The sequence below is a fragment of the Streptomyces sp. NPDC093089 genome, from assembly GCF_044754405.1.
GTDB lineage: Bacteria > Actinomycetota > Actinomycetes > Streptomycetales > Streptomycetaceae > Streptomyces.
Genome location: NZ_JBIVPA010000020.1, coordinates 56732 through 114008 on the forward strand (window position 1 = coordinate 56732; position 57277 = coordinate 114008).

Consider the following 57277-nt stretch of genomic DNA (forward strand, 5'->3'; position numbering starts at 1 on the left):
CCGAAGGACCCGAACGCAACCGGGCGTTCGGCGTGTTCGCCGCCGTCTCCGCGGGCGGCGGCGCCATCGGCCTGCTCGCCGGCGGCATGCTCACCGAATGGCTCGACTGGCGCTGGGTCCTCTTCGTCAACGTGCCGATCGGCCTGCTGATCGTCTTCCTCACCCCGCGCTACATCGCCGAGTCCGAGCGCCACCCGGGCCGTTTCGACATCGCGGGCGCCACGACCTCGACGCTGGGCATGGCGGCGCTGGTGTACGGCTTCATCCGGGCCTCCGAGGAGGGCTGGAGGGACGCGCTGACCATCGGCTCCTTCATCACGGCGGTGGTCCTGCTCGTGGCCTTCGCGCTCGTGGAGTCGCGCGCCAAGGAACCGATCACTCCGCTCCGGATGTTCGCGGACCGCAACCGCTCGGGCACGTACGTGATCATGCTCAGCCTGTCGGCCGCCATGTTCGGCATGTTCTTCTTCATCGTGCTGTGGGTCCAGGACGTCCTCGGCTACAGCCCGATCCAGTCCGGACTCGCCTTCCTCCCCGTGACCGTCGCGATCGGCCTCGGGGCGGGACTCGCGCAGCGGTTCCTCCCGGCCTTCGGCCCCAAGCCGTTCATGGTGGCGGGGGCGGCGATCACCGCCGCGGGCCTGTTCTGGCAGATGTTCATCACGGCCGACAGCGGATACGCCGACGGCGTGCTCGGACCGATGCTCCTCTTCGGCTTCGGCATGGGCCTCAACTTCGTGACGCTCACGCTCACGGCCGTCTCCGGAGTGGCCCAGCACGAGGCCGGGGCCGCGTCGGGTCTGCTCAACGCCACCCAGCAGGTCGGCGGTTCGCTCGGTCTCTCCATCCTGGTCACGGTCTTCGGCACCGCGAGCCGCGAGGAGGGCCTCCGGCAGGTTCCCGCCTTCCTCTCGGCCTCGACGCCCGAGCAGAAGGCCGAGTTCGCGCAGACCAAGCAGCTGCCCGCCCCCTGGGGCCACGAGGTACTGACCTCGGGCATCGCCTCGGCCTTCATGGCGGCCGCGGTGATGGCCTTGATCGCTCTCGTCACGGCCGTCCTGATGATCCGGGTCCGCAAGACCGACCTGGAGGCGCTGAGCGGCCGCGCGGAGGCTTCGGGTCCGATGGCCTGATCGCCCGGTGACGGCGAACCCGACCGACCGCAGAAGCCGTGGTCCCTCCCCCCGGCCGGGGGAGGGACCACGTACGCCGTTCGAAGCCCGACACCTGCCGGCTCAACGCATGCCGCTCGACTCACGGCGATCGACACACGCCCGTCGGCGCACACCGGCCGATACACGCCCGTCGGCGCACGCCGTACGGCTCAGGCCGACGCCCCGTCCGGGACCCAGTCGGGAAGCGCCTCGGTCTGCCGCAGCCAGTCGGCGGGCGGCGCACCGGCCGCGGTGCCGGCCACGACGCCGCCGGCGATGGCGCAGGTCGTGTCGACGTCGCCGCCGACCTGCGCGGTCGTCCAGAACACCCGCTCGAAGTCGCCGAGGCCGCGGGCCGCGGACCAGAGGGCGAAGGGCACGGTGTCGTGCGCACTGGTCCGCCGGCCGCTGCCGAGGACGGCGGCGACCGTCGTCGCGTCGCCGTAGTCGAGCATGTCGCGGGCCCTGCGCAGGCCCGCCCCGACGGCACTGCGCGGCACCAGGGCGATGACCCCGTCGAGGAGCGCCTCGGGCGTGGGCGGTCCGGCGGGGTCGGCGGCGAGCGCAGCCGCGGCGGCGACCGCCATGGCGCCGACGACGGCCTCGCGGTGCTGGTGTGTCGTGTACGCGGAGATCTCGGCCTGGTGCGTGGCCTGCTCGGGGTCGTCCGCGTACCAGGCACCGAGCGGGGCGATCCGCATCGCGGCGCCGTTGCCCCAGGAGCCCTGGCCCTTGAAGAGCGCGGCGGCCAGTTCCCGCCAGTCGCCGCCCTCCCGGATGAGCCGGAGCATCCGGTTGACCGCGGGGCCGTAACCGCGGTCGAAGTCGTGGTGGTGGGCGAAGGACAGCGCCAGGGCGTCCTGGTCGATGCGGTCGTGGTGCACGAGCACGGCCAGGACGGAGCAGGCCATCTCGGTGTCGTCGGTCCACTGCCAGGGGCCGGCGGGGAGCTCACGCCGCTTCAGCAGGGGGTAGTGGGCGGGTACGAAGAACTGGGAGCCCAGGGCGTCTCCCACGGACAGCCCGCGCAGGCTGGCCAGGGCGCGGTCGAAGCGCCGGTCGAGTGAGGAGTCAGCGGTCATCGCTCTGCCACTCTATCCGGTGTGGCCGTACGGTTCCGGGGTGCGCCAGCGTTCGAACGGCCTGTCCAGGCGGTAGCGGCCGTCCTCGCCGAGCAGCAGGGTGCGGGTCTCGGCGTTGCCGGGGTTCGACAGCGACTCGAAGTCGGCGACCGTCCAGTGGAACCAGCGCATGCAGAACAGTCGCATGGTGAGTCCGTGGGTGACGAGCAGGACGTTCGGCGGGTGGTCGGGGGCCTCGAAGCTGCGGTAGAGGCTCTCCAGGAACGCGCCGACCCGGTCGTAGACGTCGGCGCCCGACTCGCCCTGGGCGAAGCGGTAGAAGAAGTGCCCGTACGCGTCCCGGTAGGCCTTCTGCAGGCGCACGTCCTCGCGCTCCTGCCAGTTGCCCCAGTCCTGTTCCCGCAGGCGGGGCTCCTCCCTCACCCGGACCTGCTCCGGCGGCAGCCGGAAGGCCCGGAGGGTCTCGTGGGTGCGGCGGTACGGAGAGACGTAGACGCTGACGGGTTCGTCGCCGAAGACCTCCCGGAGCCGCTCGCCCGTCGCCTCTGCCTGCCGCCGGCCGGTCTCGGTGAGGCGCAGCGCGTGGTCGGGCTCGCGTTCGTACACCGTGTCGTCGACATTGCCCTCGGACTCGCCGTGCCGTACGAGAACGATGCGCCGCGGTCGTGCCATACCCAAGACCCTAGATCCCGGGTTCCCGACCGGCTCGGGCGGGCCCTCCCCACCCGACCTCCGTACGGCGTACGAGGGGGCGGCCCGTACGGTGTACGAGCCGGTGACCCGTGCGGATCATCCGGCCCGGATCGCACCGCCACGCCTGGTCGCACCGTCGTGCCGGTTCGCACCGCCAGGCCTGATCACAACGCCGACGCCGGGCCTGATCACAACGCCGACGCCGGGCCTGATCACACCGTCCACGCCGGTTCGAGCTGCACCACGTCGCCGGAGAGCGCCGCGACGTCGGCGGCCGTGCGGGCGCGGAGCCCGAGGCGCTCGATGCGCTCCACCCGGTACTTGCCGTGCTCGGCGGCGGAGTGCCACAGGGAGAGCACGAGGAACTCGCTGCCGGGCGCCTCGCCGAAGAGGCCCCGGAGCATGCCGGGGGACCCGGCCATCGCCGGGTTCCAGACCTTCTCCTGCATGAGGGCGAAGTGTTCGGCACGGTCCTCGTGGACACGGCAGTGCGCCACGCGTGCCACGTCGGCGTCGGCGAACCGCGGTTCGAAGCCCGTCTTCACGTCGAAGCGGTGGTCGAACAGCTTGACCTGGGCGTCCTTGAACGAACCCGCCTGCGAGGCGGCCAGTCGATCGTGCGACCGCGCCATGAAGGAGTCGTAGAAGGCCCGGCTCTCCCAGAACGCGAAAATGTGGGCGACGTCCGGTCGAGCCCGGCTCCACCCGCCGCCCTGGCCCCGGAATCCCGGCTCACCGAGCAGCCCCGCCCATTTCCGCTGCCCCCGCTCGAACCCTCGACGGTCCGTCACGGTGCAGCGAATCCACTTGACCAGCACCGCGCCATCGTACGGGGCGGGGGAGCGCCCCGGCAGACCCTCTCAGACCCCCGCCGGGTGCACGCGCTCGAGCCCCGCGCGCTCCTCGTCGTCCAGTTCGATCCCGAAGTCGGCCTCCAGTACGGCGGTCAGTTCGCCCACGGTCACCACCCGCTCCTCGGTGGCACCGTCCGTGCGGACCGTCGACAGCGCGTCGCGCACGAGGGCCCTGCGGACGCCGGGTCCGGGGCGCTGGGCCACGACCTGGCCGAGGAACCGCGACTGCGGATGGCTGGAGCTGTAGTGGTTCATGACGGTGAAGTCGCCGGGGTAGAGGGTCTGCGGGGCGAACGCGTACAGGTCGGTCCAGCCCTGCGGCCGCAGGGAGCGCAGGACGTGGATCCCCTCGTCCTCCGCGCCGATCCCGAACGTCCAGCCGCCCTGCTCGACGCGGGCCCCGTCCCGCAGGGGCACCGGTTCCAGCGGCCCCTGCCAGCCGAACCCCACGTCGACGAGCCACTGTTCGCCGTCCACCGCGACGACGAGCAGGGCGTGGGTGACGGGCGTCAGCGTCCCGCCGCGCGACCGGTTGCGGGCCCCGCGACCGGCCACCAGGAACCCGATCCGTTCGAGGACCGCCGCGAACAGGGAGTTCTGCTCGTAGCAGTAGCCTCCGCGGCGCCGCTCGACGAGCTTGCCCTGGAGGCTCTTGAGGTCCAGCGGGACCCGCCTCCCGAGGGCGACGTCGAGGTTCTCGAACGGAATGGCCCGGACGTGGGCGCGGTGAAGCGCCGTCAGCGTCCGCAGATCGACGGCGAGTTCCCCGTCACGCCCGACCTCGTATTCGATTCGAGCCAGATATGCGTCGAGATCCAGCTCGTCACCGCTCCACACACCGTTCTCCCCCTCAAGCGCCGGGTGCTCTGTCACAGCCCCATGACACCATGGGCAATCAGCCCAGGACCACGGGCTTTTCAGCGGGTGGACGGGATGCGGGCGAGGCGTGCGCGGGGGCGCACAGGAAGAGGGGAAGCACCATGAGCGGACTCAACAAAGGGGTGGGACGGGTCGAGGTCACGCTCAGGTGGGACCCCGCGCCGGCCGGCTCGCCGGCCCACGACCTGGATCTCGTCGCGGGCGTCTTCTCGGCCGCCGACCCGCACGGGGCACCCGTGTACCTGGTGCACTTCGGCAGCCGCTCCCCCGACGGCACGATCACGCTCCACCGCGACAGCCGCACGGGCCAGGGCTTCGGCTACGACGAGGCCATGACCCTGGAGCTGGACCGGCTTGCCCCGGAGTACGCGCGCGTGGTGGTGGGCGTGGCGATACAGCAGAACGGCGGCCGGCTGGTGTTCGGCTCGATAGCGAACACGGGCATACGGGTCCGCGAGGGGTACGACGACCTCCTGACCCACGACTTCGCGGACGTGCCCGACGCGCTGTCGGCGACGGTCGTCGAGTTCACCCGCGCCGGGTCCGGCTGGTCGTACCGTCCGATCAGCCACGGCTTCGACGCCGACCCGCAGGCCTTCGCCACACTGCTGGGCACCGCACGGGTCTGATCCTTCGGGGCGTACGCGAAGGAGGCGCCGACCGGTGGTCGACGCCTCCCCTGCCGCACTGCCGGTCCGCCCGGAGCCCGCCACCGGGCGGACCGCCGCAGGTCGGACCCGGAGGCCGCTGACGGGCGACCGGCGTCGGGTCAGGCGCGGCAGCGCAGCATCTCCAGGGGCGGGTTGGCGAGGAAGTCCGCCCAGAATTCCTCGCCGAACGCCTCGACGCCCGCGTCGGACACCGTGAGCGGGACCCAGGTCAGCTCGCTGAATCCGGCCGCCAGCAGGCACTTCTCGTACACCTCGCGGCGCGGGAAGGTGCTGACGATCGTGATCGGCCGGTCGAGCAGCGCGGTGGTCCGGACTCGCGGCCCGGCCTCGGCCTCCTCGCCGGTCAGCTCGGTGACGAAGCCGTACTTGGCCAGCGAGGGGCCGGCGAAGTCGTAGTCGGGCGACTGGTTGAACAGGAAGAGCTCGGCACCGGGCGCCAGGTTGGCGTGCACGTTGCGGCACATCCGCTCCATGGCCGCGATGTCCTCGGCGTAGTTGAGCAGCTGCACCGCCACGGCGACGTCGAAGCGCTGCCCGAGCGGCCGCAGTTCGGCCGCGTCGGCGACGCCGTAGCGCACGCCCAGCGGATCGCGCTCCTCCAGCTCCTTCGCGACGGCGACCATCTCGCCGGAGATGTCGAAGCCGAACACGTCGGCGGCGCCCCGCCGCTTGAACTCCCGGCTGTAGAAGCCGGTTCCGGAAGCGAGGTCCAGGACCGACCTGCCGCGCACGTCCCCGACCATGGCGAGGAAGCTCGGCACCTCCCCGTACCGCACTGCCGGCAGGGCCTTGAAGCCCTCGAACGCCTCACCGATCTCGTCATACTGCTGCACGCTCATCGTGCCGCCCTCCCCTGTACGCCGTCGGGTTCGCGGCCTCGGCTCCCACCCCTGGGACACGCCTCGGCCTCCGGCGGTAGTCTTCCCGCCTCCTGACGGGCCGTCGTACTGGCGGAAGCCACGAAGATCCGTACACCTCAACGGCCTTGTGTACGGGCGCCGCACCGCCGGACGTGCGCGGAAGGCACCCCCGCGGGCACGACGAAGGGGACCGGCACTCGGCCGATCCCCTTCGTGAACCGCTGGTCAGCGACCCTTGCGGGCTACGCCGGACGTTCGGGTCCGACGCACGCCGTCAGGTCAGCTGCAGCCGCTGGTCGAGCCGCAGCCCTCGCAGATGTAGCAGGAGCCGGCGCGCTGCATCTTCGTACCGCAGGAGAAGCAGAGCGGGGCGTCGGCGCTGATGCCGAGCTGCATCTCGACGAGCTCCGCCGAGGTGTGCGCCTGCTTCGGAGCCGGGACCTCGGTCTTCGGGGCCGGGGCCGCGACGGCCTTCAGTTCCTGGGCGCGGGGCGCGGACTGGGCCAGCCCTTCGACGTCGACCTCGTCCTCGGCCTGCTCGTACGAGCCGGTGTCGAGGTGGCGCTGACGCTCCTCGGCCGAGTGGATGCCGAGGGCGGAGCGGGTCTCGAAGGGCAGGAAGTCGAGCGCCAGGCGGCGGAAGATGTAGTCGACGATCGACTGCGCCATCCGCACGTCCGGGTCGTCCGTCATGCCGGCCGGCTCGAAGCGCATGTTGGTGAACTTGGAGACGTACGTCTCCAGCGGGACGCCGTACTGCAGGCCGACGGAGACGGCGATGGAGAAGGCGTCCATCATGCCGGCGAGGGTGGAGCCCTGCTTCGACATCTTCAGGAAGACCTCGCCGAGACCGTCGTCCGGGTAGGAGTTGGCGGTCATGTAGCCCTCGGCGCCACCGACGGTGAAGGAGGTGGTGATCCCCGGGCGGCCCTTGGGGAGGCGCTTGCGGACCGGACGGTACTCGACGACCTTCTCGACGGCCTCGCGGATCGTCGCCTCGGACTTCGCGGTGACCTCGGCCTTCTCGTCCTCCTTCTTCTTGGCGGAGAGCGGCTGGCCGACCTTGCAGTTGTCGCGGTAGATCGCGAGCGCCTTGACGCCCATCTTCCACGCCTCGAAGTAGACCTCCTCGACGTCCTCGACCGTCGCCGTCTCCGGCAGGTTCACGGTCTTGGAGAGGGCGCCCGAGATCCACGGCTGGATGGCGGCCATCATGCGGACGTGGCCCATCGCGGAGATGGAGCGCTCGCCCATGGCGCAGTCGAAGACCTCGTAGTGCTCGGCCTTCAGGCCGGGGGCGTCGATCACGTTGCCGTGCTCGGCGATGTGGGCGACGATCGCCTCGATCTGCTCCTCCTGGTAACCCAGGCGGCGCAGGGCCTGCGGGACGGTGCCGTTGACGATCTGCATCGAACCGCCGCCGACGAGCTTCTTGAACTTGACCAGGGCGAGGTCGGGCTCGAGGCCGGTGGTGTCGCAGGACATCGCGAGACCGATGGTGCCGGTCGGGGCGATGACCGAGGCCTGGGCGTTGCGGAAGCCGTTCTTCGCGCCGAGGCGGATGACGTCCTGCCAGGCCTCGGTGGCGGCGGCCCAGATCGGCGAGTCCAGGTCGTCCATGCGGACGGCCTTGGTGTTCTCGTCGGCGTGCTGCTGCATGACGCGCTGGTGCGGCTCGGCGTTGCGGGCGTAGCCGTCGTACGCGCCGACGACCGCGGCGAGTTCGGCGGAGCGCTTGTACGAGGTGCCGGTCATCAGGGAGGTGATGGCACCGGCGAGGGCGCGGCCGCCGTCGGAGTCGTACGCGTGGCCGGTCGCCATCAGCAGGGCGCCGAGGTTGGCGTAGCCGATGCCGAGCTGGCGGTAGGCCCGGGTGTTCTCGCCGATCTTCTGGGTGGGGAAGTCGGCGAAGCAGATGGAGATGTCCATCGCGGTGATGACGAGCTCGACGACCTTGGCGAAGCGCTCGACGTCGAAGGACTGGTCGCCCTTGCCGTCGTCCTTGAGGAACTTCATCAGGTTCAGCGAGGCGAGGTTGCAGGACGTGTTGTCCAGGTGCATGTACTCGCTGCACGGGTTCGAGCCGTTGATGCGGCCGGACTCGGGGCAGGTGTGCCAGTGGTTGATCGTGTCGTCGTACTGGATGCCCGGGTCGGCGCAGGCCCACGCGGCCTCGGCCATCTTGCGGAAGAGCGACTTGGCGTCGACCTCCTCGATGACCTCGCCGGTCATGCGCGAGGTGAGACCGAACTTCCCGCCGGACTCGACGGCCTTCATGAACGTGTCGTTCACGCGGACGGAGTTGTTGGCGTTCTGGTACTGGACGGACGTGATGTCGTCGCCGCCCAGGTCCATGTCGAAGCCCGCGTCACGGAGGGCGCGGATCTTCTCCTCCTCCTTGACCTTGGTCTCGATGAAGTCCTCGATGTCGGGGTGGTCGACGTCGAGGATGACCATCTTGGCCGCGCGACGGGTGGCGCCGCCCGACTTGATCGTTCCCGCGGAGGCGTCGGCACCGCGCATGAAGGAGACCGGGCCGGAGGCGTTGCCGCCGGAGGAGAGCAGCTCCTTGGAGGAGCGGATGCGGGAGAGGTTCAGGCCGGCGCCGGAGCCGCCCTTGAAGATCATGCCCTCTTCCTTGTACCAGTCGAGGATGGACTCCATGGAGTCGTCGACGGACAGGATGAAGCAGGCGGAGACCTGCTGGGGCTGCGGCGTGCCGACGTTGAACCAGACCGGCGAGTTGAAGCTGAAGATCTGGTGCAGGAGGGCGTAGGCCAGCTCGTGCTCGAAGATCTCGGCGTCGGCGGGCGAGGCGAAGTAGCCGTGCTCCTCGCCGGCCTTCGTGTAGGTCTTCACGATCCGGTCGATGAGCTGCTTGAGACCGGTCTCGCGCTGCGGGGTGCCGACGGCACCGCGGAAGTACTTGCTGGTGACGATGTTGACCGCGTTCACCGACCAGAAGTCGGGGAACTCGACGCCACGCTGCTCGAAGTTGATCGAGCCGTCGCGCCAGTTGGTCATGACGACGTCACGGCGCTCCCAGGCCACCTCGTCGTACGGATGCACGCCGGGGGTGGTGTGGATGCGCTCGATGCGCAGGCCCTTGCTCGCCGACTTGGCTCCCTTGGTGCGGGAACCACGTGCCGGGCCGCTCGCCGTCTCTGTCATGCCGCCTCCCATATACGGGCAAAACACACTTTGGCGCCCAGATAGTCCCAGGGCACCGTCTTCTGTACGTCGTTCTGTACTGCTGCCACGAGGACCGCGCGGGTCGCTCGGGGCACGTCTGCCGGGCCGCACGGCGGCCGGTCGCCGGGCCTGGGTCGGCCCGGACCGCCGATCTAGTCGGCGGCGGTGGCGGGAACGGGGACCTCGGGGGTCGCACCGGTCCCGCTGTTCTCAGCGAGAGGCCGCACGCGGAGCTCCGCGATGGCGGCCTCGAAGTCTTCGAGGCTGTCGAAAGCCTTGTACACGGATGCGAAGCGCAGGTAGGCGACGAGGTCGAGCTCCTGCAAGGGGCCGAGGATGGCCAGACCCACGTCGTGGGTGGTCAGCTCGGCGCTCCCGGTGGCGCGCACCGCCTCCTCGACCCGCTGGCCGAGCTTGGCGAGGGCGTCCTCGGTGACCGGTCGCCCCTGGCACGCCTTGCGGACGCCGGAGATGACCTTGGTACGGCTGAAGGGTTCGGTGACGCCGGAGCGCTTCACCACCATGAGCGAGCAGGTCTCCACCGTCGTGAAACGACGGGAGCAGTCGGGGCACTGGCGACGGCGACGGATCGACGTCCCGTCGTCGGTGGTGCGACTGTCGACGACACGGCTGTCGGGGTGCCGGCAGAAGGGGCAATGCAAGGTTCCGACCCTTCCTCACGGCACGACTGACGAGCCTCACCGGCCCGTCAAGGCCCTGCGAAGCGACCACCAGCATAGGCGATACGAGCACCCCCGGCAGACCGAGGACCACAACCCCTGGGTGGTCGGTGTCATACAACCACTAGATCTAGGGTTACGGGCGATTCCGCGCCCTGCGCGTGTCGCAAGGCCCCCGGTACCGGGATTCCGGGCCCTCGGATGCGACACTGGAAGGCGCGACGGACGCCCGCGACGCAGCGGCGAGGTTACCGTCACGCGCCCCGCCGCGACCGCGACGGGTGCGGCGTGAGAGTGCACATACACCCCCATGCATAGAGGCGTAAGGCAATCTGCGATTTTTCACTCGAACGTGTGTTTGGCGCAACCTTTCGAAAGCTACTACCGTTGTGCCAGCCAGGGAGACCATTCGAGAGGGGCCGACGACGTGACCACCACCGCAGACAGTGCCACCATCACCGCCCAGGACCGCTCCCAGGGCCGACTCGAGCCGGTGCACGCGATGAATGACGCAAGCATGAACGGCGAGGAGCCCGGGCGACCCGCCCGCGCCCTTCCCGGGCGACCTCCAGGCATCCGGGCGGACAGCTCGGGACTCACCGACCGGCAGCGCAGGGTCATCGAAGTCATCCGTGACTCCGTCCAGCGCCGCGGATACCCGCCGTCGATGCGCGAGATCGGGCAGGCGGTCGGCCTCTCCAGCACGTCCTCCGTGGCCCACCAGCTCATGGCACTGGAGCGCAAGGGCTTCCTCCGCCGCGACCCGCACCGCCCCCGGGCGTACGAGGTCCGCGGCTCGGACCAGCCGAACACCCAGCCGACGGACACCACCGGCAAGCCCGCCGCGTCGTACGTCCCGCTGGTCGGCCGGATCGCCGCCGGCGGCCCGATCCTGGCCGAGGAGTCCGTCGAGGACGTCTTCCCGCTCCCCCGGCAGCTGGTCGGCGACGGCGAGCTGTTCGTCCTCAAGGTCGTCGGCGACTCCATGATCGAGGCCGCGATCTGCGACGGCGACTGGGTCACCGTCCGCCGCCAGCCCGTCGCGGAGAACGGCGACATCGTCGCCGCCATGCTCGACGGCGAAGCCACCGTCAAGCGCTTCAAGCGCGAGGACGGCCACGTCTGGCTCCTCCCGCACAACGCGGCGTACCAGCCCATCCCCGGCGACGAGGCCACCATCCTCGGCAAGGTCGTGGCGGTGCTGCGGCGGGTGTGACCCACCCCGCCGGCTCTGACCGGGCCCCGGGACCAACTGCGCCGGTCCCGGGGCCCTGCCGTGTCCACAGGGGCCCCGGCACCCGCCGGGGCTCAGTCGCTCGCCGCCTTCGAGACCGCGTCGATCGCGGCCAGGGACTTCCGCACCTGGTTGCGGTCCGTGGTGTACCAGAAGTCGGGCAGCGAGGCCTTCAGATAGCTGCCGTACCGGGCCGTGGCCAGCCGCGGGTCGAGCACCGCCACGACACCCCGGTCGCCCGTGGCCCGCACCAGCCGGCCCGCGCCCTGCGCCATCAGCAGCGCCGCGTGGGTCGCCGCGACCGACATGAAGCCGTTCCCGCCGGCCTCCTCGACGGCCTTCTGGCGTGCGCTCATCAGCGGGTCGTCCGGGCGCGGGAACGGGATCTTGTCCATGACGACCAGCTGGCAGCTGGGCCCCGGGACGTCCACGCCCTGCCAGAGCGACAGCGTGCCGAAGAGGCAGGTCTTCGGGTCGGCGGCGAAGTTCTTGATCAGCTCGCCCAGGGTGTCCTCGCCCTGGAGCAGGATCGGCATCTCCGGGATCCTGGTCCGCAGCTCCTCCGCGGCCTGCTGCGCCGCACGCATGGAGGAGAACAGGCCGAGGGTCCGGCCGCCGGCCGCCTCGATCAGTTCGGTGAGCTCGTCGAGCATGTCGCCCCGCTGCCCGTCCCGCGCGGGAGGGGAGAGGTGCTTGGCGACGTACAGGATGCCCTGCTTCGGGTAGTCGAACGGAGAGCCGACGTCGATGCCCTTCCAGACGGGCAGGTCGTCGCCCTTGGTGCCCTCCGGGGCCAGCCCGAGCGAGGCTCCGACACCGTTGAAGTCGCCGCCGAGCTTGAGCGTGGCCGAGGCCAGCACCACGGAACGCTCCGTGAAGAGCTTCTCCCGCAGCAGGCCCGAGACGGTGAGCGGCGCGACCCGCAGCGAGGCACCGAAGCGGTCGTGACGCTCGTACCAGACGACGTCCCACTCCGAGCCCTGGGTGATCCGCTCCGCCACGCCGTGGACGGTCTCCACCGAGGCCATGGCCTGCCTGCGCACGGCGTCCTCGTCCTGGACGGACCGGTCGCGGGTCGAGCCCAGCGCCGTGATCACGGCGCGCGCCGCGTCGCGCAGTGCCATCAGCGCGTACGCCAGGTCCTCCGGGATCTCCTCGAGCCGGCCCGGCAGGGCCAGCTCCATGACCCGCTCGAAGCCCTCGGCCGCGGTCTGCAACTGGTCCGCGACCTTCTCGTCGACGAGCTTCGCCGACCGGCGCACGGCACGGTTGACCTGGCCCGGAGTGAGCTCCCCCGTGGCCACGCCGGTGACCCGGGAGACCAGCTCGTGGGCCTCGTCGACGATGAGCACCTCGTGCTGTGGGAGCACCGGGGCGCCCTCGATGGCGTCGATGGCGAGCAGGGCGTGGTTGGTGACGACGACGTCGGCGAGCTTGGCCCGCTCGCGGGCGGCCTCGGCGAAGCACTCCGCGCCGTACGCGCACTTGCTCGCGCCCAGGCACTCCCGGGAGGAGACCGAGACCTGCGCCCAGGCCTTGTCGGAGACGCCGGGCGTCAGGTCGTCCCGGTCGCCGGTCTCCGTCTCGTCCGACCAGTCCCGCAGCCGCAGCAGGTCCTGGCCCAGCTTGCTGCTGGGCGCCGCCGCCTCGAAGGGGTCGAACAGGCCGTCCTCCTCGTCCTGCGGGACGCCTTCGTGGAGCCGGTGCAGGCAGAGGTAGTTCGACCGGCCCTTGAGCATGGCGAACTGCGGGCGGCGGCGCAGCTGCGGGTGCAGCGCGTCGACCGTCCGGGGAAGGTCGCGCTCGACGAGCTGGCGCTGCAGCGCCAGGGTGGCGGTGGCCACCACCACCCGCTCCCCCTGGGCCAGCGCCGGCACGAGGTAGCCGAGCGACTTGCCCGTGCCGGTGCCGGCCTGGACGAGGAGGTGGGAGTTGTCGTCGATGGCCTCAGCCACGGCCGTGGCCATGGTCACCTGGCCGGGCCGCTCCGTGCCGCCGACGGCGGTGACGGCGGCGTGGAGGAGGTCGGGGAGGGATGGCTTCGTCATAGCCCTTCCACCCTACGGGGCACCACTGACAGCTCCGTCACGTCGATCACGCGCATGCGTCACGCGAGCGGGTTGGGGACGGTGCCGTGGACGGCCGCGTGGGGGCGTTCGGGCCGGTCGCGGTAGCCGTCCAGGTGCAGACGGTTGCGGTTGAGGCAGAGCCGCTCGATGCGCGGGGTGAGGAGATCGAAGAGCTCGAACCGTTCCTTCAGCTCGGGGAAGCGTGCCTGGTGGCGGAGGATCTCCGCGCGGACGAGGGACCAGAAGTCCGCCTCGGGCACTCCGAGTTGTTCCTCGCACAGCGGAGCCAGGTAGCGGAAGACCCCGACGAAGAGCCCCGAATGGATGAACTGGACGAGGAAGTCGGGTTCCTCGGTGAGGAGGACGGCACGGACGTCGTCCGGCATCGGCCCGTGCTCGGGGAGGGCCTGGGCGCTGATGTTCACGTCGTCGACGAAGTCCTTGATCGCCAGGCGTACGGGGACGTCGTCGCCGTCGTAGACGACGATCGCGTTCTCGCCGTGCGGGGAGAAGACCGTGCCGTAGCGGTACAGGAAGTGCAGCAGCGGCGGGAGCAGCGCGCCGAACAGGTGCCGAAGCCAGACCGCGGGGTCCAGGCCGGAGCGCTCGACGAGTTCGGCGACGAACGCCCGCCCGTCCGGGTCCGTGTGGAGCAGCGAGGCGAGGGTGCGGGCGCGCTCCCCCGGGGGCAGCCTCAGCGGCTCGCGCCAGATCGCGCCGAGGAGTTCCTTGTACTGGTACGGCACTTCGGGGAGCCGGTCGTAGAGGGGGTGCTCGACGGTGACGGAGGCGACCTCGCCGAGGAGGATCACCCCGCACTCGTCCCGCAGGAACGGGTCGCCCGCGCGCAGGTCCTGGACCCAGGCGGTCACGGCGGGCGCGGCGAGGGTGCGCTCGGTGGGCAGGCCGCGCCAGACGAGGGTGTTGAGCACCGACAGCGGGAGTTTGACCGTGTGCCGGTCGGGGCGGCTGGTGTTGAGGAAGGTGCGGACGGACTGCTGCGGGAGCCGGAGGTCGGCGTCGGCGGAGAGCGGGACGACGGTCCCGGCGGCGACGGCCGGGGCGTAGAGCGGGAGCAGGACCTCGTCCCACTGCCAGGGGTGGACGGGCAGCAGGAGGTAGCCGTCGGGTTCGAGGCCGCGGGCGGTCAGTTCGGCGCGGAAGGCGGCGAGGACCTCGGGGTCGAGCTCCTGGGCGTAGAGGCGGTCGGGGGTGTCGAGGCCGGACACGCCCCGGTAGGCGGCGAGGCGGTTGCTGACGGCGATCCACGGCAGCCGGGTGGCCCGCCGTGCCTCGGGGGCCCAGCGGGCGGCGTCGGTGGAGGAGAAGCCGATGCGGCCTTTGTTGAGGACGAGCCAGGGGTGGCCGGTCTGATGGCCTTCGAGCTCGGCGTACGGGAGGTCGGCGAGCCGGGCGGCGGTGAGGGCCGTGTGGTCGAGGCGGGTGTCGGCGGCCAGGGTGGCGGAGAGCTCGCGGATGAGGTGTCCGAGGGTGGCGCCGTCGAGCTGGAGGAGGCGGCGGGCGCGGACCAGGAAGTCGAGGGGGTCGGTCATGGGCCGGCCGTCGTGGGTGATCGAGTCGGCGGCGATCCGCCAGCTGCCGTAGGCGCCGCGGCGGGCACGGAAGGTGAGCGTGCTGCCGTCGTCGAGGCGGAGCGCGTGGCCGTCGGGGGCGCCGTCCCCCTCGGGGACGGGTTCCAGGATCTCCTCGTAGGCGAACTCGGCCAGGGCTTTGGCGAGCAGGCGGGAGGAGGCCTTGGTCCAGGCGGCCGCGGTCAGCTCGGGGGGCGCGAGCAGCGTGGGGGCCGGCGCCGGTGCCTGCGGGGCTGCCGGTGCCTGCAGGGCCGGTGTTACGTCCGTGGCGGCCTGGGCGGGCGGCGTGGGCTGGGCGGAGTCGTGGGGTGCAGGGGACATCGACACGAGGACTCCTCGGAGTGGGAACCGCTGTGGGCCGAGCGGTGTATGAAAGACAGAGGGTTGTTCACAGAACGTGACGGAGCGCGCGGTCACGGATCATGAGCGCCGCTTGTTTGTCGGGGAGGTCGACTTCCGCCGCGTAGCGGAAGCCGCCGCTGAGGAAGGCGGAGACGGAGGGGGTGTTGCGGATGTCCGGTTCGGCGACGACCCGGGTGCAGCGGGGACGGTGGTCGAGGACGAGATCGGCGACGGCGCGCAGGAGCGTCGTGCCGACGCCCCGGCCCCGGTCGGTGACGCCTCCGATCAGGAGATGGATACCGGTGTCGTGGGGCCGCGCCGGGTAGTGCCGGGCGAGCGGGTCGAGATCGGCGCGGTAGAGCTCGAAGTAGCTCATGGGGGTGCCGTCGAGCACGCCGAGGCAGGGGACGCTCCGGCCGTCGCCCTCCAGCTGGGCGCGGAGGTGTTCGGCGGTCACGGTCTCGGGGCCGGCGAGTTCCCAGAAGGCGGCGACGGCGGGGTCGTTCATCCATCGCGCCAGAAGCGGCAGGTCCCGTTCGAGTCGCACGGGGACGAGCTTGAAGGTGCCGACCGGGGTCGTGGTCGCGGCCCAGTCGGCGACGGAGTCCAGAAGGTCGCCGTCGAGGAGGGCGACGAGGTCGTCGACCCTCAGGTCGAGGGTGTCGTCCTCGGGCGGGCCGACCGGTGGGTGGATGGGTGACACGTTGTCGCTCTCCTCTCGGCGATGTGATCGGGGCGTGGGCGCTCCGGTGGTGCGTGCGGGTCCCCCGTGGGCGTCCTGCGTGCGGGGGGGGCAGGTCCTGCTTGCGGGGAGGTGCGGCAGGTCCTGCGTGCGGGCGGGGTCGGCGGGTTCCGCGTGCGGGGCCTGGCTGTGGGTGGGGGTGTTCAGCCGGTACGGAGGGGGTTGGTGACGGTGACGTAGACGGACTGGGTGTCGACAGGGCCGACGAGTTCGTCCAGGCCGTGCAGGCGGGTGAGGAGGTTGGCCTTGCTGCGCAGGGTGGCGGCCTCAAGGAGCCGGTGCGGCAGGGGTGAGCCCAGGCCGGTGGCGGAGGCGAGGAAGCTGCGGAAGGCGGCGAGCAGGACGCGCTCGTCGGCGAGGCGCTGGGAGCCGAAGGCGCCGATCAGACCGAGGACGTTGTTGATGCCGAGGTAGTAGGCGAAGCGTTCGTCGGTGACCTGGTCGGAGACGAAGGTGTCGCTGCGGGCGCCGATGCCGGGAAGGCGGCTCTCCAGCTCGGCGCGGTGGGACTCGCGGAAGTAGTAGCCCTGGTTGTCCCGGTAGCGGCCGCCGACCGGCCAGCCGTCCGGGTCGAGGAGGACCAGGGTGTTCTGCTGGTGGGCTTCCAGGGCGATGCCGGCGTGTCCGTCGAGCCAGAGGACGGGGCGGACGACCTGGTCGAGGTAGCGGAGGAACCACTCGGCGGCGACGGCCGTGAGGGGGCGGCCGGTGCGGGCGGAGAGCCGGCCGACGATGTCGGCGAGCCGGGAGCGCACGGCGGTGCTCCCGGGCCAGGGACGGGGGGTGGTGAGCGAGGCGATGCAGACGGCGTCGTCGCCGGGGCCGAAGGGGTTGTGGCGGATCATGACGTCGAGTCCGGGCACGGGGGTTCCGTCCGGGGCGTCGACGGCGAGCCAGGCGGGGTCGCGGACGATGTCGAAGCCCGGGTGGACCGCCTGCCACTCGTCGACGAGGCCGGTGCGGAGGAGCCGGTGGACCTCGACACCGCGGTGGAGCTCCTTGCGGAGGTTCTCGCGGCGGGAGTTGGTGATGCGCAGGCCGAGGGAGAGCTTGAGCATGGCCCGGGCGCCGGGGCGGTGCACGGTACGAACGGAGGAGGTGGGGTGCCAGGGGCTGCCGTGGAGGCCGAGGTCGTGCAGGAGGCCGGCGTCGAGGAGGGCGCGGACGTCGGGGCGGTGCAGGAGTTCGCGGGCCTGCCAGGGGTGCAGGGGCAGGGGCGCGGTGCCGGCGGGGAGGGTGATCCCTTCGGCGAGGGCGACGGCGAGCTGCTCGGCGGTGACGGGTCGGCCCTGTTCGGTCCAGGCGGAGTCGGAGGCCAGGAGAGAGGAGTCGACGGCCATCCAGTGGAGTGGGAAGGCGCCCTGCAGTTCCGGTGAGTAGAGCCGGGCCTCGGCCTCGGAGAGGCCTTCGCGGCTCTTGGGCGTGGGGTGGAGCGGGTGGCCGAGCAGGAGGGACTGCTCGGCCGCGAGGAAGAGGTCGGCGTCCGGGTGCGGCTGGGGCCGGTGGCGGCGCTCGGTGAGGAAGTCCGCGGTGCGGCGGGCGGAGTCGGCGACGCGGCCGACCAGTTCGGTGCCCTCGGGACGGCCGGACTCCCTGCTCAGCAGGGCGGCGACGGTGACGGCGTCGACGGTCGGCGCCGAGGCCGGGAGCCCTTCGAGGGTGGGGGCGCCGAAGCGGTGCCAGCCGGTGGTCGACCAGTAGCGGACGGGGACGAGGAGGGCGGTGCCGCTGGCGTCGAGGGGGATGCGCAGGGTCGTGCCGGTGGGGGCGGGGAGGTTCTTCTCCCGGACCCAGCAGCGGAGGAGGTTCTCGACGGCGGCCGTGTCGGCGGCGCGAGCCGGATCGGGATCGTCCAGGGGGTCCGCGCTGGCGGCCGGCTGCGGAGTCCTGGTGTCGTACGGGCCGGTGTGCTGGCGCGGGACGGTGGGCTCGTCGGCGGGACCGCGGCCGGTGGTCGGGAGAGCAGGAGCCGAGAGGCTGGTGGCCTGGAGGGCGGTGGCTTGGAGGGCTGGGGCGGGGAGGCCGGCAGACGGGAGGGGGGTGGTCGGGAGGGCGGGGGGCGGGGAGGTGAGGTCGTCGAGGGAGAGGGGTGCGTCGGCCTCGGGAGCCGGGGAGGTGGGCGTGGGGTTCACGGGGCTTCCTTGGGGTGGGGCCGGGGGCGTCCGGGTCAGTGGGACGGCCCGGGGGCGGTTCGGGGGGCCGTGGCCCGGCGGGAGGCGGGTGGGTGGGGGGTGTGGGCCCGTTCGGCCGCGGCCAGGGCGTCGGCGAAGCGGTCGAGGACGGCGGTGGCCTGCTCGTCGGTGAGGGTGAGCGGGGGCAGGAGCCGGACCACCGCGGAGTGGCGGCCGCCGAGCTCGACGATGAGGCCGCGGGCGAGGCACTCCTGCTGGACGGCGCGGGCCAGGGCGGGGGCGGCGGGCGGGACGGCGTCGTCCGGTCCCGCCGCTTCGGGGGCGACGAGTTCGACGCCGATCATCAGGCCCCGGCCGCGGACGTCGCCGACGCAGGGGTGGGCGGCGGCGAGGCCCTGGAGTCGGCCGAGGATACGGGCGCCGAGGATGCCGGCCCGCTCGGCGAGTCCGTTCTCGCGGACGTACGCGAGGGTGGCGGTGCCCGCGGCCATGGCGAGCTGGTTGCCGCGGAAGGTGCCCGCGTGGGCGCCGGGTTCCCAGGCGTCGAGCTCGGACCTGTAGACGATGACGGCGAGGGGGAGGGAGCCGCCGATGGCCTTGGAGAGGACCATGACGTCGGGCACGACGCCGCTGTGCTCGACGGCCCAGAAGGCGCCGGTGCGGCCGACGCCGGTCTGGACCTCGTCGACGACGAGGGGGATGGAGCGGTCGGCGGTGATCCGGCGCATCCGGCGCAGCCAGTCGTCGGGGGCGGGGATGACGCCGCCCTCGCCCTGAACGGCCTCGACGATCATTCCGGCGGGGGCGGTGACGCCGCTCTTGGGGTCGTCGAGGAGGCTCTCGGTCCAGTGGGCGGAGAGTTCGGCGCCGCGGTCGCCGCCGACGCCGAAGGGGCAGCGGTAGCGCTGGGGGTAGGGCAGCCGGGTCACCCGGACGTCGTCCGCGCCGCCGGAGGCGGAGAGGGCACCGGCCGTCATGCCGTGGTAGGCGCCGGTGAAGGCGAGGAGGCCGCGGCGGCCGGTGGCGGTGCGGACGAGTGTGAGGGCCGCCTCGACGGCGTCCGTGCCGGCCGGTCCGCAGAACTGGATGCGGGCGTCGGCGGCGAGTTCGCCCGGCAGGGTGGCGAACAGCTCGGAGGTGAAGGCGTCCTTCACGGGGGTGGCGAGGTCGAGGACGTGGAGCGGTGCGCCCGAGTCGAGGACCTTCTTGATGGCTTCGAGGACCACGGGGTGGTTGTGGCCGAGGGCGAGCGTTCCCGCGCCGGAGAGGCAGTCCAGGTAACGGCGGCCGTCGGCGCCCTCGATGGTCAGTCCCCTGGCCCGTACCGGGACGATCGGCAGGGAGCGCGCGTAGGTGCGCGCGGCGGACTCTCGCTGGGTCTGGCGGCCCAGGATCCCTTCGTACCCGCCCCCTTGGTCCGTCGGGGTGTGAGCCCGGGCGGCCGGTGGTACGGCCGGAGCTGATTCGGTCACGGCCACGGCTCGTTGTCCTCCCGCGGTAACAGTTGCGTTGCACATCGGGGCGGAGTCGAGTCGCCCGCAAGGGCCGTCCTGAACGCCACCGTTGTGTCCCCCGTACGTACCAACGACGGGAACTGCCAGGGATCACGGGCCGGGGGCAAGTTCTTGGCGTGTCCCGGATCACGGCACGGCAACGGCCAGGTGGTGCCCGGAACCGATCACGAGGCGCGTACCGTCCCCTCCGGCACCGGCATAGTGGGGGCCGTCGGTCGTGCCCGGGAGGGCGCGGCCGCCCTTCACCACGCACACGTAGGACAAGTTGACGTAGTCCCAGGGGGATCACGAGATGCGATCGATTCGCCCGCTGCTGACGGCGGCTTCCGCCGTCGCGGCGCTGACGCTCACCGCTACGGCCTGCGGGCCGAGCGAGGAGAACGCGGCAGACAAGCCCAGCGCGCCCGCGAGCCTGAACCCGGCCGACAAGATCAAGATTCCGGAGGACCTGAAGGAGCGTCTGAAGGAGCACGGGATCGACGTCGACAAGTGGCGCAACGGCGAGTGGAAGAACTGGGACCGCGACAAGTGGCTGCGTGAGGCCAAGGACTTCGTCAACCCGATCATCGAGGACCTCTGGGACCCGGACCGGATGCGCGAGGCCGAGCGGCCCGACAAGCCGGTCGAGGAGGAGGACATCTCGGGTGACAAGGGTGTCACCGACCCGACTCCGGCCGTGGTGCGGGCGAGGCCGGTGGACGCCAAGTACCACGCCAACGCGCCCGAGTCCGGGAAGGTCTTCTTCGACGGTCCCGAGGGCTCGATGGTCTGCTCGGCCACGGTCGTGAAGGACCCGGCGCACCCGGGCAAGTCCAACATGGTGTGGACGGCCGGGCATTGCGTGCACAAGGGCAAGCAGGGCGGCTGGTACCGCAACATCGCCTTCGTGCCCTCGTACAACGACTCGGCGCTGCCGACGTCGGACCTGGAGAAGGCGACGCGGGAGCAGATCGCGCCGTACGGCGTGTGGTGGGCGGACTGGGTCAAGACGTCCGACCAGTGGATCTCCCAGGGCGCGTCCACGGGCGGTGCGGGTGCTCCGTACGACTTCGCGGTGATCCGGGTGACCCCGGAGAAGGGCTCCTCGGGCAAGTCGCTTGAGGAGACGGTCGGTTCGGCGCTTCCGGTCGAGTTCAACGCGCCGGCGGTGCCGAAGGTCAAGAGCCTGACGGCGACCGGGTACCCGGCGGCGCCGCCGTTCGACGGCCAGAAGATGTTCCAGTGCCAGGACAAGCCGGGCCGTCTGTCGCTGAAGGCGGAGCAGCCGACGATGTACCGGATCGGCTGCTCGATGACCGGTGGTTCGTCCGGCGGCGGCTGGGTCGCCCAGGGCGCCGACGGCAAGCCGGCGCTGGTGTCGAACACCTCGATCGGCCCGTCGACGGCGGGCTGGCTGGCGGGTCCGCGCCTCGGACCCGAGGCCAAGGCCGTCTTCGACGAGGTCAGCAAGAAGTACGCCGGCCAGTAGGCGCGGCACGGAGGCGGGGCCCTCGGGTCCCGCCTCCTCCCTGTCAGGGCCGACCGGCACACCGTGCACCGCTCATGACACGTCCATGGCAACACTGACATGGCGAAACCAACGGGGAATCCATCCATGCGTTCCATACGAGCCCTACCCGCCGCCCTCGGCCTGGTCACCGCGCTCGCGCTGACCGCCACGGCCTGCGGCCCCACCGAGACCCCGGCGTCCGACAAGCCGGCCGCCGGGGCGAGCAGCTCCGCACCGGCCGGCGGCGACGCCGGCGCCGACCTGACCAAGGACCTCGCCGACAAGCTCGAGAAGCACGGCGTCGACCTGGACAAGTGGAAGAACGGAGAGTGGAAGAACTGGGACCGGGAGAAGTGGCTCCGTGAGGCCGAGGACTTCGTCAACCCGGTGATCGAGGGCCTCTGGGACCCGGCCCGCATGCAGTCGGCGAAGAGCCCGGACCCGACGATCACCGCCCAGGCCGGCACCAGCGGCAGCGACCCGACCCCGCGGCCCGTCAAGGCGCAGCGCGAGAAGACGCCGTACCACCGCAACGCGGCCCCGGTCGGGAAGATCTTCTTCGACTCGCCCCAGGGCTCCATGGTCTGCTCCGGCACGATCGTGAAGGACCCGCGCCGGCCCGGGAAGTCGAACCTGGTCTGGACGGCCGGGCACTGCGTCCACGCGGGCCAGAAGGGCGGCTGGTACCGCAACATCACCTTCGTCCCGGCCTTCAACGACCTGGGCAAGTCGCCCGCGGCGCTCGACAACGCGCAGCCGCACGAGGTGTACCCGTACGGCCAGTACTGGGCCGACTGGGCCGTGACCTCGGGTGAGTGGCTCCAGCGCGGCGGCACGAACCAGGCCTGGCCGTACGACTACGCCGTGCTGCACGTGCGGCCCGAGCGGGGCGGCAAGTCCCTGGAGGAGACCGTCGGGGCGGCGCTGCCCGTCGACTTCTCGGCGCCGACGCCCGCCGCTTCCGGGACGGTGGGCGCCTGGGGTTACCCGGCGGCTCCGCCGTACAACGGCATGATCATGCACAAGTGCCTGGACCGGGCGACGCGTTTCACCACGGCGCCGGCCACGCCGACGATGTACCGGATCGGCTGCACGATGACCGGCGGTTCCTCGGGCGGCGGCTGGTTCCGCGTGCTGCCGAACGGCAAGACGGCGCTCGTGTCGAACACGTCGATCGGCCCGGCCGGCGGCAACGGCTGGCTCGCCGGCCCCCAGCTGGGCAAGGGCGCCAAGGCGGCCCACGAGATGGTCAGCAAGAAGTTCGCCCGCTGACCCGACCGACGGCACCACGACCGAGGGCACCACGACCGAGGGCACCACGACCGAGGGCGCTGTCCCCCTCCCTTCGCGGGGAGGGGGACAGCGCCCTCTGCGTGGTGCTGCGTGGTGCGCGGCAGGTCAGTGCGCGGCGGGAACGAACGGCGCGAGCAGCGCCGCCAGCTCCTCGTGCACCCGGGCCTTGAGCAGGGTGCCCTCCGGGGTGTGCTCCTCGGACTCCACCTCGCCCTCGGCGTGCACCCGGGAGACGAGGCCTCCCTGCGTGTACGGCACGAGGACCTCGAGCCCGACCTGCGGGCGCGGCAGTTCGGCGTCGATGAGCGCGAGCAGCTCCTCGATGCCCTGGCCCGAACGGGCCGAGACGACGAGGGAGTGCTTCTCCCGCCGCAGCAGCCGCTGGAGCACCAGCGGGTCGGCCGCGTCCGCCTTGTTGATGATGACGATCTCCGGCACGTTCATCGCGCCGACGTCCCGGAAGACCTCGCGCACGGCGGCCAGCTGCTCCTCGGGCGCCGGGTGCGAGCCGTCCACCACGTGCAGGATGAGGTCGGACTCGGCGACCTCCTCCATGGTGGAGCGGAACGCCTCGACCAGGTGGTGCGGCAGGTGCCGGACGAAGCCGACCGTGTCGGCCAGGGTGTAGACCCGGCCGGTGGGCGTCTCGGCCCGGCGCACGGTCGGGTCGAGGGTGGCGAACAGGGCGTTCTCCACCAGCACGCCCGCACCGGTGAGCCGGTTGAGCAGGGAGGACTTGCCGGCGTTGGTGTATCCGGCGATGGCGACCGACGGCACCTTGTTGCGGCGGCGCTCCTGCCGCTTGATGTCGCGGCCGGTCTTCATCTCCGCGATCTCCCGGCGCATCTTCGCCATCTTCTCGCGGATGCGGCGCCGGTCGGTCTCGATCTTGGTCTCACCGGGACCGCGGGTGGCCATGCCGCCACCGCCGCCGCCGCCCATCTGCCGGGAGAGCGACTGGCCCCAGCCGCGCAGTCGCGGCAGCATGTACTGCATCTGCGCGAGCGCTACCTGGGCCTTGCCCTCTCGGGACTTGGCGTGCTGGGCGAAGATGTCGAGGATGAGGGCGGTCCGGTCGACCACCTTCACCTTGACGACGTCTTCGAGGGCGATGAGCTGGCCGGGGCTGAGCTCGCCGTCGCAGACGACGGTGTCGGCACCGGTCTCGATGACGATGTCGCGCAGTTCGCGCGCCTTGCCCGAGCCGATGAAGGTGGCCGGGTCCGGCTTGTCGCGGCGCTGGATGACGCCGTCGAGCACGAGGGCGCCCGCAGTCTCGGCGAGGGCGGCGAGCTCCGCGAGGGAGTTCTCCGCGTCCTGCACCGTCCCCGAGGTCCACACACCGACCAGCACGACGCGCTCCAGGCGCAGCTGGCGGTACTCGACCTCGGTGACGTCCTCGAGCTCGGTGGAGAGGCCGGCGACACGGCGCAGGGCCGCGCGCTCGGAGCGGTCGAGCTGGTCGCCGTCCCGCGCTCCGTCGATCTCGTGGCTCCAGGCGACGTCCTCTTCCATCAGGGCATCGGCCCGAAGGCTCTCCGTACGGCTCGTCTCCGCGAAGCTCTGCTCGTCCTGGGAAGGGGAAGAAGAGGAGGTCATTGGATCCTTACGTCGAATGAAGCGATGGGTCTGTGTCCGTGGCAACGCGTGGGGGCGCCGGAAGATTCCCGGGCCGGCCGCGCCGCCGACCTGACGATGGTGGCACGGCCCGGCCGGGGCCGTCACCCGGGTTTCGGGGCGGCCCTGGCGGCGTCGGCCGGGCGGCTGCGCCAGTCCGGGTGCCCGGGCATCGCCGGGGTCTTCGCCGCGTACAGCCAGCCCCGGAAGAAGGCGGTGAGGTCCCGGCCGGCGATCTCGCCGGCGAGGGCCGTGAAGTCGGCCGTGGTGGCGGTGCCGTCCCGGTGGTCGGCGACCCAGCGGCGCTCCAGGCGCCGGAAGGCGTCGGTGCCGATCTCCTGGCGGAGCGCGTAGAGGACGAGGGCGCTGCCGTCGTAGACGACGGGCCGGAAGAGGCTGATCTTGTGGCCGGGCGAGGGGGGCTCCGGTGCGGCGGGCGGGCCGCCGTCGGCGCGCCAGCCGTCGGAGGCCGCGTAGGCCGCCTTCATCCGCCGCTCCAGGGACCTGCCGGCGGTGTCCTCGGCGTACAGGGCCTCGTACCAGCTGGCGTGCCCCTCGTTGAGCCACAGGTCGGACCAGGTCCGGGGGGAGACGCTGTTGCCGAACCACTGGTGGGCCAGCTCGTGGACCATGATCGAGTCGACGTACCACTCGGGGTGGCGGGTGTCCGTGAAGAGGCTGCGCTCGAAGAGCGAGAGGGTCTGGGTCTCCAGCTCGAAGCCCGTGTCGGCGTCGGCGACGAGCACGCCGTACGTCTCGAAGGGGTACGCGCCGACCTGCCGTTCCATCCATTCCAGGTGCCCCGGGGTCCGGCGGAGCCAGGGCTCCATCAGCTGCCGGTCCGCGGTGTTCACGACGTCCCGGACGGGCAGCCCGCGGGGCCCGTCGCGGTGCACGACGGTGGAGCGGCCGATGGAGATCTGGGCGAGTTCCGTGGCCATGGGGTGGCGGGTGCGGTACGTCCAGGTGGTGGTGGCGCCGTGGTCGGCGCGCCCCTCGGGCAGGCCGTTGGCGACGACGGTCAGGTCGCTGGGGGCGGTGACCCGGAAGGTGAAGTACGCCTTGTCCGCCGGGTGGTCGTTGGACGGGAAGACCCGGTGGGCGGCGTCGGCCTGGTTGGCCATGGCGAGGCCGTCGCCGGTGCGGACCCAGCCGCCGGTGTCGGCGGGCCCTGTCGGGTCGCTGGTGTGGGTGACGGTGACCTCGATCGCCTCGCCGGCGTCGATGGGCACGGCGGGGGTGACGACCAGGTCCTCGCCGCTGCTCGTGAACGTGGCGGGCAGGCCGTCGACGGTGACGGCGGAGACCTTGCCGCGGGTGAAGTCGAGGTTGAGCCGCTCCAGGTCGTCGGTGGCGCGCGCGTCGATCCTGGTGACCGCGGCGAGCGGCCTGGTGTTCACCCCGGGGTAGGTGACGTCGAGGTGGTACGCGAGGACGTCGTAGCCGGGGTTGCCGAGGTGCGGGAAGAGCGGGTCGCCGATGCCGAGCGGCGGCGGCGCGGGCAGCGCGGCGGCGACGAGCCCGGCGGAGGCGGCGACCAGGACGGCGGAGTGGAGCCACCGCACACGGGGCAGGGGGGTTCGGACGAGCGGCATGGACCACGGCCTTTCCGGGGGACTGTCCTACGGCTACCAGGGGATCCGCCGCTCCCCCGGGCGGCGCGCTCGCCCGCCACCCGAAGGGCTCACGGCCCCTCGCGGCGGACGCCGGACGCGTCAGGTCCGACGCGGCTCGGACGCGCCCCGGCGGGCGCGGCTCACGTCGTACACCCCCGGCACGTCCCGCATCGCCCGCATGAGGGCGGGGAGGCCGGCCGCGTCGGGGAGGTCGAGGGTGTACGTGTGGCGGACCCGCTGCTCGCTGGGCGGCTCGACGGTCGCGGAGACCACGGCGGCGCCGGCGGTGGCGATGGCCTCGGTGAGGTCGGCGAGCAGCCCGGGCCGGCCGAAGGACTCGGCGACGAGGGTGACCCGGCCCTGGGCGGTGTCGCCCCAGCGGACGGCGACGGGTTCGCGGCCCAGCCCGCGCATGGCGTCGACGGCCGCGCAGCGCGCCCGGTGGGCGGTGACCGATCCGCCGCGGACCCGGAAGCCGGTGATCTCGTCGGGGGGTACGGGGGTGCAGCAGCCGGCCGGGCGGACGGCCGCCGGCTCGCCCTCCAGGTCGGCGTGGAGCTCGGCGCCGGTGCGGCGGTCGGCGGTGACGCTGACCAGCGGCCGCGGGTCGGCCTCGGCCGGGGGCGCGGCGGTCTCGGGGTGGGCCGCGAGCCAGCCGGTGATCGCGATCCGCGCGGCCGGGGTGCGGGCGTGGTCGAGCCACTCGGGGGACGGCCCGGACACGGTGTCCTGGGCGAGCAGCGGCTGGACGGTGTCGCCGTCGCCGAGCACGGTGCCGAGCGGCGCGAGGCGGCCGTTGACGCGGGCGCCGAGACAGCCGTGGGCGGCTTCGCCGTGCTGCGCGTAGGCGGCGTCGACGCAGCTGGCCCCGGCGGGGAGCTTCAGGGTGCCGCCGTCGGCGCGGAAGACGGTGATCTCGTCGTCCTCGGCGAGGTCCGCGCGGAGCGAGGACCAGAAGGTGTCCGGGTCGGGCGCGGCCTGCTGCCAGTCGAGGAGCCGGGAGAGCCAGCCGGGGCGGGTGGGGTCGACGCGCTCGCCGTCGTCGGGCCGGGAGGCGGTGCCGACGGCCCGGCAAGGGGTGCCGGCGGGCCGGGAGGCGGTGCCGGCGGCCCGGACGGGGGTGCCGTCGGGTCGAGCGGGGGCGTGCGACGGCGGGAGGCCGGCGGCCTGTGCGGTGGCGTCCTGCCGGTCGGCCGGGTCCGGCTGCTCGGCCGGCTCCTGGCCGACGTGCGGATTGCCGAGGGCGACGACCCCGGCCTCCGCGACCTTGTGCATCCGGTGGGTCCGGATCAGGACCTCGGCCACGGCGCCGTCGGGGGCGGCGACGGCCGTGTGCAGGGACTGGTACAGGTTGAACTTGGGGGCCGCGATGAAGTCCTTGAACTCGGAGATCACCGGGGTGAAGCAGGTGTGGAGCTCGCCGAGGACCGCGTAGCAGTCGGCGTCCTCGGCGACGAGGACGAGCAGCCGCCCGAAGTCGCAGCCCCGCAGCTCGCCGCGCTTGAGGCGGACCCGGTGCACGGAGACGAAGTGACGGGGGCGGACGAGGACTTCCGCGCCGACGCCCGCCTCGCGCAGGACGGCGGAGACCTGCTCGGCGACGGCGCCGAGGGCGGTGCCGGCCTGCGGGTTGCCGGCGACGAGCGCGCGGGTGGCCTCGTACTCCTCGGGGTGGAGGATGGAGAAGACGAGGTCCTCCAGCTCCGTCTTGAGGGCCTGGACGCCGAGCCGCTCGGCCAGCGGGATGAGGACGTCCCGGGTGACCTTGGCGATCCTGGCCTGCTTCTCGGGCCGCATCACGCCGAGGGTGCGCATGTTGTGGAGCCGGTCGGCGAGTTTGATCGACATGACCCGGACGTCGTTGCCGGTGGCGACGAGCATCTTGCGGAAGGTCTCGGGTTCGGCGGCGGCTCCGTAGTCGATCTTCTCCACCTTGGTGACGCCGTCGACGAGGTAGGCCACCTCGTCGCCGAACTCCCTGCTCACCTGGTCCAGCGTCACGTCGGTGTCCTCGACGGTGTCGTGGAGGAGGGAGGCCGTCAGGGTGGTGGTCTCCGCGCCGAGCTCTGCGAGGATCAGCGTCACCGCGAGCGGATGCGTGATGTACGGCTCGCCGCTCTTGCGGAACTGGCCGCGGTGCGAGGACTCGGCGAGGACGTACGCCCGGCGCAGTACCGAGAGGTCCGCGTCGGGGTGGTGGGCCCGGTGCGCCTCCGCCACGTGGCTGATGGCGTCGGGCAGGCGGTCACGGGGAGCCGGCCCCGCGGTGGCGCCGAGCAGGGCGGCCCGGCCGAGCCGGCGCAGGTCGATCCGGGCCCGTCCGCGTCTGCGGACGGTCGTGTCGGTGACGGCGGCGTCCGCCGCGCTCACGGGGTTGGTGGCCTCTGCGCTCATGGGGCACCTCCGGCGACGTGGACCGGCGGTGGGCGGGCCAGGCGTGCCCTGGGGGCCGGTGCTTGATGCTACCGACCCCACCACGCGGCGCAGTCACGCTCTCGCTCAGCGTGAATCGGATCACCCATTCGAGCGACAAATCAGTCGTTGACAGTTTCGATTCCACCCGGCGCGGCCCACCACGCCGGGTCGACGGTGCCTTCGGCGACGATCACGGCGGGCCCGGTCATGTCGACGCCGCCGTCGGGGTGCTCCGTGATGACGAGGGTCCCGCCGAGCACGTCGACGGTGTACGTGACGGGGGTGCCGGTCTCGGCCGGGTCGGCGCCGTCCCGGCGGGCGGTGGCGACGGCGACGGCGCACGCGCCGGTGCCGCAGGAGCGGGTCTCGGCGGCGCCGCGCTCGTGGACCCGCATGGCGACGTGGCGGGGGCCGCGGTCGACGACGAACTCGATGTTCACCCCGTCCGGGTAGACGGCGGCCGGCTCGTACGGCGGCTCCGCGTAGAGGTTGCCCGCGTGGTCGAGGTCCTCGACGAAGGCGACCGCGTGCGGGTTGCCCATGTTGACGTTCCGCGCGGGCCAGCTGCGGCCGTCGACGGTGACGGTGACCCCGCCCTCGGGCAGCGTCGCGCGTCCCATGGAGACGGTCACGGAGCCGTCCTTGTCCAGGTGCACGCGCTTGATCCCGCCGCGGGTGGCGACGGCCACCTCGCCGGCGGTGACGTGGCCGGCGTGCTCCAGGTAGCGGGCGAAGACCCGGACCCCGTTGCCGCACATCTCGGCGACCGAGCCGTCGGCGTTCCGGTAGTCCATGAACCACTCGGCCTCGTCGGCCAGGTGCCGCGCCTCGGGGTGGGCGGCGCTGCGCACGACGTGCAGCACGCCGTCCGCGCCGATGCCGGCCCGGCGGTCGCAGAGCCGTGCGACGGCGGCGGGGGGCAGGTCGACGACGTTCTCCGCGTCGGGGACGATCACGAAGTCGTTCTCGGTGCCGTGGCCCTTCAGGTACCTGAGGGCGGGTGGCTGCGGGGTCTGCGTGCTGGTCACGAGATCAACTGTACGGGTCGGGTCCGCGGGACCGCCCGGGCGTCCACGGGGCGGGCCGGCGGCCGGTGGCCGAGGCCTCCGTCCGGCTCCTGGCCAGGGGCGCCGTCCGGCTCGTGGCCAGGGGCGCCGCCGAGGGCCGGCGCGGTCAGCGATTCGGCGTGAACAGGGCTCGGCGTGAACAAGGCCCGGCGTCAGCGGCCCGTACGGTCAGCAGCTCGGCGGCCCACGCGGTCGGCGGCCCGCATGGCCGGCGGTCCGGGTCAGCGGAGGCGGGCGACGCGCCAGACGGCGAGGGCGACGAGGGCCGCGATGGTGGTGACGTACAGGGCGAGAACGCGCCAGTCGGGGCGCTCGCCGGAGCCGCGCTGCGGGAGGCCCGGCCAGGTGTAGCCGACCTTGCGGGCGGCCATCATGCCCCAGCCCGCCGCGCAGGAACTGATGAGCAGTCCGAGCATGGCGACGACGGCGCCGCCGTCGCCCGACCCGAAGGCGAGCGGGAAGGCGAACATCAGGGAACCGAGGGCGGCCAGGGCGACGATCGGGGCGATCTGCCAGATACGCAGCCGCCGCTGGGGGCGGAGTTCGACCTCGACCTCGTCGGCGTCCACCTCGACGGAGCTGCCCACCGCGTCGTCCGGACCGTCGGGGGTCAGCCCCGACGCGCCGATCGGAGCGTCGTCCGTCGGATGGCCCGGCGCGTCACCCGCGACGTCCGCCGTCGGGTCGTCCAGGGCCGCGTCGTGCTGTTCTCTGTCGCGAGGGCCGGCCTCCATCGCCACGCGCCCTCCCCACTCGGACTCCACTTGGTCGATCGATGCTCGATGATGGCACGCTCCCGACCGCCGGAATGACGGGCAGGGCGTCCCGATGCCATCACGTGATCAGGCTGTAACCGCTCGTTCGACCAACGACAGCGCCTCCCGCGGGAGTTCCCCGCGGTGATCGGCGGCCCCGCTGAGCCAGTGGACCCGCGGGTCGCGGCGGAACCACGAGTCCTGCCGGCGGGCGAAGCGCTTCGTCGCCCGGACGGTCTCGGCCCTGGCCTCGTCCTCGGTGCACTCCCCCGCGAGCGCCGCGAGGACCTGCTGGTAGCCGAGGGCGCGGGCGGCCGTGCGGCCCTCGCGCAGCCCCCGCGCCTCCAGGGCGCGCACCTCGTCGACAAGGCCGTCCTCCCACATGCGGTCCACGCGGGTGGCGATCCGCTCGTCCAGCTCGGGACGGGCCACGTCGACGCCGATCTGGACGGTGTCGTAGACCGGGTCGGGGCCGGGGAGGTTGGCGGTGAAGGGCTTGCCGGTGATCTCGATCACCTCGAGGGCCCGGACGATGCGGCGGCCGTTGCTGGGCAGGATCGCGCGGGCCGCGTCGGGGTCGGCGGCGGCGAGCCGGGCGTGCAGGACGCCGGAGCCGCCCTCGTCGAGTTCGGCCTCCAGGCGGGCCCGTACGGCGGGGTCGGTGCCGGGGAACTCCAGGGCGTCGACGGCGCCGCGCACGTACAGTCCCGAGCCGCCGACGAGGACCGGGGTGCGGCCGGCGGCGAGCAGCCGGTCGATCTCGGCGCGGGCGAGCCGCTGGTACTCGGCGACGCTGGCGGCCTCGGTGACGTCCCAGATGTCGAGGAGGTGGTGCGGGACGCCGCCGCGTTCCTCGGGCGTCAGTTTGGCGGTGCCGATGTCCATCCCCCGGTAGAGCTGCATCGAGTCGGCGTTGACGACCTCGCCACCGAGCTGCTGGGCCAGGAAGACACCCAGATCGGACTTTCCGGCCGCTGTCGGACCGACGACGGCGATGACCCGCGGGGCGGGAGCTGCGCTTCTCACCGCCACAGTCTCGCAAACCTCGCGCCCCGTCCCCGAACGAGCTGCGTGACGGGCTCGCTCCGGGGTCCGTCGCCCGTTGCGCGGTTCCGTCCGCCGGTCACCTCGGAGCCCGTCCCACCCGAGTACGCTGTGCAGTGCATATGGGCCTTTTGGCAATGTTTCGCCGGGCAGGACACGGAACACGGACCCCCGGGGTCCACGGAGGGAAGGTGCCCCATGGGTCTCCTGGACTCGTTGAAGGCCAAGCTCGGCCCCGCCAAGGGCAAGGTCGCGGACCTCGCGCAGCAGCACGGGGAGAAGATCGACCACGGCCTGGACAAGGCCGCGAAGCTCGTCGACGAGAAGACCAAGGGCAAGTACAGCGACAAGATCCACTCCGGTACGGGCAAGGCGAAGGAAGCCATCGACCGGATGGGCCACGAGGACGACGGCACGCCCGGGAGCGGCGGCACGACCCCGCCGCCGCCCGCCACCTGACGGTCGGCGTCACCCCACCCGCGGGACCGACGGGTCGGCGTCACCGCCCGCCCCTTCTCACGGCGAACGGCCGCGGAGCACCTCGCTCCGCGGCCGTCCGCCGTTTCCGTGCCCTTCGCCCGTGTCAGGACCAGGCCGCGACGAAGTACCCCACGCCGTACGGCGCGTCCTCGAAGAGCAGGCGGCCGTCGAGGCCCGCGCCCTCCGCCGCGCCCGCGAGGACCTGCCAGGGGGCCCGGCCCGCCGCCTTCAGCTCGTACGCGAGCTCCGTGTCCATCGCGAGCAGCGCGACCGTGTCGGCCGTGCCCAGGGCCCGGCCCGCCGCGGCGTCGAAGCCCTCGGCCCGCTCGTCCAGGTAGCCCGGCGCCTTCACCGTCCGGCACGCGCTGCCGTCGCCCATCACCAGCAGCGCGACCCTCCCGGCCGAGTCCGCGAGCCCGCGGCCGAGACCCGCGCAGACGTCGGGGGTCGCCGTCTCCTCGACCGCCAGGCCCTCGATCGGCGCGTCGGCCCACCCGGCGCGGTCGAGCAGCCAGGCGCCGACGGCGAGGGAGGCGGGCAGGGCCCGGTCTGCGTCCGGGCCTTCGCCGAGCCGTACGGAGACGTCGACGCCGAATCCGGCGAACGAGCCCGCCGAGCCCGCCGGGTACACGCCGTGGCCGCCCTCGGGGGCCGCGCCGACGACGTACAGCCGGTCGGGGCGGGACGCGGCGAGCAGCCCCACCGCGTCGGCGCACGCCGTCCTCGCGGCGTCCAGCTCGTGGGCGGCGCCCGTCGCGACCTCGGGGACGAGGAGCGGGGGGCAGGGGCAGACGGCTGCGGCGACAAGCATGATCGGCAGCCTACTGCGCGGGGGTGCCGCGGCCGGGGTGCGGCTCGGAACCGGCTGCGGCGCGGCGCGCGGAGCGCGCACCCACGGGGGCGGGTGCGCGCTCGGGACCGGGGTCGGTCAGTGGCTGCCGCAGGCGGGGGCCTCGGCCGCGGGCAGCGGCGCGGGGGCGCCGATCCCGGGGAGGCCCAGGAGGACGCCGCTGGGCTTGGGGGCGGCGGTGCGGCGCTCCCAGGCGTCGCCGGCGCGGGTGCGGCGGACGGAGGTGACGGGGCCCTCGGCGAGCAGGTGGTGGGGGGCGGCGTAGGTGATCTCGACGGTGACGACGTCGCCGGGGCGGACGCCCTCGTCGGGCTTGGTGAAGTGGACGAGGCGGTTGTCGGGGGCGCGGCCGGAGAGGCGGTGGGTGGCGCCGTCCTTGCGGCCCTCGCCCTCGGCGACCATGACCTCGAGGGTGCGGCCGACCTGCTTCTTGTTCTCGTCCCAGGAGATCTCCTCCTGGAGGGCGACGAGGCGGAGGTAGCGCTCCTGGACGACCTCCTTGGGGATCTGGTCGTCCATGTCGGCGGCCGGGGTGCCGGGGCGCTTGGAGTACTGGAAGGTGAAGGCGTTCGCGAAGCGGGCCTCGCGGACCGCGTGCATGGTCTGCTGGAAGTCCTCCTCGGTCTCGCCGGGGAAGCCGACGATGATGTCGGTGGAGATGGCGGCGTGCGGGATGGACGCGCGGACCTTCTCCAGGATCCCGAGGAAACGCTCCTGCCGGTACGAGCGGCGCATCGCCCGGAGGATGGTGTCCGAGCCGGACTGCATCGGCATGTGCAGCTGCGGCATGACGTTCGGGGTCTCGGCCATCGCGGCGATCACGTCGTCGGTGAAGTCGCGGGGGTGCGGCGAGGTGAAGCGGACGCGCTCCAGGCCCTCGATCTGCCCGCAGGCGCGCAGCAGCTTGGAGAAGGCCTCGCGGTCGCCGAGGTCGGAACCGTACGCGTTGACGTTCTGGCCGAGCAGGGTGATCTCGGAGACGCCCTCGGCGACGAGCGCCTCGATCTCGGCGAGGATGTCGCCGGGGCGGCGGTCCTCCTCCTTGCCGCGCAGGGCGGGCACGATGCAGAACGTGCAGGTGTTGTTGCAGCCGACGGAGATCGAGACCCAGGCGGCGTACGCGGACTCGCGGCGGGTCGGCAGCGTGGAGGGGAAGGCCTCCAGGGACTCGGCGATCTCGATCTGCGCCTCCTCCTGGACGCGGGCGCGCTCCAGGAGGACCGGCAGCTTGCCGATGTTGTGCGTGCCGAAGACCACGTCGACCCAGGGGGCCTTCTTGACGATGGTGTCGCGGTCCTTCTGGGCCAGGCAGCCGCCGACGGCGATCTGCATGCCGGGCCGGGTGGTCTTCATCGGGGCGAGCCGGCCGAGGTTGCCGTACAGCTTGTTGTCGGCGTTCTCGCGGACCGCGCAGGTGTTGAAGACGACGACGTCGGCGTCGCCGTCGGCGTCCTTCGGGGCGCGGACGTAACCCGCCTCTTCCAGCAGACCGGAGAGCCGCTCGGAGTCGTGGACGTTCATCTGGCACCCGTAGGTGCGCACTTCGTAGGTCTTGGATCCGTCAACGCTCACTGCGGTGCTCCGGTCGCTGCTGCTCGTCATGCGTCCAAGGGTAGGCGGTCCGCGGAGAGCCCCCGCCCGCGAGCGGCGCCCGGCCGGTCAGGGGGTGCCGGTCGCCGCGGACGGCCGCGGCGGCGGGACGAACGGCCACGGGTCCGCGGCGGGCGGCGGGCTCCAGGTGGGGCCGGGGTCCGGGGCGAAGGGGCCGACGCGGTTCTGCATGAGCAGCAGCACCGTGAAGACCCCGACGACGGTGATCACGATGAGGGCGAGGCCGACGGGACTGGCCGGGTTGTACACGTAGTGGTTGGTGCCCCACCGGCTCTTCTTGAAGACGGGCTCGTCCCTGTTCACCGGGCCCTGCCCCCCGTGGCGGGAAGGGGGCCTGAGCCCGGTGTCCGGTCGTTCCTGGTCATGGCTCCCCCTCGGCGCTGTCCCGGTCCCGGCCGACCCTAGGCGGTGCCGTCGGGGTGCCGCCTGCGGTTTTCCGCAGGGTGTCCGGAAGGGAAGCCGCGTACCGGCGGGGAGCCGGGATTCCTAGCGTTTCGGGAGTGCCGGGACGAGGGGTCCCGGCACGTCGTCCGCACCGTCTGGAGGCCACCGTGCCGATCACCTCGCTCCTCGCCCCCGCGCCCCTGGCCCTGACCGGGGAGCCCACCGGCGGCTTCGCCGGATGGGCCGCCGGGCTCGTCGACACGATGGGCGGGCCGGGGGCCGGCCTCGCCATCGCGCTGGAGAACCTGTTCCCGCCGCTGCCCAGTGAGGTGATCCTGCCGCTGACCGGCTTCGCCGCCGGGCAGGGGGTCATCAGCCTCGCGTCGGCGCTGCTGTGGACGACGCTCGGTTCGGTGGTCGGGGCGGTGGCGCTGTACTGGATCGGGGCGCTCTTCGGCCGGCAGCGCATGCACGCCCTGTGGGCGCGGCTGCCGCTGGTCAAGGTCGCGGACCTGGAGCGGACCGAGCGGTGGTTCGCGCGGCACGGCACCAAGGCGGTGTTCCTGGGCCGGATGGTGCCGATCTTCCGCAGCCTGATCTCCGTGCCCGCCGGTGTCGAGCGGATGCCGATGCCCGTCTTCCTGATGCTCACGACGCTCGGCAGTCTCGTCTGGAACAGCGTGCTCGTGATGGCCGGCTACTGGCTCGGGGACGGCTGGGACGTGGTCGAGGGGTACGTGGGCGTGCTGTCGAAGGCCGTCCTCGTGCTGGTCGTCGTGGCGCTGGGCGCCTTCCTCGCGGTACGGCTCCGGGGGCGCGGCCGCGCCCAGCACCGCCGCACCTCGTGACGGGCACGGACCGCCCGGCGGGAGGCCCCGGAGGCCCCGGCCGGGCCGGGGCGGCCGGACACGGCCCGGACCGTTCCGGACACGGCCCGGGCGCCGCGATCCCGGCCCGGCCGGCGAGACACCCCCTAAGCTCGGGGAGCATGGGGGACGACGAACGGGCCGTTGCGAAGGCTCACTTGAGGGCCGCGGGCGTCGTCCTGGGCTGCGCGAGCGCCCTCGTCGACGCGCTGTACCTCCTGGTCGCGGGCGCCGCCCTCGGACCCTTCCTCCTGTGGCCGCGGACCCGACCGGACGCCCTGGCGATCCTGGTCGCCGGGGCCCGGCGACCCGCCGCCCTGGAGCGGTGGCGCCGCGCGTTCTTCTTCGGCGACCGCTTCCCGGAACCGTACGAGGTCCCCGGCCCACGGCTGCTGCGCTATCTGGCGGTCCGCGGCTGGACGGGGCTGGTGTGCGGGGTCGTGCTCGGGCTCCTGGGCTTCGGCGCGGTCCTCGCCGTGCTGCTGGCCCGGGGCGTGGCCCGCGGGACGCTCGGCTGGCAGGAGCTGCTCACGCAGCTGCTGCTCGGCGGTGTCCTGCTCTTCCTCGACGCGCAGGGGCTGCACGCGCTGGCCGCGCTCGACGCCCGGATCGCCCGGGAGTGCTTCGGGCCGTCCGAGCACGAGCTGCTGCGGCGCCGCGTCGAGGAGCTGGCCGTCAGCCGGGCCGCGGTGGTCCGGGCCGTGGACGCCGAGCGGCGCCGGATCGAGCGCGACCTCCACGACGGCGTCCAGCAGCGGCTCGTGGCCCTGGCGATGCTGCTGGGCCGGGCCCGCCGGGGCCGGGAGCGCGGGCAGGACCCCGAGCGGGTGGACGCGCTGCTGCGGCAGGCGCACCAGGAGGCCGGGGACGTGCTGGCCGAGGTGCGGGACGTGGCCTGGCGGGCGTACCCGTCGGCGCTCGACACCCTGGGACTCGAAGAGGCGCTGGGCGGGGTGGCGCGGCGGTGCTCCCTCCCGCTGCGCGTGCGGTTCGAGGTGGGCGACGAGCCGCTGCCCCGGCCGGTGGAGACGGCCGCCTACTTCGTGGTCTCCGAAGCCGTCACGAACGCCGCCAAGCACTCCTCGGCCTCGGCCGTGGCCGTACGGGTGTCCCGGGAGGGCGCCCTCCTCACCGTGCGGGTCGAGGACGACGGCACCGGCGGCGCGGACCCGGCCGGCGGCGGGCTGACCGGGCTGCGCAGCCGGGTCGCGGCGCTCGACGGCGTCCTGCACGTCGACAGCCCCCTCGGGGGACCCACCACTCTTGTCGCGGAGCTGCCGTGCGCCTGATCCTCGCCGAGGACTCCACCCTGCTGCGGGAGGGTCTGGTCCGGCTGCTCGCCGAGGAGGGCCACGAGGTCCTCGCCGCGTTCGGCGACGCGCGGACGCTGGTCGCGGAGGTCGAGGCCCTGCGGCCGGACGTCGTCGTCGCCGACATCCGGATGCCGCCGACCCACACCGACGAGGGGCTGCGGGCGGCGGTGGAGATCCGCGAACGGCTGCCGGGGACGGGGGTGCTCGTCCTCTCCCAGTACGTCGAGCGGAGCTACGCGGCCCGGCTCCTCGCCCCCGGCGCGGAGCGCGTCGGCTATCTCCTGAAGGACCGGGTGGCCCAGGTCGACGAGTTCCTCGACGCGCTCGACCGGATCCACGAGGGCGGCGCGGCGATCGATCCGGAGGTCGTCCGGCAGCTGGTCGTCCAGGGCGCCCGCGCCGATCCGCTGGCCCGGCTCACCCCGCGCGAACGCGAGGTCCTCGAGGTGCTGGCCCAGGGGTACACGAACGCGGCCATCGGGCGCCGGCTGCACCTCTCCCTCAGCGCCGTGGAGAAGTACCTCAACTCGGTCTTCGACAAGCTGGAGCTGGCCGGGACAGACGGCTACAGCCGCCGGATCCTGGCCGTGCTGCGCTATCTGGAGGCCTGACGAGCCGCGCACGGCCGGGGGTGGCGGCGAGGCGGGAGGCGGGGGCGCGAGCCGGCGGGTCGGCGGGGCCGTTGGGTCGGCGGGTCGGCGCGCGTGGGCTTTCCCGCGGGTCGACGGGGCAGCACGCGTGAGCGTTCCCGCCGGCCGACAGGGCAGCACGCGTGAGCGTTCCCGCGGGCCGACGGGGCACCGCGCGTGGGCGTTCCCGGCTGTCGTGGGCGCGGCGAGGCCTCCCCGGAGAACCGGAGGAGGGGGACGCCCTCGGGGCAGGAGGCGGGTGATGCGCTCGGCCGGGGACGCCAGGGGCGGACAGGGGACTGTCCTCAAGATCACCGAGCGCATGCCGACGCTAGCCGCCGCGGCCCCGGTGCCCCGGCGCGACACACGGCGCGGCAGCCGCCGACGGGCCCGCTCACCGCTTCGGCGGAGCGCGCGCGGGGCCGCGCGGAGGGGCCGGTCACACGGGTGAGCCTGGTCAGGGGCGGAGGTGAGCTGGCAGGATCGCGGCATGTTCGCCTCGCTCTCCCGTGCCGCCCGCCGCCGTGTCCTGGCGGTGTCGGCCGCGCTGCTCGCGGTGTGCGGGGTGCTGGTGTGGTGGCTGGTCCCGTTCGGGTCGCCGGTACCGAGCGGCTCGGTCACGTTCAGTACCGGGGTGCCCACCGGCGTCTACCAGCGGTACGGCAAGCTGCTCAAGGAGGCCCTGGCCCAGGACCTGCCCGAGGTGTCGATACGGCTGACGGACAGCGAGGGGTCGCAGCAGAACCTGGCCCGGGTGGCCTCGGGCGAGGCGGACTTCACGATCGCCACGGCCGACGCGGTCGCCCAGTACCAGCGGGAGCGCAGGCCCGGCTTCGAGCGGCTGCGCGGCTGCGCGCGGCTCTACGACGACTACGTGCAGCTCGTGGTGCCCAAGGACTCCCCCGTGCGGTCCGCGCGGGACCTCAAGGGCCTCCGGGTCGGCGTCGGCCAGGACGGGTCCGGCGTGCGGCTGATCGCCGACCGGGCGCTCGCGGCGGCGGGCATCGCGCCGATCAGCGACATCGAGCCGGTCGCGGCGGGCATCGACACCATGCCCGGCCTCCTGGAGCGGGGGCAGCTCGACGCCTTCTTCTGGTCGGGCGGCCTGCCCACCACGGCCGTGCAGGACCTGGCCGAGCGCTTCCTGATCCGGTTGGTGCCGCTGGACTCCCGCCTGGTGGACCGGCTCCACGACGTCGGCCCCTCGACCCGGCACTACCGGTCGGCGGTGATCCCGGCCGACGCGTACGCGAAGGCGCAGGACGGCCGGCCGATCGAGACGCTGGCCGTGGCGAACCTCCTCGTCACCACCGACAAGGCGGACCCGGACCTGGTCGAGGGCTTCACCCGTACGGTGATCCGGAGCCGTGACCGGATCGGCGCCCAGGTCCACCCCGCCCAGCTCGTGGACCTCCGTACCGCCGTGTACACCGAGCCGCTGACCCTCCACGAGGGTGCCCGCCGCTACTACCGCTCGGTGAAGCCCTGACGCCCCGGGGCGCCCCGGGGCGGACTACGCCTCCCGGCCCCGGCCGGCGGGGGCGTGCCGGGGGACGGTGACCGTCACCCGGAGGCCGTGGGGCTCGTTCGGGGCGAAGGCGATGCCGCCGCCGCCCGCCGTGAGCAGGACGCGCGTGATGGAGAGGCCGAGTCCGGAGCCCTTGACGTTCTGGTGCCGGCCGGAGCGCCAGAAGCGGTCGCCGACCCGGGCCAGCTCGTCCTCGATGAGGCCGGGGCCGTGGTCGGCGACGACGACGTCGACGCTCTCGCCGTCCGGGGACAGGGCGACGGAGACGGTGACCTCCTCGCCGGCGGGGGTGAACTTCAGGGCGTTGTCGATCACCGCGTCGAGGGCGCTGGACAGGGCGACGGGGTCGGCCCAGGCCGTGAGGGCCGCGCACGCGCCGGTGAGCACGACGCCCTTGTCGTCGGCGACGGGCCGCCAGGACGCGACCCGCTCGTCGGTGAGCGCGCCGACGTCGGTGAGCCGCAGCTCGGCTTCGGCGTGTTCGGCGAGCGCCAGGTCGAGGAGGTCGTCGAGGACCTGGGCGAGACGCTTGCCCTCGGTCCGCACGGACGCGATCTCCTCGTTGCCCTCGGGGAGTTCCAGGGCGAGCAGCTCGATGCGCAGGAGCAGCGCGGCCAGCGGGTTGCGCAACTGGTGGGAGGCGTCGGCGACGAAGGCCCGCTGCTGTTCGAGCGCGTCCTCGACGTTGTCGGCCATCTCGTTGAACGAGCGTGCGAGGCGCCGCAGTTCGGGGGGGCCGCCGGTGGCGGCGACCCGGGAGTTCATCCGCCCGGTGGCGATGTCGTGGGTGACGGAGTCGAGCACGCGCACCGGCCGCAGCACCCAGCCGGTGAGCCGGAACGCGGCGCCGACGGCGAGCAGCATCGCGGCGGACTCCCCCGCGAAGATCACCAGCCAGCCGCGCAGGATGCGCATCCGGAGCTGGCCGGTGGGCGAGTCGGTGACGACGACGGCGACGACGTCGCCGTCCCGGACGACCGGGGAGGCGATGGTGAGCCGCGCGTGCCCCTGCCAGGGCCACACCTGCGGCGGATCGTGGCTGCGCCGGCCGAGGAGCGCCTCGTTGAAGGCGCGCCTGCCCTCCCCCTCGTCCGGGACGGTCCAGTCCTCGGGCGCGGAGGCCATGGAGCGGTTGTCGCGATAGAAGATCCCGGCCCGGATGCCGTACACGTCGTGGTAGCTGGCGAGTTCGCCGCTGAGGGTGGTGCGCCGCTCGTCGGTGCCCGGGCTGCTCTCGTTGACGAACTGGGCGAGCGCGGCGAAGCGGGCCGCGTCGTCGAGCCGGTCGACGACGACCCGCTGCTGCTCCGAGGCGGCGAGGCTGGCGGCGAGCGGGAATCCGAGGGCGAGGAGCACTCCGGCCATCAGGATGATGAGGAGCGGGAGGAGTCGGGTGCGCACGGGTCGGGGGTCCGGGGGTTACGCGGCGGGGGCGACGAGGCGGTAGCCGACGCCCCGCACGGTCTCGATCAGGGCGGGCATCCGCAGCTTGGAGCGCAGGGAGGCCACGTGCACCTCCAGGGTGCGGCCGGTCCCCTCCCAACTGGTGCGCCAGACCTCGCTGATGATCTGCTCGCGGCGGAAGACGACCCCGGGGCGCTGGGCGAGGAGGGCGAGGAGGTCGAACTCCTTGCGGGTGAGTGCGACGCTCTCGCCGTCGACGCTGACCCGGCGGGTGGGAAGTTCGATGGTGACGGTGCCGAGGCGCAGTTGCGTTCCGTCGGCGGCTCCGGTGCCGCCGGCCGTCTCCTCGGGCCCCGAGTTGCGCCGGCTGACGGCGTGGATCCGGGCGAGGAGCTCGCCGGGGTCGTAGGGCTTGACGACGTAGTCGTCGGCGCCGAGGTTGAGTCCGTGGATGCGGGAGCGCACGTCGCCGCGCGCGGTGACCATGATCACCGGGGTGGTGGTGAGCTTCCGGATGCGGCCGCAGACCTGGTAGCCGTCCTGGTCGGGCAGGCCGAGGTCGAGCAGGATCACCCCGTACGAGGGGCGCTCGCCCTGCGCGGTGGGCAGGACGGCCTGCAGGGCCTCCTCGCCGTTGCGGGCGTGCGTGACCGTGAAGCCGTGCTTCGCGAGGATCGCGGAGAGGGCGGCGGCGACGTGGTCGTCGTCCTCGACGAGCAGCAGTCGCATGCGTACCTCCTCCGTGGTGATCTGCTGATGGCGGCTCTCTGTGTACCAGGTGGTACCAGGGCATGAACACCGAATACGGGTGTCACAGTCAAGTGTGCCCCTGTGACGTCGGCGTTTCCGTTATGCAGCCGGTACGGCCCGGGGCACGGTGTTCACGTACGGTGCCCGGCCGCAGCCGGATCGTTATCCTCAATTTCCGCTCAGATGTGATGACGGTCGTCACATCCGGTCTCTAGTCTCCTCCCCAACCGAGGAGGACGGAGCAAGAGGCCGATGAGCGGAGAGTCAGTGTCCAAGGGTCCCGAGGACACCCCGCGCGCCGCGGACGACCTGGTCGTACTGTCCGACGTGAACAAGCACTTCGGCGCACTGCATGTCCTCCAGGACATCGATCTGACGATCGCGCGCGGCGAGGTCGTGGTCGTCATCGGACCGTCCGGGTCCGGCAAGTCGACGCTGTGCCGCACGATCAACCGGCTGGAGAGCATCGACTCCGGCGCCATCACCATCGACGGCAAGGCACTTCCGGCGGAGGGCAGGGAGCTCGCCCGCCTGCGTTCCGACGTCGGCATGGTCTTCCAGTCGTTCAACCTCTTCGCGCACAAGACGGTGCTCGAGAACGTGATGCTGGGCCAGGTCAAGGTCCGCAAGACGGAGAAGAAGGCCGCCGAGGCCAAGGCCCGAGCCCTGCTCGACCGGGTCGGCGTCGGCACCCAGGCGGACAAGTACCCCGCGCAGCTCTCGGGTGGTCAGCAGCAGCGCGTGGCCATCGCCCGCGCCCTCGCGATGGACCCGAAGGTGATGCTCTTCGACGAGCCGACCTCGGCACTCGACCCCGAGATGATCAACGAGGTCCTGGAGGTCATGCAGCAGCTGGCCAGGGACGGCATGACGATGGTGGTCGTCACGCACGAGATGGGCTTCGCGCGCTCGGCCGCCAACCGGGTCGTCTTCATGGCCGACGGGAAGATCGTCGAGCAGGCGACACCGGAGGAGTTCTTCAGCAACCCGCGCAGCGACCGGGCCAAGGACTTCCTCTCCAAGATCCTTCACCACTGAGCGAGTTCGGGCCTATTCTTCCCAACTCACTTCTAGACCAAGGGGCATTCCTCGATGAAGCTTCGCCGCACCTCCGCCGCCGCCGCGGCCGCCGTCGTCCTCGCGCTGTCCGCCACCGCCTGTGGCAGCGGCTCCGACTCGGGCAGCAACGGTGACAAGATCACCGTCGGCATCAAGTTCGACCAGCCCGGCCTGGGCCTGAAGACCCCGGACGGCACGTACGCCGGCTTCGACGTCGACGTCGCCCGCTACGTCGCCAAGGAGCTCGGCTACGCCGAGGACAAGATCAACTTCAAGCAGGCGCCGAGCGCCGAGCGCGAGAACCTGATCAAGAACGGTGACGTCAAGTTCGTCGTCGCCAGCTACTCGATCAACGACAAGCGCAAGAAGGAGGTCGACTTCGCCGGTCCGTACTTCCTGGCCCACCAGGACCTGCTCGTGCGCGCCGACGACAGCTCGATCACCAAGGTCGAGGACCTCAACACCAAGAAGCTCTGCTCGGTCACCGGCTCGACCTCCGCGCAGAACGTCAAGGAGAAGCTCGCCCCGAAGGCCGACCTCCAGCAGCTCGGCGGCTACTCCGAGTGCCTGACCGGCCTGGAGAACAAGGCCGTCGACGCCCTGACCACCGACGACTCCATCCTCGCGGGCTACGCCTCGCAGAAGGAGCACCAGGGCAAGTTCAAGCTCGCCGGCCTCCGGATGAGCGACGAGAAGTACGGCATCGGCGTCAAGAAGGGCGACGACGAGCTGCGCGGCAAGATCAACAAGGCGCTGGAGAAGATGGTCTCCGACGGCACCTGGGAGAAGCTCGTCAAGCAGCACTTCGGCCCCTCCGGCTACAAGTACGAGGCCGCGCCGAAGGTCGAGAACTGACCTGACCCGCTCCGGCCGTGACGGCCGCCGCCCGCGCGGGGCGGCCGTCACACCGGCACCGGCCGCTGCCCACGCAGCGGCCGTTCCACCGACCGACCACCAGGGGAGAGCGCGGGCATCGTGTTCGACTTTCTTGATTCCGGGCAGTACGACCTGCTCGGCGCCTTCTGGGTGACGGCACAGCTCGCCCTCTACTCGGCGATCGGCTCGCTGATCTGGGGCACCGCCCTGGTCGGCATGCGGGTCAGCCCGGTCCCGCTGATGCGCGCCTTCGGCACCGCGTACGTGAACATCGTCCGGAACACTCCGCTGACGGTGGTCCTCGTCGCCTGCCTGCTGGGCCTCAACCAGACCCTCGGCATCACCCTCGGCGGGGACCGCTCCGAGGGCATCGGCTTCCGGCTCGCCGTCCTCGGACTCGTCGCCTACACCGGCACGTTCGTCTGCGAGGCGCTGCGCTCGGGCATCAACACCGTCCCGCCGGGCCAGGCCGAGGCCGCCCGCGCCCTCGGGCTCAGCTTCACCCAGGTGCTCACCCTGGTGGTCCTCCCGCAGGCCTTCCGCGCGGCGGTGGCCCCGCTCGCCAACGTCCTGATCGCCCTCACCAAGAACACCACCGTGGCGGCCGCGATCGGCGCCGCCGACGCGGCGTTCCTGATGAAGGCCATGGTCGAGAACGAGGCCGACGCGCTCTTCGCCGTCTTCGCGGTCTTCGCCTTCGGCTTCATCGTCCTCACCCTCCCCACCGGCCTGATCTTGGGCTGGGCGGCCAAGCGACTGGCGGTGAAGCGATGAGCTCCGTCCTGTACGACACCCCCGGCCCGCGCGCGAAGCGGCGCAACGTCCTCTACACGGTCGCGTTCCTTGCGGTCCTCGCCGTGACGGCCTGGTGGGTGCTCACCGCCCTGGCCGACAAGAACCAGCTGGACGCCGACAAGTGGAGCCCGTTCGTCACCGACTCCGACGTCTGGACGACGTACCTGCTGCCCGGCCTGACCGAGACCCTCAAGGCCGCCGCCCTCTCCATCGTGATCGCGCTGCCCCTCGGCGCCGCCCTCGGCATCGGCCGGCTCTCCGACCACCGCTGGGTGCGGGTGCCCGTCGGGGCGCTCGTGGAGTTCTTCCGCGCCATCCCGGTCCTGCTCCTGATGATGTTCGCCAACCAGGCCTACCGGGAGTTCACGACCGTCAGCTCCGACTTCCGCCCGCTGTACGCGGTCGTCACCGCCTTGGTGCTCTACAACGCCTCGGTGATCGCCGAGGTCGTCCGGGCCGGCGTGCTCTCGCTGCCCCGCGGCCAGGGCGACGCGGCCGTCGCGCTCGGCATGCGCAAGGGCCAGACCATGCTGTACGTCCTGCTCCCGCAGGCCGTGACCGTCATGCTGCCCGCCCTGGTCAGCCAGCTCGTCGTGATCGTCAAGGACACCGCGCTCGGCGGCGCCCTGATCGGCTTCGCCGAGCTGCTCAGCCAGAACCGGCAGATCACCGCCAACTACGGCGCCAACACGATCGCGACGCTCACGGTCATCGCGCTCATCTACATCGTCATCAACTTCGCCCTCACCAGCTTCGCGGGCCGCCTCGAACGGCGCCTGCGGCAGGGCAGGAGGTCCGCGGCGGTGACCCTCCCGGCCCAGGCCGGAGCCCCCGATGAGAAGTCGAAGGCCGTCAGCGACGCCTGACGCCGAAGAGGCCACCGGGACCACAGGGGTGGGCCGGAGCGGTACCGACTCGATGTCGACCGCACCGCGCCCACCCCGTCGCTTGACGCAAGCACCCTCAGTGGGTTGCATACGGTCTGTGATCAACCACCGGGCTCGTGCCACACTCGACTGTGCTGCCCCCATGACCGTCCGGCCTTCAGGAGCCGCGCCGTGGACCCGGTGATCATCGTGGGCGCGGGGCCCGTCGGCCTCGCGCTCTCCCTCGCGCTCGCCGCCCAGAGCGTGCCCAGCATCGTCCTCGACGAGGGCCCGGGCAAGGACGAGCCGCGCCCCGCCCGCAGCGTCCTGCTGCGCGCCGACATGGCCGCCATGGTCGAACGCCTGGGCTGCACCACCCTCCGTGACGAGGGGGTCCGCTGGGTCGGCTGGCGCAGCATGCGCCGCGGCCGGCCGGTCCGCCAGATCCCGCTCGACCTGGGACTCAGCGGTACGGAGGAATGGGCCGAGGACCCGGACGCGCCCGCCTCTCCGGCCGCCCCGCTGCACATCCCCCAGCACGCCCTCGCGCGCGGCCTGCGCGACGCCATCAGCCGCGAGCCACTGGTCCGCCTCGTCACCGAGGCCCGGCTCGACACCGTCGAGCAGGACCCCGACGGGGTCACCGCCCACACCCGCGGCCCCGAGGGCACCTGGTGGCGCGGCAGCCACCTCGTCGGCTGCGACGGGGCCCGGTCGACCGTGCGCAAGCTGCTCGGCATCCGCTTCCCGGGCCGCACGGCGGTGGAACGGCACGCCGTCGCCGCCCTGCGCACCGAACTCCCCTGGCCCGGCGAGGCCCTGATGCACCGCCAGCCACCGTGGCGGGGAGCACCCGACGAGATCACCGCCCGCCCGCTGCCCGACGGCGTCTGGCGGATCGACTGGCTGCTCCCGCCCCGCGGCGACCTGGTCACCCCGGACGCGCTGGTCGCCCGCATCCGCGAGACCCTCGCCGGCTGGTGCGACGGGGTGACACCCCCGTACGAACTCATCGACACCGGCGTCCACACCCTGCACCACCGGCTCGCCCGCCGCTGGCGGGTCGACCGGGTCCTGCTCGCCGGTGACGCCGCCCACCTGCTCGGCGCGGTCGGCACGCAGGGCCTCGACGAGGGGTTCCGCGACGTCGACAACCTCGCCTGGAAGCTCGCCCTCACCTGGCACCACGGCGCCTCGGACCGGCTCCTCGACAGCTACCAGAGCGAGCGGCGGACGGCCGTCGCCTCCCGGCTGCGCGCGGCGGACCAGTCGCTGCCCGCGCTCCGCGGCAGCGGCGGCCTGCGGACGTACCTCCCCGGCGGTACGCGCGGTCACGACGCCCTGCTGACCGAGGGGCACGTGGGGCGCGGCCCGCTCGGCGCGCCCCCCGCGTACCCGCACTCCCCCCTCGCGCCACCGCACTCCGACGGGCTGACGCCGGTCGGCACCCCGCCGGGCGCCCCGGTCGAGGACGTCCGCGTGACCGCCCCGGACGGCACGACCGTACGGCTCCGGGACCGGCTCGGTCAGGGCCGGCTCCTGGTCGTCCTCGTCGCACCCGGCACCGGGGTGTGGGACCGCCGCCACTGGCGGAGCGCGGGCGTCATGCCACGCCTCGAAGAGGCGGTCGGCGCCCTGCCCGCGAAGGCCGAGGTCCTGGTGACCGAGGCCTACCCGGGCGCACCCGCCCACGCCGTCCTGCTCGTCCGCCCCGACGGCCACCTCGCCGCCTCCTTCTCCGGGGTCCTCCCCGAGGAGCTGTACGCAGCGGCGGACGCGACCCGCGGCGGCTCCCCCACCGCCGACACGCCCGCCGAGGTGCCCGCCGCGGTGTCCTCCGCCGACGACCGCACGGCGGACACGCATTGATTCCCGCGGGCGCGCATGGTGTACTCCGGAACGTGACCGACACCTATGCGCGCCTGTGGCGGAGGGTCCACATGGACCTCGTCCGCTACGCGGGCTGCGTGTGTCGCCCCTCCTGCTGAACTCGCCTCCCTCCCCGCGCGCGCCCCGCCGCGGACGCCCACAGGGCCTGTCCGCGGTGCCGTGAGCCGTCGCGCGCCCTTCGCGAACCTCAGGACGGTCACCCGTGTCCCCACACGCCTCCGCACCCTCTCCCACCGCCGTCGCCACTGGCTCTGCTGGCTCTGCTGGCACCAGCGATACCGCTGAGACCACTGGCACCGCCGGCACCACCGGCAGCACTGTCGGCTCGGCGGCCTCCGCAGGGCCTTCGGCGGCCGACCTGCTCACCTTCGTCCGCCGCACGGCCGCCGACCGCGAACTCGTCGACTCGCTCCCGCTCGACCCCGAGGGCCGCACCTGGGTGCGCCTCGACGGCCCCGGCGGCAGTGAGGCCTGGCTGATCGGCTGGCCGCCCGGCACCGGCACCAGCTGGCACGACCACGCCGAGTCGCTCGGCGCCTTCGCCACCGCGCGCGGCACGCTCACCGAGAACGCGCTCGCCGTCCGCCTCCCCGCGAGCGGCTGGAAGACCCTCGAACTGGCCGAGGGCCTCGACCGCTCCCGCCGCCTGGCGGAGGGCGGCGGCCGCGCCTTCGGCCGCCACCACGTCCACGAGGTCCTCAACGAGTCACCCGACACCCACGCCGTGTCGGTGCACGCCTACTACCCGCCCCTCCCCCTGATCCGCCGGTTCAGCCGGACGGGCGCGGTACTCCGCCTCGAGCAGGTCGAGCGCCCCGAGGACTGGCAGTGAGCGACGAACGCATGAGCGACGGAGTGGTGGACGGGACCGACGGACCCGTGGGCGACGGACGAGTGGACGACGGTGCCCCGGACAACGGGCGCGTGGGCATCGACGAACTGCTCGAACAGGTCAGGTCGGGCCTCGACCGGATCGAGCCCCGGGCCGCCCACGAGGCCTACGAGGCGGGCGACGCGCTGCTGGTCGACACGCGCTACGCGGCCCTGCGGGAACGGGACGGCCTGATCCCGGGTGCGCTGATCGTCGAGCGCAACGAACTGGAGTGGCGGCTCGATCCCCTGGGCAGCCACCGCGCGGCGGAGGCGGACAGCCACGACCTGCGGGTGGTGGTCCTCTGCAACGAGGGTTACGCCTCCTCCCTCGCCGCCGAGTCCCTGCGCCGCCTCGGCCTGCACCGTGCGACGGACCTCATCGGCGGCTTCCAGGCCTGGAAGGCAGCCGGCCTCCCCGTCCTCCTCCCCGCCGCCCGCCCCTGACCACACCCTCCTGTGGTTCGGTGCGGCGCGCGGCCACGTGTCGAGTCCTTCTGTCCCCCCGCGGCAGAAGGCCCCGCCGCCTCAGCGGGCCTCACCCAAGCGGACCTTGCCCAAGCGGGGCTCGCCAAAGCAGGCCTCGCCCAAGCGGGCTTCGTCCCAGCGGGTCCCGGGCATGACCCGCCTCAGTACGACTCGTCCAGTCCGTCCGTGTCCTCGCCCTCGGCCTCCAGGGCTTGGCGGACGACACGGAGGGCCATGCCCTCGGGATAGCCCTTGCGGGCGAGCATCCCCGCGAGCCGGCGCAGGCGCCGGTCACGTTCGAGGCCGCGGGTGGCGCGCAGCTTGCGGTCGACGAGCTCGCGCGCGGTGGCCTCTTCCTGATCGGAGTCGAGCCGACTCACCGCCTCCTGGATGAGGGTGGGCTCGACGCCCTTGGTGCGCAGCTCCCGGGCGAGGGCCCGGCGCGCGAGGCCCCGGCCGTGGTGCCGGGACTCCACCCACGCTCCCGCGAAGGCGGCGTCGTCGATCAGCCCGACGTCCTCGAAGCGGGAGAGGATCTCCTCCGCCACCCCGTCGGGGATCTCCCGCTTGCGCAGCGCGTCGGCGAGCTGCTTGCGCGTGCGCGGGGTTCCGGTGAGCAGGCGCAGGCAGATCGCGCGCGCCCGCTCAGCCGGATCCTGGGGTGACAGCTCCTTCTCGGCCCTCGACGAGTCGGGGCTGTCACCCGGCCATTCGGTGCGACCGGTCACCGGTTCAGCTCTTGACCGCGGTGGCCTTGGTCGCCTTCGCGGTCTTGGTCGCGGGTGCGGGGACGGTCTTGGCGTCGTCCGCACCGGCCGCGTCCGCGGCACCCGCCGTGTCCGCCGCCTCGGTCTTCGCTGCGTCGGGCCGGACGCCGACGCCGAGCTTCTCCTTGATCTTCTTCTCGATCTCGTCGGCGAGGTCGGGGTTGTCCTTCAGGAAGTTGCGGGCGTTCTCCTTGCCCTGGCCGAGCTGGTCGCCCTCGTACGTGTACCAGGCACCGGCCTTGCGCACGAAGCCGTGCTCCACGCCCATGTCGATCAGACCGCCCTCGCGGCTGATGCCCTGGCCGTAGAGGATGTCGAACTCGGCCTGCTTGAAGGGCGGCGCGACCTTGTTCTTGACGACCTTGACGCGGGTGCGGTTGCCGACCGCGTCCGTGCCGTCCTTGAGGGTCTCGATGCGGCGGATGTCGAGGCGCACCGAGGCGTAGAACTTCAGCGCGCGGCCACCGGTCGTGGTCTCCGGCGAGCCGAACATCACGCCGATCTTCTCGCGGAGCTGGTTGATGAAGATCGCGGTGGTCTTGGACTGGTTGAGCGCGCTGGTGATCTTCCGGAGGGCCTGGCTCATCAGTCGGGCCTGCAGACCCACGTGCGAGTCGCCCATCTCGCCCTCGATCTCCGCACGCGGGACGAGCGCGGCGACGGAGTCGATGACGATCAGGTCGAGGGCGCCGGAGCGGACCAGCATGTCGACGATCTCGAGGGCCTGCTCGCCGTTGTCCGGCTGGGACAGGATGAGGTTGTCGATGTCGACGCCGAGCTTCTTGGCGTACTCGGGGTCGAGGGCGTGCTCGGCGTCCACGAAGGCGACCTGGCCGCCGGCCTTCTGCGCGTTCGCCACGGCATGCAGGGTGAGGGTCGTCTTACCGGAGGACTCCGGGCCGTAGATCTCCACGACACGGCCACGCGGCAGGCCGCCGACACCGAGCGCGATGTCGAGCGCGGTCGATCCGGTGGAGATCACCTCGATCGGCTCCTGGGTACGGTCACCCATGCGCATCACGGCGCCCTTGCCGAACTGGCGTTCAATCTGTGCGAGCGCGGCGTCGAGCGCCTTCTCGCGGTCGGTTCCTGCCATGGGTTCCACCCGGTTTGCTTGAGTCGATCGCTTCATGTGAAAGACGCTAACCCCTGCCACTGACAATGGGCCCCGGCGTCCCCTCCGACCTGTGGACAACTCGTCGACAACCCGGTGATTCCAAGGGCCGGACTTCCATGAGAATGGATGTTCGATTTCAGTGTCAAGCGCGCCACGCCCACCCCGCGACCCCCGTCCCGTGCTGCAGCACGACGCCTGTCCCCCGTACCCAACGGTCGCATCCGCACCTCGGTGACGGTGCCGCGGCCGAGCGGCCGAGGCGGCCGATGAGCGCGCCCGCACGGGTCCGTCCTCGCCGTCGACGCCCCTGATCCGGGCGTTGACCTCGGCGCATGATTCCTGGGCGGCCTCCGAACGTGACCACCCGCTACAGCGACGGAGTGATCCACGCGTACGTGACGACGGACTCCGGCGCGCTCGGCACCCTGAAGCCTGTCGCGGTGTTCCGGCCTCGGGCCGGCGACGAGGTCGTGGAGTCGGCGGTGCGGCCCGATCTGGAGCGCGTCGTGTACACGACGCTGAACGCCGTCGTCTGCCTCGGGCGTGCCGGTGACGTGGTGTGGGCGTCGGACTTCGAGCCGCACTCCGACGTGCTTCACGGCCACCGGCCCGGCTGTGCGCTGTCCCTGGACGGCCGGAGCGTGTGGGTCTACCGGCCGGACGCGATGGCGGGACGCGGGGGTGGAGACCAGTGGGTCGTGCACGATGCCGACAGCGGGACGGTGATCGCCCGACGGGAGCTGGAGGCGGTCGGGCACGGCGCCGTCCACCGCGTGCACCCGGTGGACGGCAGCGTCTACCTCGACATCGGTGAGGGTCAGGACGGCTCCGTCATCCTCAGAGGTGCGGCCGGGGCGGGCGGCGTGCCGGAGTTCGCGACCTATCCGTGGTGGGACCGCTGCCTGGTCGACCTGGCGCCGGACGGGGAACAGTTCATGACCGTCGACCACGGTCAGGGGACGTCGCCTTCCACCGCCACCCGAGCGGGGACGTGCTCTTCACCCTGCCCGTCGAAGCCTTCGGGTACGACCCGGAGGAGACGTTCGTGGAATGGAGCGGTGGCTACCTGACCCCGGACCTGGCCGTGGTCGCCCTGGGTGGTGAGGGCGAGGACGAGGAGGAGTGGTTCCGCCACCACCTGGTCGATGTGCGCACGGGCACGCTCAGCGGCGAGATCACCGCCGAGGTGACCGACCCGTACGAACTGGTGCCCCTGGGCGACGGCTCCTGGCTCACCGAAGGCCCCGACGGCCATCCCGTCCGCTGGTCCCGCGCTCCTTCGCCTCCCCCGCCGCCGCACCCGGGAACCTGAGGGAGCAGCGCTGCACCTGCCGCAGGCGCCTCCGGCTTTCCGGCCTGCCGACAGGCGCTGCCAGGCGTTGTCAGCCGTCGCCAGGCGTTGTCAGTAGCCACCAGGCGTTGTCAGTCGTCACCAGTCGCTGCGCGAGGACTCCAGGAGGCCCGTCACCCCGCGGCGCCCGCCGCCTCCGCGAGCCATTCCAGGGCCTCCGGGCCGCCACGGAGCACGGAGATGTGCCCGTCGGCCGGGCTCGGTCGCAGTTCGGCCGTCGGGCAGTGACCGGCCAGCCAGTGGCCGTGCGAGCCGGGTACGACACGGTCCTCGCCGCCGTGGAGAAGGAGCACCGGCGCGACGATCCGGGCGGGGTCGAAGCCCCAGGGGGCGACGTACGCCAGGTCGTCGTCGACGAGGCCGCCCGGACCGGAGGCCATGGCCGGGCCGACGACGTCGCCGAACCAGGACCACGGGCCGGCCAGCGCCTCGTGGTCGGCCGGGGTGAACATCCCCGGGTCGTACGCGGCGGTCGCCTCGTACGCCTCCTTCGCCGCCCGCCCCTCGACCGCCGCGCGCAGGGCCGCGACGCCGGACGGCGTCATGCCCCCGAACCAGTCGAGCCCCTCGGCGCCGTACGGAGCCAGGCCGGACACACCGACCACGCCGAGGACGCGCTCCGGCAGCAGGGCTCCGCACGCGAGCGCGTGCGGGCCGCCGCCGGAGTGCCCCATGACCGCGAACCTGTCGATGCCCAGCGCGTCGGCGACGGCCCGCACGTCGTCGGCGGCCGAGGCGACGTCCCGTCCCGGACGGGGACTGGAACCGCCGTATCCGGGGCGGTCGTACGAGACCCAGCGGATCCCGTGCCGAGCGGCGGCCGGGCGCAGCGGCTCGGGAGGCGCGCCGATGTTCGGCGTCCCGTGGTGCCAGAAGACGACGAGCCCGTCGCCGGACCCCCCGTCCCCGGTGTCGTAGACGTGCAGTCTGCGCCCGTCGGCCAGTTCCACGTCGCTCTCGGCCACGCCCCGCTCGGCCATTCCGCCTCCACCCCCTGGCACCCGGACGTTCCCGGGCGTCGACCGCTCCGGCGCGACGACGCTAGTGGCCGCCCGCCCCACCTGCAACGACCACCACCCGCGCCCCGGGGCCGGACCGCCCGCTCCCCCGCCCCGGCCCGCTGCTCCTCCCGTAGCCGGGCCGCCCCCTGCGCGACCCGCCGTCCCCGGGGCCGAACCTCCGCCCGCCGCCTATCCTTCGACGCATGCCCCTCCCCCTCCGCGCCCCCGGCGACGGCCGCCCGTCCCCACGGACCGCCGACGCGCTCGTGGCGGGTGTCGTGCTGCTCGTCGTGGCGGTGTGGACGCTCGTCTCGGCGCGGTACGCGAGCGAGCCGACGCTCCGTACGGCGCTCGGCTGGGCACTGATCGTGGTCGGCTGCGGGGCCTTGTACTTCCGGCGGCGGCAGCCGGTCGCCGTCGCGGTCGTCACGCTGCTCGCCTGCGTCGTGTACTACCCGCTGTCCGCCCAGGACGGCCCGCTCATGATCGCCTTCGCGCTCGCGCTGTACACGACCGCCGCCGAGGGCCGGTTCGCGGCCGCCGTCGCGCTCGCCGCGGTCACGCTGCTCGCGGTGGGGCTCGGCGAGATCCGGCAGCAGCCCGGGCACCGGCAGATCGACGACACCTCGCTCGCCATGCTGGCGGGCTGGCTGATCAGCCTCGTCGCCGTGGGCCGCGCCCAGCGCACCCGCATCGCCTATCTGCACGAGGTGGAGCAGCGGGCGCTCGCCGCCGAGCGGGAGCAGGAGGCGCGGGCCCGGCAGAGCGCCACCGAGGAGCGGCTGCGGATCGCCCGGGAGGTGCACGACGTGCTGGGCCACAGCATCTCGCTGATCAACGTCCAGTCCGGTGCCGCGCTGCACCGGCTCGGCAAGGGACCGGCCCCGGAAGCCGGCCTCGCCACCGCGACCGAGGCCCTGGAGGCCGTGAAGGCCACCAGCAAGGACGCGCTGCGCGAGCTCCGGGCGACCCTCGGGATGCTGCGCCGGGCCGACGAGGCCACCCCGACCGCCCCGGCGTCCTCCGGGCTCGCGCTCCTCGGCGACCTGGTCGCGCGTGCCCGCGCCGCCGGGCTCGACGTCCGTACGAGCACCACCGGTACCCCCGTACCGCTGCCGCCGCCGGTCGACCTCGCCGCGTACCGGATCGTGCAGGAGTCGCTGACGAACGTCACCCGCCACGCGGGTGCAGGGACGGTCCGCCTCACCCTCGACTGGGGCGACGACGCGGTGCGCCTGCGCATCGCCGACGACGGCGCGGGCGCGCCCGAGGGCCGGCCGCTGGGCAGCGGCATCCGGGGCATGGCCGAGCGGGCCCGCGCGTTCGGCGGGGACCTCACCGCCGGGAACGCCGAAGGCGGCGGCTTCGTCGTCGACGCCCGCCTGCCGCTGACCCCACCGGGAACAGCCGAGCCCGCGCCGACCCCACCGGGAACAGCCGAGCCCCGGCCGACCCCACCGGGAACAGCCGAGCCCCGGCCCTCCTCCCACGAGCCGCCCGGCAGCCCGCCCGGCAGCCCGCCCGCCGCCGCACCACCCGCCACCTCCGAAGGGGACTCCCGATGATCCGCGTCGTGCTCGCCGACGACCAGACCCTGGTCCGGGCCGGCTTCCGATCGATCCTGTCGGACGAGGAGGACATCGAGGTCGTCGGCGAGGCGGGCGACGGGGAGCAGGCGATCGGGCTCGCCCGTGAACTGCGCCCCGACGTGGTCCTGATGGACATCCGCATGCCGGTCCTCGACGGGCTCGAAGCCACGCGCCGCATCACCGCGGACGCTCGCCTCGCAGGGGTCCGGGTGGTCATCCTGACCACGTTCGACGCGGACGACCACGTGTACGGGGCGCTGCGCGCCGGCGCGTCGGGGTTCCTCGTCAAGGACACCGAGCCGATGGAACTGCTGCACGCGGTACGGGTGGTGGCGCGCGGCGACGCCCTGATCGCCCCGGCCGTGACCCGCCGTCTGATCGCCGAGTTCGCCGGACTCGTCGGGCGGCAGCCGGACCCGAGCCCCCGGCTGAACGCCCTCACCGAGCGGGAGCGCGAGGTCCTCGGCCTCGTCGGGGCGGGCCTCTCCAACGACGAGATCGCCGGCCGGCTCGTCCTCTCCCCCGCCACCGCCAAGACCCACGTCAGCCGCATCATGACCAAACTGGCCGTCCGCGACCGGGCCCAGCTGGTGATCCTGGCGTACGAGTCCGGCATGATCACCCCCGGCTGGCTGGCCTGACCTCCCCGGCGCCACGACACCCCTCCCGGCACGACCGGCACGACCAGGAGGACCGGCAGGACGCGGTCCCCTAGGGGACCGGACCCGGCGCGGACGACTCACGGGGTACGCGCGCGTGGGGCGGGACAACCGGCGGGGTACGCCCGATGTCCTCCCCGGGGTGACGCCGGGCGCCCGACCGGGCGCCCACGCTGACCGGGTGAATCAGGACGTACTCGATCTCGCGCGGCTGCAGTTCGCCCTCACCGCGGGCGGCCACTTCCTCTTCGTCGCCCTCACGCTGGGGCTCGCGACGGTCGTGGCCGTGCTTCAGACCAGGGCCACGCTGAGCCGGAAGCCGCTCCACGCGCGCATGGTGCGCTTCTGGGGCCAGCTGTACGTGATCAACTACGCGGTCGGCATCGTCACCGGCCTGGTGATGGAGTTCCAGTTCGGCATGGCCTGGAGCGGGCTCACGCACGAGGCGGGCAATGTCCTGGGCGCCTCGCTGGCCGTCGAGACGATCGTGGCGTTCTTCGTCGAGTCGACCTTCCTCGGCCTGTGGATCTTCGGCTGGAACCGGCTCGGCCGCTGGGCCCACCTGGCCGTGATCTGGGTCGTCGTCCTGACCGCGTACCTCTCGGCGTACTGGATCCTCGTCTCCAACGGTTTCCTCAACCACCCGGTGGGATACGGCTCCGAGAACGGTGAGCTGGTCCTCGACGACCCGGTCGCGGTCCTGACCAACCCGTCCGCGCTCCTCGCCTTCGGGCACGTCCTGGCGGGCGCGCTGCTCACCGCCGGGTTCTTCATGGCCGGGGTGAGCGCGTACCACCTGTTCCGGCGCACCCCCGAGTGGGAGTTCTTCGGCCGCAGCCTGCGGATCGGGGTGTTCCTGTCGGCGCCGGCGCTGATGGCGGCAGCGGTGTTCGGCGGGCTCCAGTTCGGCGTCCTCGCCACCTTCCAGCCGATGAAGTCGGCCGTCTTCAGCGGAAAGGCGGCCGAGATCGCACGGCTGCAGGCGGAGCTGACGGACCGCTTCGGGCCGGGCGACTACGTGCCGTCGGAGGCGTGGACCCGGGGCGGCGGTCTCGTGATGCTGATCAGCTTCGCCCTGATGATGTACCTGTGCTTCGCCGGGGTGATCCTGGCCTGCTTCAGGAAGGTCGTCTTCCGGTTCCGGCTGTGGCACCTCGTCCTGATGGCGGCCGTACCGCTGCCGTATCTGGCCATGATCGGCGGCTGGGTCTTCCGGGAGTCGGGGCGGCAGCCCTGGGTGGTCTACGGGCTGCTCAGGACGGAGGACGCGGTCTCGGACCTCTCCCCCGGCACCATGCGCCTCTCCCTCACCGTGTTCACCACGGCCTTCGTGCTGCTCGCCGCGCTCAACGCCTGGCTCCTCACCCGGCACGCCCGCCGCGGCCCCGTCGAGTCCGGGCTCGGCCACGACGAGCGGCCCGACGCGGTGGACGGATCGGCTGACGGGACGGCGCGCGACCCCGCAGACACCCTGCCCGCCCCCCGCTACTGACGCCGTCCCGCCGTCCCGGACCACCGAGCACCATCCGAGGAGACCTCGTGGAGACCCTGGCCATCGCCCTGCTCGCCTTCTTCGCCGCGGGCTGGTTCGTGCTCGCCGGGTCGGACGTCGGCACCGGCATGCTCATCCCCTGGCTCGGCCGTGACGACCGCGAGCGGCGCCTCGTCCTCGCCTCCTTCGCCCCCTTCTTCCTGGGCAACGAGGTCTGGCTGGTCGCCACCGCCGGCGTGCTCGTCGGCTGCTTCCCCGCCCTCGAAGGGGAGCTCCTGAGCGGCCAGTTCCCGGTCCTCGTGGCCCTCCTGACCGGCTGGATCGTGCGGGACACGGGGCTCTGGTCACGCGGCCGGGGCCCGGGACGCCGCTGGCGCGCGGGCTGCGACGCCGCCGTGACGTGCGGCAGCTGGACCGTGGCGCTGTCCTGGGGGTGGCTGCTCGCGGCCCTGCTCACCGGACGGCCGTACGCGCCGGCGACCGGCATCACGGCCGTCCTCACCGCCCTCGCCGTGGCCGCGCTGTTCGCCGCGCACGGGCTCGGCTTCGCCGCGCTCCGGCTCACGGGACCGCCGTACGAGCGCGCCCGCAGGCTCGTCGGACGCGCCGGGCGCACGTGGCAGTCCTTCGCGCTGACCGGTGTCCTGCTCGCCGGACTGCCGCTCGGAGCGGGGACCGCGCTCCCGCTGGCCGAGCGGGCCGCCGCCCCGGCCACACTCGGCCTGCTCGTGCCCGCGCTGCTCGTCGTCACCCCGCTCCTGGTGGCCGTCCAGGCCTGGACCTGGCACTCCTTCCGGCACCGGGTGACCCGCCCCTCGTACCTGTGACCCGTGGCCCCACACGCGCGCGCGGGAGTGCGGGCTGCGGTCAGGACTCGTCGGGCGCGGACTCCTTCTTGTGGTGCAGGGCCTTCTGGAGCCGTGCCACCACGGCCTCGCCGTACCTGCGGTGGCCGTGCACGCGCGGGTCGTCGGTGACGTCGTACCGCTTCACGTACGCGCCGAGGAAGGCCTGCAGGGTGGCGACGGCCGGGATGGCGATCAGCGCGCCGACGGCACCGAGCAGCGCCGTGCCCGCGATGACCGAGCCGAAGGCGACCGCCGGGTGGATGTCCACGGTCTTGGAGGTCAGCTTCGGCTGGAGCACGTAGTTCTCGAACTGCTGGTAGATCACGACGAAGCAGAGCACCCACAGCGCGTACCAGGGGTTGACCGTGAAGGCGATCAGCATCGGCAGCGCGCCGGCCAGGTAGGTGCCGATCGTCGGGATGAACTGCGAGACCAGACCGACCCACACGGCGAGCGCGGGGGCGTACGGCACGTCCAGGATCTCGAAGAGCACGAAGTGCGCGACGCCCGAGATGAGGGCCATCAGGCCGCGCGAGTAGAGGTAGCCGCCGGTCTTGTCGACCGCGATCTCCCAGGCCCGCAGCACCTCGGTCTGGCGGGCCGGCGGCAGGACGGAGCAGAGGGCGCGCCGCAACCGGGGTCCGTCGGCCGCGAAGTAGAACGAGAACAGGAAGATGGTCAGCAGCCGGAACAGGCCTCCGAGGACGGTGGCGGAGACGTCGAGGACTCCGGACGCGCTGTTCTGCACGTACTTCTGCAGCCAGTCGGAGCTCAGGACGCTGTCCTGGACCTCGACCCGCGAGAGGTCCGTGTGGAAGTTCTGGTTGA

General features: G+C 72.8%; 49 protein-coding genes and 1 pseudogene (2 of these 50 cut by a window edge). 23 read left to right on the forward strand and 27 right to left on the reverse strand.

The genetic code is table 11. The features are described 5' to 3' along the window. A protein-coding gene (locus ACIQFX_RS35110; RefSeq protein WP_402471722.1) for an MFS transporter crosses the window boundary here: on the forward strand, positions 1 to 1133 show its 3' portion. Its footprint begins 421 nt before the window's first position; 1133 of the gene's 1554 nt are visible here — the last part of the coding sequence; the start codon falls outside the window, past its left edge; its stop codon occupies positions 1131 to 1133. A 191-nt stretch (positions 1134 to 1324) separates the two neighbouring features. Here the strand turns inward: ACIQFX_RS35110 and ACIQFX_RS35115 are convergent, their stop codons facing one another. The 4 genes from ACIQFX_RS35115 to ACIQFX_RS35130 form a co-directional block, all read right to left on the reverse strand. Further along, positions 1325 to 2236 carry an ADP-ribosylglycohydrolase family protein gene (locus ACIQFX_RS35115; protein ID WP_402471725.1) on the reverse strand — a complete coding sequence of 304 codons (912 nt, stop codon included), beginning with the start codon at positions 2234 to 2236 and terminating at the stop codon, positions 1325 to 1327. 12 nt (positions 2237 to 2248) lie between these two features. Then, entirely contained in the window at positions 2249 to 2908 is a 660-nt protein-coding gene (locus ACIQFX_RS35120; RefSeq protein ID WP_402471727.1) for a histidine phosphatase family protein, read from the reverse strand. Positions 2909 to 3141: 233 nt separating this feature from the next. Then, a complete protein-coding gene (locus tag ACIQFX_RS35125; RefSeq protein ID WP_402471730.1) occupies positions 3142 to 3747 on the reverse strand; it encodes a YdbC family protein in 606 nt (201 codons plus the stop codon). A gap of 42 nt (positions 3748 to 3789) precedes the next feature. Beyond that, complete coding sequence (locus tag ACIQFX_RS35130; protein WP_402471732.1) at positions 3790 to 4656, reverse strand: arylamine N-acetyltransferase; 867 nt, start codon at positions 4654 to 4656, stop codon at positions 3790 to 3792. Positions 4657 to 4763: 107 nt separating this feature from the next. On the opposite strand from ACIQFX_RS35130, the gene ACIQFX_RS35135 reads away from it, so the two are divergent. Next, the gene (locus ACIQFX_RS35135) at positions 4764 to 5291 is read left to right on the forward strand and encodes a TerD family protein (protein ID WP_402471734.1); all 528 of its coding nucleotides are present in this window, start codon (positions 4764 to 4766) and stop codon (positions 5289 to 5291) included. A gap of 140 nt (positions 5292 to 5431) precedes the next feature. Here ACIQFX_RS35135 and ACIQFX_RS35140 read toward each other — a convergent pair whose 3' ends face one another. The 3 genes from ACIQFX_RS35140 to nrdR all read right to left on the reverse strand — a co-directional run bounded on the left by ACIQFX_RS35140 (position 5432) and on the right by nrdR (position 10047). Further along, positions 5432 to 6172 (reverse strand): class I SAM-dependent methyltransferase, encoded by a 741-nt coding sequence (locus ACIQFX_RS35140; protein ID WP_402471738.1) that lies wholly within the window; start codon positions 6170 to 6172, stop codon positions 5432 to 5434. Between the two features lie 300 nt (positions 6173 to 6472). Further along, positions 6473 to 9364, reverse strand: a complete 2892-nt coding sequence (locus ACIQFX_RS35145; RefSeq protein WP_402471741.1) for a vitamin B12-dependent ribonucleotide reductase — start codon at positions 9362 to 9364, stop codon at positions 6473 to 6475. Between the two features lie 173 nt (positions 9365 to 9537). Next, a complete protein-coding gene (gene nrdR, locus ACIQFX_RS35150) occupies positions 9538 to 10047 on the reverse strand; it encodes a transcriptional regulator NrdR (protein ID WP_402471743.1) in 510 nt (169 codons plus the stop codon). A 445-nt stretch (positions 10048 to 10492) separates the two neighbouring features. On the opposite strand from nrdR, the gene lexA reads away from it, so the two are divergent. Continuing rightward, positions 10493 to 11281 (forward strand): transcriptional repressor LexA, encoded by a 789-nt coding sequence (gene lexA / locus ACIQFX_RS35155; protein ID WP_017237805.1) that lies wholly within the window; start codon positions 10493 to 10495, stop codon positions 11279 to 11281. A gap of 92 nt (positions 11282 to 11373) precedes the next feature. Here lexA and ACIQFX_RS35160 read toward each other — a convergent pair whose 3' ends face one another. From ACIQFX_RS35160 to ACIQFX_RS35180, 5 genes are all read right to left on the reverse strand, one after another. Next, the gene (locus ACIQFX_RS35160) at positions 11374 to 13347 is read right to left on the reverse strand and encodes an ATP-dependent DNA helicase (RefSeq protein WP_402471746.1); all 1974 of its coding nucleotides are present in this window, start codon (positions 13345 to 13347) and stop codon (positions 11374 to 11376) included. Positions 13348 to 13406: 59 nt separating this feature from the next. Further along, positions 13407 to 15281, reverse strand: coding sequence for an IucA/IucC family protein (locus tag ACIQFX_RS35165; RefSeq protein ID WP_402471749.1), 1875 nt, complete (start codon positions 15279 to 15281; stop codon positions 13407 to 13409). Between the two features lie 67 nt (positions 15282 to 15348). Further along, positions 15349 to 16005 (reverse strand): GNAT family N-acetyltransferase, encoded by a 657-nt coding sequence (locus tag ACIQFX_RS35170; protein ID WP_402471752.1) that lies wholly within the window; start codon positions 16003 to 16005, stop codon positions 15349 to 15351. Positions 16006 to 16187: 182 nt separating this feature from the next. Next, a complete protein-coding gene (locus ACIQFX_RS35175; protein WP_402471754.1) occupies positions 16188 to 18176 on the reverse strand; it encodes an IucA/IucC family protein in 1989 nt (662 codons plus the stop codon). Positions 18177 to 18211: 35 nt separating this feature from the next. Then, entirely contained in the window at positions 18212 to 19654 is a 1443-nt protein-coding gene (locus tag ACIQFX_RS35180) for a diaminobutyrate--2-oxoglutarate transaminase family protein (protein WP_402471757.1), read from the reverse strand. 328 nt (positions 19655 to 19982) lie between these two features. Between ACIQFX_RS35180 and ACIQFX_RS35185 the strand changes: the two genes are divergently transcribed. Together ACIQFX_RS35185 and ACIQFX_RS35190 are read left to right on the forward strand one after the other, a co-directional pair. Next, a complete protein-coding gene (locus ACIQFX_RS35185; protein ID WP_402471758.1) occupies positions 19983 to 21158 on the forward strand; it encodes a trypsin-like serine peptidase in 1176 nt (391 codons plus the stop codon). Positions 21159 to 21284: 126 nt separating this feature from the next. After that, positions 21285 to 22451: a trypsin-like serine peptidase gene (locus tag ACIQFX_RS35190; RefSeq protein ID WP_402471760.1), complete on the forward strand. Its 1167-nt coding sequence runs from the start codon at positions 21285 to 21287 to the stop codon at positions 22449 to 22451. A 126-nt stretch (positions 22452 to 22577) separates the two neighbouring features. Here the strand turns inward: ACIQFX_RS35190 and hflX are convergent, their stop codons facing one another. From hflX to miaA, 6 genes are all read right to left on the reverse strand, one after another. Next, positions 22578 to 24071, reverse strand: coding sequence for a GTPase HflX (gene hflX / locus ACIQFX_RS35195; RefSeq protein WP_402471763.1), 1494 nt, complete (start codon positions 24069 to 24071; stop codon positions 22578 to 22580). Positions 24072 to 24193: 122 nt separating this feature from the next. Next, positions 24194 to 25684, reverse strand: coding sequence for a M1 family metallopeptidase (locus tag ACIQFX_RS35200; protein ID WP_402471766.1), 1491 nt, complete (start codon positions 25682 to 25684; stop codon positions 24194 to 24196). Between the two features lie 120 nt (positions 25685 to 25804). Beyond that, complete coding sequence (locus ACIQFX_RS35205) at positions 25805 to 28099, reverse strand: RelA/SpoT family protein (protein WP_402471769.1); 2295 nt, start codon at positions 28097 to 28099, stop codon at positions 25805 to 25807. A gap of 140 nt (positions 28100 to 28239) precedes the next feature. After that, positions 28240 to 29148, reverse strand: a complete 909-nt coding sequence (gene dapF / locus ACIQFX_RS35210; RefSeq protein WP_402471771.1) for a diaminopimelate epimerase — start codon at positions 29146 to 29148, stop codon at positions 28240 to 28242. Between the two features lie 260 nt (positions 29149 to 29408). After that, a complete protein-coding gene (locus tag ACIQFX_RS35215; protein ID WP_402471870.1) occupies positions 29409 to 29921 on the reverse strand; it encodes a hypothetical protein in 513 nt (170 codons plus the stop codon). A gap of 108 nt (positions 29922 to 30029) precedes the next feature. After that, entirely contained in the window at positions 30030 to 30968 is a 939-nt protein-coding gene (gene miaA, locus ACIQFX_RS35220) for a tRNA (adenosine(37)-N6)-dimethylallyltransferase MiaA (protein ID WP_402471774.1), read from the reverse strand. Positions 30969 to 31184: 216 nt separating this feature from the next. On the opposite strand from miaA, the gene ACIQFX_RS35225 reads away from it, so the two are divergent. Continuing rightward, positions 31185 to 31445 (forward strand): antitoxin, encoded by a 261-nt coding sequence (locus tag ACIQFX_RS35225; protein ID WP_402471776.1) that lies wholly within the window; start codon positions 31185 to 31187, stop codon positions 31443 to 31445. 124 nt (positions 31446 to 31569) lie between these two features. On the opposite strand, the gene ACIQFX_RS35230 is transcribed toward ACIQFX_RS35225, so the two are convergent. The 3 genes from ACIQFX_RS35230 to ACIQFX_RS35240 form a co-directional block, all read right to left on the reverse strand. Further along, positions 31570 to 32277: a class III extradiol dioxygenase subunit B-like domain-containing protein gene (locus tag ACIQFX_RS35230; RefSeq protein ID WP_402471779.1), complete on the reverse strand. Its 708-nt coding sequence runs from the start codon at positions 32275 to 32277 to the stop codon at positions 31570 to 31572. A 117-nt stretch (positions 32278 to 32394) separates the two neighbouring features. Further along, complete coding sequence (gene miaB, locus ACIQFX_RS35235; protein ID WP_402471783.1) at positions 32395 to 33918, reverse strand: tRNA (N6-isopentenyl adenosine(37)-C2)-methylthiotransferase MiaB; 1524 nt, start codon at positions 33916 to 33918, stop codon at positions 32395 to 32397. 57 nt (positions 33919 to 33975) lie between these two features. Continuing rightward, positions 33976 to 34230 carry a hypothetical protein gene (locus ACIQFX_RS35240; RefSeq protein ID WP_402471786.1) on the reverse strand — a complete coding sequence of 85 codons (255 nt, stop codon included), beginning with the start codon at positions 34228 to 34230 and terminating at the stop codon, positions 33976 to 33978. Between the two features lie 248 nt (positions 34231 to 34478). Between ACIQFX_RS35240 and ACIQFX_RS35245 the strand changes: the two genes are divergently transcribed. The 4 genes from ACIQFX_RS35245 to ACIQFX_RS35260 all read left to right on the forward strand — a co-directional run bounded on the left by ACIQFX_RS35245 (position 34479) and on the right by ACIQFX_RS35260 (position 38608). Further along, positions 34479 to 35159 carry a DedA family protein gene (locus ACIQFX_RS35245; protein ID WP_402471788.1) on the forward strand — a complete coding sequence of 227 codons (681 nt, stop codon included), beginning with the start codon at positions 34479 to 34481 and terminating at the stop codon, positions 35157 to 35159. 140 nt (positions 35160 to 35299) lie between these two features. Next, positions 35300 to 36466, forward strand: a complete 1167-nt coding sequence (locus ACIQFX_RS35250; protein ID WP_402471790.1) for a sensor histidine kinase — start codon at positions 35300 to 35302, stop codon at positions 36464 to 36466. Then, positions 36457 to 37101 carry a response regulator gene (locus tag ACIQFX_RS35255; RefSeq protein ID WP_402471792.1) on the forward strand — a complete coding sequence of 215 codons (645 nt, stop codon included), beginning with the start codon at positions 36457 to 36459 and terminating at the stop codon, positions 37099 to 37101. Before ACIQFX_RS35250 ends, ACIQFX_RS35255 begins: the two co-directional genes overlap by 10 nt. Before the next feature lie 508 nt (positions 37102 to 37609). Next, positions 37610 to 38608, forward strand: a complete 999-nt coding sequence (locus tag ACIQFX_RS35260; protein ID WP_402471871.1) for a TAXI family TRAP transporter solute-binding subunit — start codon at positions 37610 to 37612, stop codon at positions 38606 to 38608. 24 nt (positions 38609 to 38632) lie between these two features. Here the strand turns inward: ACIQFX_RS35260 and ACIQFX_RS35265 are convergent, their stop codons facing one another. Both ACIQFX_RS35265 and ACIQFX_RS35270 read right to left on the reverse strand, forming a co-directional pair. Further along, positions 38633 to 40048, reverse strand: coding sequence for a sensor histidine kinase (locus ACIQFX_RS35265; RefSeq protein WP_402471794.1), 1416 nt, complete (start codon positions 40046 to 40048; stop codon positions 38633 to 38635). An 18-nt stretch (positions 40049 to 40066) separates the two neighbouring features. After that, a complete protein-coding gene (locus ACIQFX_RS35270) occupies positions 40067 to 40780 on the reverse strand; it encodes a response regulator transcription factor (RefSeq protein ID WP_402471796.1) in 714 nt (237 codons plus the stop codon). A gap of 273 nt (positions 40781 to 41053) precedes the next feature. Here ACIQFX_RS35270 and ACIQFX_RS35275 point away from each other — a divergent pair, with 273 nt between their 5' ends. The 8 genes from ACIQFX_RS35275 to ACIQFX_RS35310 all read left to right on the forward strand — a co-directional run bounded on the left by ACIQFX_RS35275 (position 41054) and on the right by ACIQFX_RS35310 (position 47604). Then, complete coding sequence (locus ACIQFX_RS35275) at positions 41054 to 41839, forward strand: amino acid ABC transporter ATP-binding protein (RefSeq protein WP_402471798.1); 786 nt, start codon at positions 41054 to 41056, stop codon at positions 41837 to 41839. A 54-nt stretch (positions 41840 to 41893) separates the two neighbouring features. Further along, positions 41894 to 42715, forward strand: a complete 822-nt coding sequence (locus tag ACIQFX_RS35280; RefSeq protein ID WP_402471800.1) for a glutamate ABC transporter substrate-binding protein — start codon at positions 41894 to 41896, stop codon at positions 42713 to 42715. Positions 42716 to 42835: 120 nt separating this feature from the next. After that, positions 42836 to 43510, forward strand: a complete 675-nt coding sequence (locus ACIQFX_RS35285; protein WP_402471802.1) for an amino acid ABC transporter permease — start codon at positions 42836 to 42838, stop codon at positions 43508 to 43510. Then, positions 43507 to 44397 carry an amino acid ABC transporter permease gene (locus ACIQFX_RS35290; RefSeq protein ID WP_402471804.1) on the forward strand — a complete coding sequence of 297 codons (891 nt, stop codon included), beginning with the start codon at positions 43507 to 43509 and terminating at the stop codon, positions 44395 to 44397. Before ACIQFX_RS35285 ends, ACIQFX_RS35290 begins: the two co-directional genes overlap by 4 nt. A gap of 192 nt (positions 44398 to 44589) precedes the next feature. Continuing rightward, positions 44590 to 46266, forward strand: coding sequence for an FAD-dependent monooxygenase (locus tag ACIQFX_RS35295; protein WP_402471806.1), 1677 nt, complete (start codon positions 44590 to 44592; stop codon positions 46264 to 46266). 32 nt (positions 46267 to 46298) lie between these two features. Then, positions 46299 to 46385 (forward strand): putative leader peptide, encoded by an 87-nt coding sequence (locus tag ACIQFX_RS35300; protein ID WP_315986099.1) that lies wholly within the window; start codon positions 46299 to 46301, stop codon positions 46383 to 46385. 260 nt (positions 46386 to 46645) lie between these two features. Then, positions 46646 to 47119, forward strand: a complete 474-nt coding sequence (locus tag ACIQFX_RS35305) for a cysteine dioxygenase (RefSeq protein WP_402471873.1) — start codon at positions 46646 to 46648, stop codon at positions 47117 to 47119. 11 nt (positions 47120 to 47130) lie between these two features. Then, positions 47131 to 47604: a rhodanese-like domain-containing protein gene (locus ACIQFX_RS35310; protein ID WP_402471876.1), complete on the forward strand. Its 474-nt coding sequence runs from the start codon at positions 47131 to 47133 to the stop codon at positions 47602 to 47604. A gap of 182 nt (positions 47605 to 47786) precedes the next feature. Here the strand turns inward: ACIQFX_RS35310 and recX are convergent, their stop codons facing one another. Both recX and recA read right to left on the reverse strand, forming a co-directional pair. Beyond that, a complete protein-coding gene (recX, locus tag ACIQFX_RS35315) occupies positions 47787 to 48437 on the reverse strand; it encodes a recombination regulator RecX (RefSeq protein WP_402471809.1) in 651 nt (216 codons plus the stop codon). Continuing rightward, the gene (recA, locus tag ACIQFX_RS35320; protein WP_402471812.1) at positions 48358 to 49488 is read right to left on the reverse strand and encodes a recombinase RecA; all 1131 of its coding nucleotides are present in this window, start codon (positions 49486 to 49488) and stop codon (positions 48358 to 48360) included. The genes recX and recA overlap by 80 nt, the downstream gene beginning before the upstream one ends. A 353-nt stretch (positions 49489 to 49841) precedes the next feature. On the opposite strand from recA, the pseudogene ACIQFX_RS35325 reads away from it, so the two are divergent. Further along, positions 49842 to 50821: pseudogene (locus tag ACIQFX_RS35325) on the forward strand (hypothetical protein). A 152-nt stretch (positions 50822 to 50973) separates the two neighbouring features. Here ACIQFX_RS35325 and ACIQFX_RS35330 read toward each other — a convergent pair. Beyond that, positions 50974 to 51840, reverse strand: a complete 867-nt coding sequence (locus tag ACIQFX_RS35330) for an alpha/beta fold hydrolase (protein WP_402471814.1) — start codon at positions 51838 to 51840, stop codon at positions 50974 to 50976. Positions 51841 to 52064: 224 nt separating this feature from the next. On the opposite strand from ACIQFX_RS35330, the gene ACIQFX_RS35335 reads away from it, so the two are divergent. The 4 genes from ACIQFX_RS35335 to ACIQFX_RS35350 all read left to right on the forward strand — a co-directional run bounded on the left by ACIQFX_RS35335 (position 52065) and on the right by ACIQFX_RS35350 (position 56428). Continuing rightward, a complete protein-coding gene (locus ACIQFX_RS35335) occupies positions 52065 to 53426 on the forward strand; it encodes a sensor histidine kinase (RefSeq protein WP_402471816.1) in 1362 nt (453 codons plus the stop codon). Continuing rightward, positions 53423 to 54091: a response regulator gene (locus tag ACIQFX_RS35340; RefSeq protein WP_402471818.1), complete on the forward strand. Its 669-nt coding sequence runs from the start codon at positions 53423 to 53425 to the stop codon at positions 54089 to 54091. The genes ACIQFX_RS35335 and ACIQFX_RS35340 overlap by 4 nt, the downstream gene beginning before the upstream one ends. Positions 54092 to 54290: 199 nt before the next feature. Then, positions 54291 to 55601 (forward strand): cytochrome ubiquinol oxidase subunit I, encoded by a 1311-nt coding sequence (locus ACIQFX_RS35345; RefSeq protein WP_402471820.1) that lies wholly within the window; start codon positions 54291 to 54293, stop codon positions 55599 to 55601. A gap of 47 nt (positions 55602 to 55648) precedes the next feature. Then, on the forward strand, positions 55649 to 56428 hold the full coding sequence (locus ACIQFX_RS35350; protein ID WP_402471822.1) for a cytochrome d ubiquinol oxidase subunit II: 780 nt from the start codon (positions 55649 to 55651) through the stop codon (positions 56426 to 56428). A 40-nt stretch (positions 56429 to 56468) separates the two neighbouring features. Here ACIQFX_RS35350 and ACIQFX_RS35355 read toward each other — a convergent pair whose 3' ends face one another. Beyond that, a protein-coding gene (locus ACIQFX_RS35355) for an AI-2E family transporter (RefSeq protein ID WP_402471878.1) crosses the window boundary here: on the reverse strand, positions 56469 to 57277 show its 3' portion. Its footprint extends 322 nt past the window's final position; only the last 809 of its 1131 coding nucleotides appear in the window; its start codon lies beyond the right edge, outside the window; its stop codon occupies positions 56469 to 56471.

Bases quoted from the DNA above. Each gene is read 5' to 3' on its own strand.
- ACIQFX_RS35115 (WP_402471725.1), bottom strand. From the start codon at position 2,236: ATGACCGCTGACTCCTCACTCGACCGGCGCTTCGACCGCGCCCTGGCC.
- ACIQFX_RS35120 (WP_402471727.1), bottom strand. From the start codon at position 2,908: ATGGCACGACCGCGGCGCATCGTTCTCGTACGGCACGGCGAGTCCGAG.
- ACIQFX_RS35135 (WP_402471734.1), top strand. From the start codon at position 4,764: ATGAGCGGACTCAACAAAGGGGTGGGACGGGTCGAGGTCACGCTCAGG.
- ACIQFX_RS35140 (WP_402471738.1), bottom strand. From the start codon at position 6,172: ATGAGCGTGCAGCAGTATGACGAGATCGGTGAGGCGTTCGAGGGCTTC.
- ACIQFX_RS35145 (WP_402471741.1), bottom strand. From the start codon at position 9,364: ATGACAGAGACGGCGAGCGGCCCGGCACGTGGTTCCCGCACCAAGGGA.
- ACIQFX_RS35160 (WP_402471746.1), bottom strand. From the start codon at position 13,347: ATGACGAAGCCATCCCTCCCCGACCTCCTCCACGCCGCCGTCACCGCC.
- ACIQFX_RS35165 (WP_402471749.1), bottom strand. From the start codon at position 15,281: ATGTCCCCTGCACCCCACGACTCCGCCCAGCCCACGCCGCCCGCCCAG.
- ACIQFX_RS35185 (WP_402471758.1), top strand. From the start codon at position 19,983: ATGCGATCGATTCGCCCGCTGCTGACGGCGGCTTCCGCCGTCGCGGCG.
- ACIQFX_RS35190 (WP_402471760.1), top strand. From the start codon at position 21,285: ATGCGTTCCATACGAGCCCTACCCGCCGCCCTCGGCCTGGTCACCGCG.
- hflX (WP_402471763.1), bottom strand. From the start codon at position 24,071: ATGACCTCCTCTTCTTCCCCTTCCCAGGACGAGCAGAGCTTCGCGGAG.
- ACIQFX_RS35200 (WP_402471766.1), bottom strand. From the start codon at position 25,684: ATGCCGCTCGTCCGAACCCCCCTGCCCCGTGTGCGGTGGCTCCACTCC.
- ACIQFX_RS35205 (WP_402471769.1), bottom strand. From the start codon at position 28,099: ATGAGCGCAGAGGCCACCAACCCCGTGAGCGCGGCGGACGCCGCCGTC.
- ACIQFX_RS35215 (WP_402471870.1), bottom strand. From the start codon at position 29,921: ATGGAGGCCGGCCCTCGCGACAGAGAACAGCACGACGCGGCCCTGGAC.
- ACIQFX_RS35225 (WP_402471776.1), top strand. From the start codon at position 31,185: ATGGGTCTCCTGGACTCGTTGAAGGCCAAGCTCGGCCCCGCCAAGGGC.
- ACIQFX_RS35230 (WP_402471779.1), bottom strand. From the start codon at position 32,277: ATGCTTGTCGCCGCAGCCGTCTGCCCCTGCCCCCCGCTCCTCGTCCCC.
- miaB (WP_402471783.1), bottom strand. From the start codon at position 33,918: ATGACGAGCAGCAGCGACCGGAGCACCGCAGTGAGCGTTGACGGATCC.
- ACIQFX_RS35250 (WP_402471790.1), top strand. From the start codon at position 35,300: ATGGGGGACGACGAACGGGCCGTTGCGAAGGCTCACTTGAGGGCCGCG.
- ACIQFX_RS35260 (WP_402471871.1), top strand. From the start codon at position 37,610: ATGTTCGCCTCGCTCTCCCGTGCCGCCCGCCGCCGTGTCCTGGCGGTG.
- ACIQFX_RS35270 (WP_402471796.1), bottom strand. From the start codon at position 40,780: ATGCGACTGCTGCTCGTCGAGGACGACGACCACGTCGCCGCCGCCCTC.
- ACIQFX_RS35275 (WP_402471798.1), top strand. From the start codon at position 41,054: ATGAGCGGAGAGTCAGTGTCCAAGGGTCCCGAGGACACCCCGCGCGCC.
- ACIQFX_RS35280 (WP_402471800.1), top strand. From the start codon at position 41,894: ATGAAGCTTCGCCGCACCTCCGCCGCCGCCGCGGCCGCCGTCGTCCTC.
- ACIQFX_RS35290 (WP_402471804.1), top strand. From the start codon at position 43,507: ATGAGCTCCGTCCTGTACGACACCCCCGGCCCGCGCGCGAAGCGGCGC.
- ACIQFX_RS35310 (WP_402471876.1), top strand. From the start codon at position 47,131: ATGAGCGACGGAGTGGTGGACGGGACCGACGGACCCGTGGGCGACGGA.
- recA (WP_402471812.1), bottom strand. From the start codon at position 49,488: ATGGCAGGAACCGACCGCGAGAAGGCGCTCGACGCCGCGCTCGCACAG.
- ACIQFX_RS35330 (WP_402471814.1), bottom strand. From the start codon at position 51,840: ATGGCCGAGCGGGGCGTGGCCGAGAGCGACGTGGAACTGGCCGACGGG.
- ACIQFX_RS35335 (WP_402471816.1), top strand. From the start codon at position 52,065: ATGCCCCTCCCCCTCCGCGCCCCCGGCGACGGCCGCCCGTCCCCACGG.
- ACIQFX_RS35340 (WP_402471818.1), top strand. From the start codon at position 53,423: ATGATCCGCGTCGTGCTCGCCGACGACCAGACCCTGGTCCGGGCCGGC.